The organism is Bacillus sp. HMA207 (assembly GCF_003402455.1).
GTDB lineage: Bacteria > Bacillota > Bacilli > Bacillales > Bacillaceae_G > Bacillus_A > Bacillus_A cereus.
Genome location: NZ_BEZT01000001.1, coordinates 506,770 through 564,440 on the forward strand (window position 1 = coordinate 506,770; position 57,671 = coordinate 564,440).

The window sequence follows — 57,671 nt, forward strand, 5'->3', positions numbered from 1 at the left end:
AATTTCATTTTATTATAATGCTCTTCATCATTACGTTTGAATTTCACTTTGCTTTCATCATAATCTGTAATAGAAGAAACGGCATTTAAATCAGTCGACAATTGTGGTTTTGGTGAGCCTTGTTTATTAACGAATGTATGAGGGCCACCTGTAGCATCAGTTAAAATAAGGTGAGTAACTGCTTCAGGATATAAATATGTTAAATTTAGAGAAATTTCTCCCCCCATGGAATGCCCCAGTATTGCGAATGAATCATACCCTAGTTTTTTCATTAATTTATAATACAAATTTGCATGAGTTGGAAAAGAATAATAAAAATCCATTGGCTTAGATGAGCGCCCGAATCCTAAAGCATCTACAGAAATAATTGTATGATCTTTTGCTAAATCGGAGTAAATCTTTTGAAAACCATCTGATGACCCTCCAAAGCCATGAATCATAAGTAAAGGTGGTTTTTCATTACCAATCTTTTTAAAGTAAATGGTTTGACCATCTATTTCTACCATTTTTTCCTCGGTAGCTAGTTTCGCTGTAATTGTATTTTTAACTTGTTTTACTTGTTCTACTGGCTTTTCTGCTGCACTACATCCTACTAATAGTGTAAGAGTAAGACAACCTACCATAAAATAGCTAAATCGCTTCAATTAGGTGTCTCCTTTCTAACATAACGCTGTATCTATCATAGCAAATAGCATATTACGATTTCCAGGAAGTTGGCTACCATTTTTTATCATAAGAGGTGAAAGGAGCGTTTCTTGGAAATTTTCTGTTTGAAGAAATTGACGAAATGTAAATTGTGAGTGTGGAACATCAATTCGTACTATACCATTCCAACATTCACATATCTTTTTTAATAATTGGATAGCATCTTCTTCTTGCTTGGCGATAAGTGGATTGATACATAATATATTGCCCTTTTGTATGCATAATGAAAAAGCTTCTATACAGTTATTTCTTTCAATTTTAAAAGAGTGTACGGCCCTTGGTAATAGCAAAGAGTAAAGTAGAGAACGATTCATACCAGTTGCAATTTGATCCAGAGAAGTAACAGATATAAGGTCTTCTTCTTGTACTTGTTGTAAGTGAGAAGGGTACGTCTTAATAGTTTGCTTTTCAAAACGATGAATCGTTGTTGCTGTTTGAAATCCGCATGATGTGTATAGAGGTTCGCCAGCTTTTGTCGCAATAAGTGCAATGGGTTGTTTTGGATGAATTTGTTCCAAGCAATGATTTAGCAACATGCGCCCTATTCCGCGTCCTTGAAAATTAGGGTGAACGATTAACATACCAATGGAAGCGAAGTTACTTGTAAAGGGAAATACTCCTCCAGTCGCAATGAGTTTGTTTTCATGAATGTAACCTACAAGTGTGCCGATAGAAAGATACATTTCGAATTGTTTTTTCATAAAAATTTCATCGTGTAACCATCCAACAGATTTGCAAAGATTAAGTAATTCAAAAATAAAAGATTCATTTAGCTTTACTATTTTCATAAAGGCTCACCGCATTTCTATTTATTTTCATAAACATAGAGTCAAAATGTAAAAAAAGAGATTTACGTTAAATGAAATCCAACTTGTTTATATTTAAATTGTAAAGGGCGGAATGATTGATACAAAAAGACAAACTTATACAAATTATAACTGATATTTACATAAGTTAACAAAAAATTTACATACAGCTAATTTTCTCTTAATAGTCTTCCATTAAATTTGATAGTGGGAAATGAATAACCTAATTAGGGGGATAAGACAGTGAAAAAGTTTGTGAAAAAAGCATGGCCATTTGCAGTTGTGGCATCATTAGCAGTTACTTCGGTAGCAACATGGAATTTTACTCGTTCTAGTGAGGTTAATGCAGATGAGAACGGAAGCAATGCAAAGATTAAAAATGTTATCGTATTAATTGGGGATGGTATGGGCCCTTCATATATGACGGCTCACCGTTATATGAAAGATAATCCAAAAACCTTTGAAATGGAATCTACAGAATTTGATAAGCATCTTGTAGGAACACAAAAAACATACCCAGAAGATGAACATGAAAATATTACAGACTCTGCATCGGCAGCAACAGCTATGTCAGCAGGAATTAAAACATATAATGCTGCAATTGCAGTTGATAATGATAAAGCGGAAGTGAAAACAGTTCTTGAGCAAGCGAAAGAAAAAGGGAAATCAACGGGACTCGTTGCAACTTCTGAAATTACACATGCAACACCAGCTGCTTTCGGTGCGCATGACATTAGCCGTAAAAATATGGATGCAATTGCAAATGATTATTTTGATGAGAAAATTAAAGGGAAGCATAAGGTAGATGTTATGCTTGGCGGCGGCGTAAAGAACTTTGTTAGAAAAGATCGTAATCTTACAGAAGAGTTTAAGAAATCTGGTTATAGCTATGTAACGGATCGAGATCAATTGTTAAATGATAAAAATGATCAAATTCTTGGTTTATTTGCACCAGGTGGATTAGATAAAATGATTGACCGCAATGAGAAAACACCTTCATTAGAAGAAATGACTAATGCAGCAATTGAGCGTTTGAACAAAAATAAAAATGGTTTCTTCTTAATGGTGGAAGGAAGTCAAATCGACTGGGCTGGACATGATAATGATATTGTTGGTGCAATGAGTGAAATGGAAGACTTCGAAAAAGCTTTCAAAGCAGCGATTGAGTTTGCGAAAAAAGATAAAAATACGTTAGTTGTTGCAACGGCAGATCACGCTACTGGTGGCTTATCTTTAGGTGCCAATGGCGAGTATAACTTTAAAGTAGATCCAATTAAAGCTGCAAAACGCACACCAGACTTTATGGCAAATGAGATTGCAAAAGGTGCAAATGTAGAAGAAACATTGAAAAAGTATATTGATTTACAATTAACTCCAGAAGAAATTCAAGCTGTAAATGATATAGCTCCGTCAAAAGATGTAACAAAGATTGATAATGCAATTGAAGATATTTTCAATAAGCGCTCGGTTACAGGCTGGACAACAGGTGGACATACAGGGGAAGATGTGAACGTGTATGCATTTGGTCCAGGTAAATACTTGTTCTCTGGCGTTCAAGAGAATACAAATATAGCGAAACGTGTCTTTGATATTGTTGGCGGTGGTGATCCGAATAAAGGAAGACGCTAATTAAGAGCGAAAGTGAGGCGAACTGCCTCGCTTTTCTTTTTAGGAGTTGGAAATATGAAAAAAATATTTGCGAAATTAAGATTCCTTCTAGCATTTGTAGTATTACTAGTTGGATGTCAACAAGAAGAGAATAATGTAGCACAAAAATCTACTACTAAAAAAACTGAGGAAAAGGTACAAATAACAAAAGAAGAAGAGAAATCTATTCAAGATGTTATTCATACATTTGTGCGAACGACCAATGAAAAAAATCTTGCAGAACATATGGAGTTATTTTCAAAGAAGATGCCTAGTGCTGAGGACTTAAAAACACAAAAAGAAGCCGCATTTCAAAAGGGAAATAAGAAAATTGAATTGGAACATATAGATATGAAAGTTAGTAAAGTAGGGTATGTTATTGTTGAAACGAAAGAAAAGGAAGTAGACGACAGTATTACTCTTCAAAAGAAAGTACAGTATGCCCTTGGAAAAGAAGAGGGTAAATGGAAGATTGAAGAGGTTCGAACAATAGAGAAAAAATAACGTGAAACTTTAATAAGTGTGGAGTCGTACTTCCAAAAAATGATATAAAAAAGGTTCTCATTGGCGAGAACCTTTTTTTATAGTGGTAGCATAATTTGATTTGAACATGCCTCAATATCATCAATATCTTGACGAATTGTGGCCATTTTATTATCCAGATCTTCAGCTTTCATTGCTGCATCATGTAGTTCATCTTTTAAATACTCCGGTATTTTTCCTTCATATTTATAATAAAGTTTGTGTTCTAAACTTGCCCAAAAGTCCATTGCCAGTGTACGTAACTGAATTTCTGCAAATACATCTTTTGTACCAGAATTTAGTGACAAAGGGTATTTAATGATCATGTGTAAACTTTTATATCCGTTTCGTTTTGGGTTAGCGATATAATCTTTTACTTCTATGACTTCCATATCCTCGCGTTTTTGAATGACTTCTTTCAAATGATAGATATCTTCTACGAAGCAACATGTAATACGAATACCAATAATATCTTGTAAATGTGTTTGAGCATTTTCAACTGTTGGTAATAAGCTTTTGCGCTCTAGTTTTTTAATAATACTTTCAGGTTGTTTTAGTCTTGTTTTTATATGTTCAAACGGGTTGTAATCCTCTAGAAATTGAGCTTCCCGGTTCATAATTTCAAATTTAGTTTTTAACTCTTCTAAAGCAAATGTATATGGTAATACAAAAGCTTTCCAGTAGTTAACTGTTGATTGATTATATTCCATTTATATACACACCTTTTCCTATTTGCAAGTGAGGTCGTTATTATACTAAATACCAAATCATATAAGCGCAAGCAGCAAATGATGAGATCATAAAGCGATATTTAGTTTTCATACTTTCAACTCCTTTCGAGTAAGATTTTATATAAATAAACGTGATTGTTAATAAGTTCACTATGTACAGTTTCTATAGTAATAGATTCGTGTGAATTTCGTATGAACTAATTGTTTCAGCTTTTTGTCTTTTTTGCTGTTAATCATAATTATTATTCGGATTTAAAGTGTTTTTATTTGATTTATCTATTTGTATAAATTAATGTATATTTAAATTTACAGTTATCGAGGAGGATATATGGTGAACTTTGAAGAATTAGCAATTGCTAGACGTTCTGCAATGAAATTTATACAAGGTATAGAAATCCCTGATGAGGATTTTAAAAAAATATTTGAGTTAACTAAGCTTTCTCCATCTTGCTATAATTTGCAGCACACACATTATGTTGTAATTCGTGATCAAGAGCGAAAAGAAAGATTAAAAGAATTAGCTTTTGGTCAATATAAAATATCGAGTGCATCAGCGGTAGTGCTCGTTTGTGGTGATAAAAAAGCATACCAAAATGTTGAAAATATTTACTTCGGTATGAAAGTTTTAAAAATGATTGATGAATGTGAATATGAAGATACAATTAGGCAAACGAAAGGTTTATATGAAGGAAAAGGAGAGCGTTTCATGGAGGATGAAGCGATTAGAAATGCTTCGTTAAGCGCGATGACTTTTATGTACGCAGCTAAATATTATGGCTATGATACATGTCCAATGATTGGTTTCGATGAAAAAGCAGTACAAAGTGAATTGAATATGCCGGAGCATATAGTACCTGTTTTAATGATTACGATAGGAAAAAGTGATACGACTAAAACTCGCCCACGAGGATATCGAAAGCCGATTAGTGAGTTTGTTACATACGAATCGTTTTAATAAAGTGAAACTTTTAATCAGTGGGGGTCTTACTGCCCGTTAATGCGGGAGAAAATTTATTTAACTATAAAAACAAGGGGATTCTAAATGGAATCTTCTTGTTTTTGCAATTGACAAATAGAATGAAGTTTTATAATATATAAATCGTAATCATTACGTTTTAGTTGCGATTTTTGAAAGAAAGGAGAATTAAATATGCGTGTAAATATTACATTAGCTTGTACGGAGTGCGGTGATCGTAATTACATTTCTAAAAAAAATAAACGAAACAATCCAGAACGCATCGAATTAAAAAAATATTGTCCACGGTTAAAGCGAGTAACGTTACATCGTGAAACGAAGTAGAAGACTAGAGATATCTCTAGTCTTTTTTGTTAATAAATTTTAGTTTTCTTTGTTATAATTACCTTAAATTGTAAGATTGAGGAGGGGAATAATGAATCAAAAAGATAAAGAGAGAAAAGAGCGAGTGGCTCATATTATTGATATTCCAGGTGATTATAGGCTTGTTGTAGATGATTAAGAAGGGGTTGATGACCCGTATCATTTATTGTGGTGGGCACATAAAGATGATGAGGAGAAACAGATACAAATTACATTAAATAGACATACTGGTAATTTAATTGAATTTAGGATAGATGATGAAAATTCTTTTTCAAGTGGCAAGGAAGCGATAGAGGAGAAGAAGGCAAGAGAGATTGCAAATGCGTTCTTGAAAAAATATACAAAAGAAGGATATGAATTCTATACATATGTAACGGTTAAGGATGACAGGCGCGGTTGGAAAGAAGTAAATTATATGCAAGAAGTGAATAGCTATCCATTGCCGAATACAGGGTGCGTTGTGCGAGTGCACCCTTCAGGTAATGTTGTGCATTTTCATTACAATGGACAAAAAGCTATAGAGAAAAAACCGTTATGGCCAAGTGAAATTGTTGAGGAGAATATCGTTTTAGAAAATTTGAAAGCTAGACAAGATATGAGACTTGTATTTGTAGATTTAACATACTCTTCATGTGAGTATAAAAGCGGGGAAGAAGTAAAAGGGTACCAGCTTGTATATGAACCAGAGCCTAGTCATGCGTTTATTGATGCAAGTACAGGTAAAGATTTATTTGGACTAGATCATTATAAATTACCTTCGGCTGTAGCTGTTGAAAAATCGAAAAAAGGTAACGAACGAGGTGACGTATTCGAATTATTTGACTGGAATAAAGAAGGTTTTACAAAAGTAGATGAGACAGAAAATGATGATGAAATAAGGATGAAATTTGTTCCGAAAGAGGAATTACAAAAACAGAAAGAAGAAAAGGATCCATATTTAATGAATGAATTCTTTAAAAAGCATTTACCGATGTTGAAATATAATAATTTAGTTAGCGTTAAAATTGATAAATTAACCAATGAATTAACTGGTTTTATAAAACTGACAGATGATAAAGAAGTAAAGCAAATACTGTCTAGAGAGGAATGTTTACAAAAAGCACTTCAATTTTTAGAACGAGTTATTCCAGATATCACACAATATCTGCGTCTTTGGGAGGAACGTGAAGAAGCAGAAGATGGGATTGAAAGATTTATCTTTTCTGTATATATAAATGATATTCCGGCAGAGTATAACCAATTTATGATTAACATCAATGCAGAAAATGGTGCTGTTATGCACTACTCGGGGGAGTCTAGCAACTTTATAAAAGAATTGCTCACATATGAAATAACACCAAAAGTAACTAAAGAAAAAGCGTTAGAAATATACAGAGAGGCTATCCGAGTTAAATTAGAATGGTTTTTAGATCATGATGCAGAGGAAACGAAATACAAACTACTTTACAAACAAACGACAGATGAAAAACATAAAGAACCTTTTAATTGTAGGCGGGAAATTCGTTATATTGATGCCCAAGCGGGGAGAAAGATTTGGAGTAAGTAAAATAAAAAGAGTTATTTTTCAAAGAAAATAACTCTTTTTATTTTTATACTTTGCCTGTTCGTTTTTCAAAAGTAAATGTGATAGGAAGATTGGAATGAGAACTATCACTTTTAAATATTACTTTCCATTCTTTAGTATGGGCTTTAATTTCAAAATTAAGAAGATTCATCGCTCTACGTTTATCTATTTCTAAAAACATATTATGAATTTCTGGTTCTTGCTGTAAATTAAGAGCCTTTAGTGTGACTGTAAATGTGAAAAAATTCTGCCCTTCATATACTATTTTTGATATTTTTGTTTTTTGTTTATTTAACAGCACATAAAAACGGTCTGATGGAGTTAATTGTACAGAGTCATCAGTAATTTCATTTTCGCTATTATGAAGTTCAACTAAGTAAGATGTACTATGGGAAGAATCTTTTTTGCTTGTAATCTGTAATTCAGTAGGAATCATCGGTATTTCATAAAAATCATTTCTTATTATGTTGTTGTAATCCTCTGAAAATTTACGAACTTCTTTTGGAAAAGAGTCTTCTTGTGTACTTAAAAAAGTTTTGTTTTGCTTTGGAATTTTTTTACTAAAATTTAATGTTTCTTTAAAGTAATAATTGGATCCAGTTAAAAATAAACAACTACAGATTAATAAAAAAATTCGATACGGATTTTGAAAGTGAAAGAATAATAGTATACATGTAATAATTCCAATTACATAGAAAATAAAGATAAGTAGTTCTAGTTTTGAGTGAAAGGAGAAACCATAGTTATGAAAAAATTTTATTCCAGTTATAATTTGAGCTCCAAAAAATAAAGAAATTCCAAATTGAAAAAATAATAAATCAGGCCCTCTTTTAATAACAAAAGTAATGAACGAAATGAAAAGTAAAAATAACCCTAAATAAATTGTTACATTTAATAATCGTTCTAATATAATCATGAATAGTGTCCCCTTTAATAGCATATTCATATATAAATAACAATTTTATTTAATTATAATATAACGATAAAATATTTTAAATGTTAGAAGTGTTGAGTTTTATAAATAAACTGTACAGACACAAACAACCTCACGCCCACATACACATAATAAAGACCACTATTTTGGCGGAGGTGAAAGGTTTGAGTCTATTCGCCGCAATTGGATATATGGTTCGAGAAGTGTTTGTCTTTGTTTCTTATGTGAAGAACAATGCGTTCCCGCAGCCGTTATCATCAGATGATGAGAGAAAGTACTTAGAGTTAATGGAGCAAGGTGATGCTCAAGCGAGAAATCTTTTAATTGAACATAATTTACGGCTTGTAGCTCATATCGTTAAAAAATTTGAGAACACAGGAGAAGATGCAGAAGATTTAATTTCAATTGGTACGATCGGGCTCATTAAAGCGATCGAGAGCTATTCTGCAGGAAAGGGAACGAAGCTTGCGACGTATGCAGCACGCTGTATTGAAAATGAAATTTTGATGCATTTACGTGTACTAAAGAAAACGAAAAAAGATGTTTCACTTCATGATCCGATCGGGCAAGATAAAGAGGGCAATGAAATATCGCTTATTGATATATTAAAATCAGAGTCTGAAGATGTAATTGATATGATTCAACTTAGTATGGAGTTAGAAAAAATTAAAGAGTATATCGATATTTTAGACGAAAGAGAAAAAGAAGTGATTGTGAAACGTTTTGGACTTGGGCTAGATAAGGAGAAAACACAGCGGGAAATCGCTAAGGCGCTTGGTATTTCTAGAAGCTACGTATCACGGATTGAAAAGCGTGCTTTAATGAAAATGTTCCACGAGTTTGTAAGGGCAGAGAAAGAGAAAAAAGCGAAAGAGTAAAGTGTATTAGAAGCAGCCATATTTAAAATGGGCTGCTTTTCTTATTGTAAATAAGAAAAGAAAACGCGTTATGCTAAGAAGAAATACATGTTCACTGTTGAAAATGACGGATTCTATCTGTAATATTAGAAGGTGCTAAATAATTTAAGAATAATACCATACTTAGTTTTCTGTATATATAATAAGGCTGCTTTATATGATATGTGGGAATAAGAACCAATTTTACATATGATATAGAAAGAAAAGAAGGGAAAACTAAAGTTATAGACTGATTAGGGGGTTTCGCAATTTGCGACGTACATTATATCGACTTATGATAGAACTTACAAATGGTCGCTTTACTTCTTATATATTCCGTAAATTTGCACAATCTCGTTTGAGCTCTATCATTATTCCATCGTACGCGAAAGTTTTTCAAATTAATCAAGATGAGATGGAAAAGGGTTTGAAGGAATATAGAACATTGCATGAATTATTTACGCGTAAGCTAAAAGAAGGAAAGCGTAGTATTGATACAGATGCATCGAGTATCGTTAGTCCTGTTGATGGTGTTTTTGCAGATCATGGTCCTATTGAGGATACAAAAACATTTGATATTAAAGGAAAGCGCTATTCAATCGTGGATATGCTAGGTAATGAAGAACGTGCAACGCGATATGCAGGCGGTACATATATGGTAATTTATTTGAGTCCAAGTCATTATCATCGCATTCATAGTCCGCTTTCTGGTTCTGTGACTGAAAGATTTGTACTCGGTAGAAAATCATATCCGGTAAATGCAGCTGGTATGGAATATGGGAAAGAACCACTGTCAAAAAATTATCGTTCTGTTACAGAAGTAAGCAGTGATGGCGAGCATATGGCTCTTGTAAAAGTAGGTGCTATGTTTGTTAATAGTATTGAGCTTTTGCATGAGAGAGACACTGTTCAAAAAGGTGAAGAAATGGCATACTTTACATTTGGTTCAACAGTTGTGTTATTGTTTGAAAAAGATATGATAGAAGTAGTGCAGGAATTAAAGAGTGGACAAGAGCTTCGTCTTGGTGAAAAAATAGCTACTCGCTTAGCTCATAAATAAAGAAAAGCTTTTATAACCGTAAGTAAGAGTTATGGGCAAAGATACTTAATGATGAAATCCCCTAGATGGGAGTACTTGTTTATTCGAGAGCCATCGTAGGATGGCTCTTTTTACAGGGCATCTAATAATTTATCCTTTAACTGTTTGATTGGTAAGGGCTGATTAAACTTTCACTTTATATGTAATCAAGATGATTTGACAAGCTTGTCCTCTAATGAGCGTCTAATGATTTCTTGTTTTATAAGTAAAATGAAGTCGGGATTTAATTTTAGTTCTTTTGCTTTATAATAAGACTCAGTGAGTAACTCAGTGGATAACTGTTCCATATGTTTTGTTTTCAAGGTGAGTCACCTCCTAATAATATAAGGATTGATTCGTTGATGCATTTAATGTACCAAAAAAATATGACAGTCACAAACGAGTGGTTATCCACATACCTAGGTGGATAAAGTGTGTATAGTTTGTTAGTAAATTCCAAATTAACTGCAAAATTAATGTGGAAAATGTGTACAATTTTATCCACAGGTTATATATCGAAAAATGTTGTCGAAAAATTTTATGAAAAATCCTCAAAGAGGTGAAAGAAATTGAAACTATTTTTACCAAATGAATATGTGAAAAATGTATATCATGTTCAACCAGAAGATTTAAAAAAACGTGGGATTAAAGGCGTTATTACTGACTTAGATAACACTTTAATTGAATGGGATCGTCCCAATGCAACGCCGCAACTTGAAAAATGGTTCTTGGAAATGAAAGAGCAAGGCATTCAAGTAACGGTCGTTTCAAATAATAATGAGCAACGTGTGAAAGATTTTGCTGATCCATTAGGTATTCCATTTATTCATAGTGCACGTAAACCATTTGTTCGCGCATTTAAGCGTGCGATACAAGAGATGCGTTTGCAGCCAGATGAAGTTGTAGTAATTGGAGATCAGTTACTGACTGACGTGCTTGGTGGAAACCGAGTAGGCCTTCATACAATTTTAGTTGTACCGGTAGCACAAACGGACGGATTAGTAACGCGCTTTAATCGAAAAATTGAACGAAGAATTATGAAAAATATGAAGAAAAAAGGTTTAATTAACTGGGAGGAATAAAGTTTGACTGAAACAATTAAATGTATTGGTTGCGGTGTAGAAATTCAAACAGAAAATAAAAATGAAGTGGGGTATGCTCCTGCCTCATCTTTAGAAAAAGAACAAGTCATTTGTCAACGTTGTTTTCGCTTGAAACATTACAATGAAATTCAAGATGTATCGTTAACAGATGATGACTTCCTACGCATTTTAAATGGAATTGGAAAATCAGATGCATTAGTAGTCAAAATTGTAGATATTTTTGATTTTAATGGTAGCTGGTTACCTGGCTTACATCGTTTCGTAGGGAATAATAAAGTATTACTTGTTGGAAATAAAGCTGATTTAATTCCAAAGTCAGTAAAACATGATAAAGTAAAACATTGGATGCGCTATAGTGCAAAGCAGCTAGGATTAAAACCAGAAGATGTCTTTTTAATTAGTGCAGCGAAGGGACAAGGAATTGCTGAACTAGCAGATGCTATTGAGTATTATCGCGGCGGCAAAGATGTTTATGTTGTTGGATGTACGAATGTAGGGAAATCGACATTTATTAATCGTATGATTAAAGAATTTAGTGATGAGACTGAAAATGTAATTACAACATCTCATTTCCCAGGAACAACACTGGATTTAATTGATATTCCATTGGACGAAGAGTCTTCTTTATATGATACGCCAGGTATTATTAACCACCACCAAATGGCTCATTATGTTGGAAAGCAAAGCTTAAAGCTTATTACACCAACAAAAGAAATTAAGCCGATGGTATTCCAATTAAATGAAGAACAAACGTTATTCTTTAGTGGATTGGCACGTTTTGATTATGTAAGTGGTGGTCGTCGTGCATTTACTTGTCACTTCTCGAATCGCTTAACAATCCATCGTACAAAGCTTGAGAAAGCAGATGAATTATATAAAAATCATGCTGGGGATTTACTAAGCCCACCAACGCCAGAAGAATTAGCAAATATGCCTGAGTTAGTGAAATACGAATTTAATATTCGTGAACCTAAAACAGATGTTGTATTCTCTGGATTAGGATGGGTTACTGTGAACGAACCAGGAGCAAAAATTGTTGCACACGTACCAAAAGGAGTAAGTGTTTCACTACGTAAATCTTTAATTTAATATGGAGAGGGATTTATGAAACAATTATATGGTGTAATCGGAAATCCAATTGGACATTCATTATCACCCGTTATGCATAACGATGCATTTGAACACTTGAATATGGATGCCCATTATCATGCGTTCCTTGTTGAAGAGGAATTGCTAGGGGAAGCAGTAAGAGGTTTAAAAGCATTAGGTATTTCAGGATTTAATGTAACAACTCCGCACAAGGTTGCTATTATGGAGTATTTGGATGAGATTGACCCATTGGCAAGGAAAATCGGTGCAGTAAATACAGTGGTTCATAAGGATGGAAGATTAATTGGCTATAACACAGACGGGATTGGTTTTGTTCGAGCGCTGCAGTCAATTAGTAATGAACCACTTCAAGGGAAACGTATTTTGTTACTTGGTTCAGGTGGTGCTAGCCGAGCTATTTATTTTTCTCTTGCTGATGTAGGTGTAAAAGAGATTGATGTAGCCAATCGTACAGTAAATAAGGCGAAGGAACTTATTGCTGCACGTACGACCGATGTTAATTCTGTTGCTTTGTCGTTAGAAAAAGCGACAGAAGAACAAGGAAATTATGATATTATCATTCAGACGACAACGATAGGTATGCATCCGCACGTAGAATATACGCCATTACAAATTTGTTCGTTAAAAAAGGGAACGATTGTATCAGATATAATTTATAATCCATTTCAAACGAAAATTTTATGTGAGGCAAAAGAGCAAGGTGCAATCATTCAAAATGGTATTGATATGTTTGTTTATCAAGGAGCACTTGCATTTGAAATGTGGACAGGACGCACGCCAAATATCGAGAGAATGAAACAATTAGTTATAGAAAAGCTTGGAGGCTAACATATATGTTAACAGGAAAACAAAAAAGATTTTTACGTGCACAAGCACATCATTTAACACCAATTTTTCAAGTAGGAAAAGGCGGAGTAAATGAAAATATGATTAAACAAATTGCAGATACTTTAGAAGCTCGTGAGTTATTTAAAGTAAGTGTATTACAAAACTGTGAATTTGATCGCCGTGAGGTTGCGGAAGAACTTGCAAAAGGTGCACGTGCTGAAATCGTTCAAGTAATTGGAAGCACAATCGTTTTATACAAAGAATCAAGAGAAAATAAACAAATTAAGCTTCCTCGATAAAAAGATTAGCATGGGCTATTTTTATCGCTGATGCGTAATGATGTAGAGAGCGAAACCAATTGAACTTTTATTAATAGCAACTCTCTTCATTCCTAACCGAGGAGAGTTGCTGTATATAAAAGGAAGGGGCGTTTCTTTTGAGGAAAATTGGCATCATTGGCGGTACATTTGATCCGCCTCACTATGGACATTTGCTAATTGCAAATGAAGTATATCACGCTTTGAACTTGGAAGAAGTATGGTTCTTGCCAAACCAGATTCCGCCACATAAACAAGGGCGGAATATTACAAGTGTAGAAAGTCGTTTACATATGTTAGAGCTCGCGACTGAGGCAGAAGAACACTTTTCTATTTGTTTAGAAGAGCTAAGTAGGAAGGGCCCATCTTATACGTATGACACTATGTTACAATTGACGAAGAAGTATCCGGATGTGCAGTTTCACTTTATTATTGGTGGGGATATGGTTGAATATTTACCGAAGTGGTATAACATTGAAGCTTTACTTAATCTTGTAACGTTTGTTGGAGTTGCAAGACCTGGGTATACATTGCATACACCATATAAGATTACTACAGTGGAAATTCCGGAATTTGCAGTTTCTTCATCCTTATTACGTGAGAGATATAAAGAGAAGAAAACGTGTAAATATTTACTTCCTGAAAAAGTACAGGTATATATCGAGAGGAATGGGTTGTATGAATCGTGAGAATGCACTGCATATTGTCAAACAACAAATGCATGAAAAACGTTATATACACACAGTTGGTGTAATGGAGACAGCGATTGAGCTTGCTAAGTTATACGGTGTGGACGAGAAAAAAGCAGAGATGGCAGCTATATTCCATGATTATGCGAAATGTAGAGCAATTTCAGAAATGGAAGAGATTATTAAACGTGAAGATTTGCCGAAAGATTTACTTTGCTATAACAAAGAGTTATGGCATGCACCTGTTGGGGCATACTTAGTAGAAAAAGAAGTAGGCATTACGGATTCTGAAATTTTGCAAGCTATTACATATCATACAAGTGGTCATGAGAATATGACGATGTTAGATAAAGTGATTTATGTAGCTGATTACATTGAACCTGGGCGAAAGTTTCCAGGAGTGGAAGAGGCTCGTAAACTCGCATATACGGATATAAATCAAGCCCTATTATTTGCGTTAAAGAGAACAATTCAATTTTTAATGGAAAAAGATCAGACGATTTATCCATTAACATTCCAAACATACAATGCAGTTATCAAGGAGGAAATGAGTAAATGAACGATAAAGAATTATTAGTATTAGCGGCAAAAGCAGCTGATGATAAGAGAGCAGAAGATATGGTTGTCCTAAATATGCAAGGTATTTCACCAATTGCAGATTATTTCATTATTTGTCACGGAAATTCAGATAAACAAGTGCAAGCAATTGCACGTGAAATTAAATCAAAAGCACATGAGTTCCAAATCGACGTACAACGTATGGAAGGGTTTGACGAAGCGCGTTGGGTATTAGTTGATCTTGGAGATGTAGTTGCTCATATATTCCATAAAGATGAGCGTAATCACTATAATTTAGAGCGTCTATGGGGCGATGTGCCACGTGAAGATATTACAGAAGAGTTAGGCCAATGAAATACGAACAATTTGCATTGTTGTACGACGAACTAATGAATGATGTCCCTTATGATAAATGGGTGGAATTTACAGAGGAAAGTTTACAGCAGGCAGATATGAAAGAGGCAAAAATTCTTGATGTAGCATGCGGTACAGGTAATGTAACCCTGCCGCTTGTGCAAAAGGGTTACGATTTAATAGGTGTCGATCTTTCAGAAGAAATGTTAACAGTCGCTCAGCAAAAACTAGGAGGAGAGGGATACTTTATTCCTTTTTATCAACAAGACATGCGAGAGCTTGATGTTCCAGGTGAGTTTGATTGTGTAACCATCTTTTGTGATTCATTAAATTATGTATTGCAAGAAGATGGAGTACAAGAAACATTTAGAAGAGTATTTCATCATTTACGTCAAGATGGTTTGTTTTTATTTGATGTACATTCTTTATATAAAATACATCATGTATTTCAAAATGAAACGTATACAGTGAATGGAGAAGAAATATCTCTTATTTGGAATTGCTTCCCTGGTGAAGAATCAAATAGTGTAGAGCATGATTTAACATTCTTTGTTCAAGATCCGGAAGAAGATGTGTACCATCGGTTTGACGAATGTCACGTGCAACGTGCATATCAAGTGGAAGAGTTAACGAAATGGCTTGAAGAAGCAGGTTTTACAGTGCTTCGTGTAACAGGTGATTTTGAGCGACTTGAAGTTACAGAACAAACAGAGCGTATTTTCTTCATGGCGAAGAAAAACGGATAAAACAAAAGCAACCGAGAAGGTTGCTTTTGTTTTATAAAGAAAATGTATTTTTAGTTCTAGCATAATCTGAAGATTGTATGCGTAAAGTGTGGGAATAGTAGTTGAAGTGAAAATGTATTGTAAAAAAGTAAGTATTTATAAAAAGGATTTGGAATGAAAATGACGTATTTATTATGTGTGTTTATTGAATTGCTGATCAACGCATTCTAAATCTTCATCAAATTTTTCATGTGTTCGCTCGATTAACTTATGGAACATATCTCCAACGTGCTCTTCTAAAACCCGAATGCCTTCCCCAGTAACGCCGCCTTTCACGCAAACCTTTTCTTGTAAGGTAGGTAATGTGAAGATTTCTTTTTCAAGTAATTTCCCCATCCCCACGACCATTTCACTTACTAAAGTAGTAGCCTCTTCGTGTGTAATATTTGTTTTATCTACAGCAGCGTTAATGAAGCATTGTAGTAAATAACTAAAGAAAGCAGGACCGCAACTTGCTATATCAGATGAAACGCGCGTTATATCTTCTTTTATTACAAGAGGTGTAGAAATGTTTTTGAATAGACGAAGTAGTTTTTGTTGCCATTCTTCAGAGCAATTATCTCCAAATGTAAATAGTGAGGCGCCAGAGAGCGCGCGATTTGTGATACTTGGAATGATACGCGCGACGTGGCAAGGTACGAGAGTCTCTAATTGTGATGGAGATATTGGACTTGTAATAGAAACTAAGCACGTTTCATCAGAAAAATGTTCAGCGTATTTTTTTAGGATAGGGTATATATCTATCGGCTTGACACAAATAAAAATAAGTTGTGATTGTTCGATTACTTCCGGGATTGTTTTTGCTATATGAACAGAAGGGTATTTTTCTTTTATATGATATGCTTTTGCAGGCGTCCGATTAATGATTGTAAGGCACGAAGGTTTGACAGCACGGGTTTCTAAAAATGCATCGATTAGTATATTCCCCATGTTTCCTGTCCCTATAATTCCTATGTTCAAAGTTTCATCCCTCCTTCGTAACAGCTTTCTCCTAAACAATATGAATGATGTTATAAATTTATGATTAGAGGTGTAAAATGATGTGGGATTTTCCGAAAAAGTGGTTAGGTTTAGTAGCTATTATTGGAACTTTACTTTTTCTTGTTTTTTGGAAAACGAATCAGAGTGTAGAACGAATGCCTATTACAATGAATGTACAAGAGAAGGAGATAGAAAAAAAGGGTAAACCGAAAATATCGGATACAAAGGAACAGAAAAGAACAATTATAATTGATGTGAAAGGAGCGGTCAGTAAAGAAGGGGTATATGAAATGAAGGAAGGAGATCGCGTAAAGGATGCGGTTCAAAAGGCTGGTGGTTTTTTATCAGAAGTAGATATGAAAAAAGTGAATTTAGCACAAATTGTACAAGATCAAATGCTTCTTTATATACCGAGTAAAAATGAGTCAGAACAAGGGGTGCTTACTTCTTCTAAGGAAGATGGTAAGATTCGAATAAATACAGCGGCGAAAGAACAACTAGAAAAAATTACAGGGATTGGCTCTCGAAAGGCAGAAAGTATTTTGAAATATCGAGAAGAACATGGTCCGTTTCAGAAAATAGAAGATTTATTAGAGATTGATGGGATTGGTGCGAAGTCTCTTGAAAAGATAAAAGATCAAATTATTATTCCGTAAAAGATTGACGAAGTTTTTCTTCTTTCGCTACACTACAAGTAGACAAAAAAGTAGGTGAAAAATATGGAACGAATTTCATGGGATCAATATTTTATGACGCAAAGCCATCTACTATCTTTGCGTAGTACATGTACAAGGCTTGCGGTAGGAGCGACGATCGTTCGCGATAAACGAATTATTGCTGGTGGGTATAATGGTTCAATTAAAGGTGGCGTACATTGTATAGATGATGGTTGTTACGTAATCGATAATCATTGTGTTCGGACAATTCATGCCGAAATGAATGCTTTATTACAATGTGCCAAGTTTGGTGCGAAAACAGAGGAAGCAGAAATTTACGTTACGCATTTCCCTTGTTTACAATGTTGTAAGGCAATTATTCAAAGTGGTATTACAGCGGTTTATTATGCGCAGGATTATAAAAATCATCCATACGCCATAGAGTTATTTGAACAAGCGAACGTAACAGTGAAGCACGTTCCGCTAGAATATGATATTGCTGCATTAGAGGAGCAAAAACGTTATACAGAGTTGAAAGAATTATTTGCGTCTTTAGAAAAAGATAATTTATCAATGGAAGAATTACAGCATGTATTCACGAAAGCAAAAATGATGCTATAAGGAGTGAGTATAAGTTGCAGGAACAATGGGGGTATGTTGCAATCTCGTTTATAATAGGGATTGCAATTGCCTTTTCCTCGTCACTTTTATTGATAGTTTTTTGCCTCTTTTTAAATGTTTTCTTCTGTTTATATCGCACTTCGCGTAAAACCTTCATTTTTTGTATTGTAGCGTGCTTTAGTAGCGCCATATACACTTCCTGTGTTCAAACGTGGAATAAGCCTCTAGGGGAGTCCTATGGAGTTACAAGAGGGGTTATACAAAATGCACCGCTTGTTAATGGGGATCGCCTATCTTTTCAATTTGAAGATCAGAATAAAAATATAGTGCAGTTAAGTTATAGAATCAAATCAGTCTTGGAAAAGAAAAAAATGCAACAATTATACGCAGGGATATCATGTGTATTCGAGGGTGAGAGGAAAGAACCGGAAACAGCTCGGAATTTTCATGGTTTTAATTACCGTGATTATTTATACAAACAACATATTCATTTCACATTTGAGGCTACATATATTTCTGAATGCTATAAAACATCACTGTCGCTCACGCAATGGATTCTTCTTTTGAGGCAACAAGCAATCTCGAAAGTTACAGAAATGTTTCCAGAGCAATCAGGTGCTTTTATGAATGCGTTACTATTTGGTGATAGACAACAAATGACGTTTGAAGTGGAAGAGCAATATCAACAATTTGGTCTTGTACATTTGTTAGCAATTTCAGGTTCGCACATTGTAATGTTAATGGTGATAGTATATTTTATTTTGCTAAGAAGCGGTGTGACAAGGGAGGTAGCAACAATTTGCCTTATCGTTTGTATTCCTTTGTATATGGTTTTAGCAGGGGCGTCACCCTCTGTTATAAGAGCTTCTATAACAGGAGTTTTGATGTTGATTGCTTTTATGTGCTCGATTCGTTTATCTAGTTTAGATGCTTTAAGTGTAACAGCTATATGCATGCTTATATATGACCCTTATCTTGTTTTTAATATTGGATTTCAGTTTTCTTTTGTAGGTAGCTTCGCTTTACTTTTGTCTGCTCCGTTATTGTTAGAGAGTAGCAACGGAATAATCCGAAATTCTATTTATATTTCTATCATTTCACAGCTCGTTAGTACTCCGATTTTGTTATATCACTTTGGTTATTTTTCTCCATATAGCATTCTCCTCAATCTCTTATACGTTCCGTTTTTATCTATCATTGTATTACCATGTAGCATTATTATTTTACTGTGTATGCCAATTGTCCCGTTTCTCGCAAAAGGATTTGCCGATGTATTATCAATAGGCTTGAGTATGTCTAATGATTTTCTAAGTTATTGTGAAAGTTTACCATTTACCCAGCTTATCTTCGGGGAAACGCCCTTCAATCTTGTAGCTGTATATTGCGCCAGTATTGTCAGTATATTGATGGTTTGGGAACGGAGAGCGCCGAAAAAAATAGTTTGTATAGTTGCGAGTGTATTTCTTTTTATTAACACATGTCATTATATATATCCATATTTTAGAGGCAGCGGAAGTGTAACATTTATTGATGTTGGACAAGGTGATGCAATATTAATTCGCCTTCCGTATGATAAAGGGATTTATCTTATTGATACAGGTGGAACGCTTCGTGTAAATAAGGAAGAATGGCAACAAAAAAAGCATGAATTTTCTGTTGGAAATGATGTTTTAATACCCTTTTTACAAAAAGAAGGTATTAAAACAATTGATAAATTAATCGTAACGCATGGAGATGCAGATCATATAGGTGCTGCGCAAGAATTATTATCATATATACCTGTAAAAGAAGTGGTATTTGGCCGAAAGGGAAAAGATGCAGTATTAGAAAAAGTAGTCAAGAAACGGGCATTAGAAAAGGAAATGAAAATAACTGAAGTGGGGGAAGGGGAGAGTTGGAGTGTAAATGAAGCGGAATTTTTCGTTTTAGCTCCAAAAGGAAAAGAAAAAAGCGAAAATAATGCTTCAATTGTAATATGGGCAAAATTTGGAGGGTTGAAGTGGCTATTTACAGGCGATTTGGAAGAAGAAGGGGAAAAGATTTTAGTAGAGGCATATCCAGATTTACAAGTGGATGTTTTAAAAGTTGCTCATCATGGGAGTAATACGTCATCTATAGAGCCTTTTTTGAACGTCATACAGCCTCGTGTAGCGATTATATCTGTTGGTAAGCAGAATAGGTATGGACACCCGCATAAAGAAGTGATAGAGCGTTTTGAGAAGATGGGGAGTGCGATATGGCGCACGGACAAGCAAGGTGCTATTTCCTATGTTTTTAAAGGGGAAAATGGAACCTTTAAAAGTAAAATCACATATGATAAAACACATAATAGATGAAAAAGAGAAGACTGCCATGAAGTGGCAGTCTTTAAGAACCGATAAATTTAATAACAGTTGCAATGATGAAAAGTGTTGCGAAAAAACCAAATGAGACGATAAATCCTACCCCTGAATCAATAGCGTCATTGCGTTTACTTTGAACGTTTTGTTCAAAATCATTCATTTAGAATCCCTCCCCAACATTCCACTTTAGTATAAAATATTGTCAGAAAAAAATCTACAATTTCCATATGAAGAGAAAACGAGCTTTTTTGCTACTTTTAAATCATGAAGTAATGTGAGTTTTTCGTTTCCAAGCATGTTAACAGTTGGCACTTATACTCAAATTTTTATTGCGAATAATAAAGGGAAGGTGATTACCGCACACCAATAAGAAACCCGGGGCTTATTGCGTGGCGTTTAATATAAATAAAGGGACGGGTTATAAAGCCTGTTCCTTTGTACTTGTAAAACAAAAGCTAGGGCATTAGTATAAATATATATTGCCAAGTTAGGGAGTAGGAAAAAGTATGAGTGATATACATAAAAAAATTAAAAAGAAACAGTTTGCTCCGTTATATTTACTATATGGAACGGAAGCTTTTTTTATAAATGAAACGATAAAGCTTATTACGACAGAAGCACTTGAAGAAGAAGATCGAGAGTTTAATGTTGTGACATACGATTTAGAAGAAGCGTATTTAGAAGATGTGGTTGAGGATGCGCGTACGCTTCCTTTCTTCGGAGAACGGAAAGTACTGTTAATAAAATCACCGTTATTTTTGACTTCGCAAAAAGAAAAGTTAGAGCAAAATATAAAAATTTTAGAAGAATACATTGGTGAACCTTCTCCATTTTCTATTCTTGTTTTTGTTGCGCCTTACGAAAAACTTGATGAGCGAAAAAAAATTACAAAACTATTAAAGAAAACAGCAGATGTAGTAGAAGCAAATGCGATGCAAATACAGGATGTTCAGAAATGGATTGTTGCTCGTGCAGATGAAGTGCATGTGCATATTGATAACGCGGCTGTTAGTTTGTTGCTAGAGCTTGTGGGAAGTAATGTAACAATGTTGGCGAAGGAAATGGACAAGTTAACGTTATACGTTGGTATGGGTGGAGAAATTACGACGAAACTTGTTGCAGAGCTTGTGCCAAAATCCGTTGAGCAAAATGTATTCGCTTTGACAGAAAAAGTGGTGAAAAAAGATATTGCAGGTGCAATGCAAATTTTGGATGGATTATTTACGCAGCAGGAAGAGCCGATTAAATTGCTTGCGTTATTAGTGAGTCAATTCCGCTTGTTGTATCAAGTGAAAGAGCTACAGCAACGTGGTTATGGACAAAATCAAATTGCGTCTCATATTGGTGTACATCCGTATCGCGTGAAGTTGGCAATGAATCAAACGAAGTTTTTCTCTTTTGAAGAATTAAAAAAAGTGATTATAGAATTAGCGGAAGCTGATTATAGTATGAAGACGGGAAAGATGGATAAGAAACTTGTGCTCGAGTTTTTCTTAATGCGATTAAATCATATGTGATGACACAAAAAAGTTCATGTACTAAGTACATGAACTTTTTTGTATATAAAAAAACGATCCAAATGGATCGTTTTTTAAACGCCTTACGCGTTTACTTGTTTCGCTAAGCGAGATTTTTGACGAGCTGCAGCGTTTTGGTGGATAAGACCTTTACGAGCTGCTTTGTCAAGTTTTTTAGAAGCAGTTTTGAAAGCTTCTTTAGCATTTTCAAGATCGTTATTAGTAACTAAAGCTTCTACAGTTTTAACAGCAGAACGCATGTCAGACTTGATAGAAGCGTTATGTGCACGACGCTCTTCGCTAAGTTTAGCGCGTTTGATAGCAGATTTGATGTTTGCCATACTTTTCACCTCCCTGGTGCAATCGAATGACTCGATTCTTACATAGAACAAGTGATATTCTATCAAACGGTGAAGAGAATTGCAATAGTATATCCATGAAATTTCACGTAAAGGAAAGAATGACCTTATATAACTTTGGGAAATCTAACGATATTTACTATGAATTACGGAGGAGATACGATGAAAGAACCATTAGATTTAAGTAAATATAGCATTAGAACTGACCTTGCTGTAGAAGCTCATCAAATGTTGCAAGAAAGCCAAGAAGAACAAAAAGGGATACAGGGAGTTATTGTAAAAGAGAGAGAAGAAGAGGGGACTATAATTACAAAAGTAACAATTGATGAAGCTGCCTCTGAAGCGATGGGTAAAAAGCCTGGAAATTATTTAACGCTTGAAGTACAAGGGATACGTCAGCAAGATACAGAACTTCAACAAAAAGTGGAGCGTATTTTTGCAAAAGAATTTTCTTGTTTCTTAGAAGAGGTTGGAGTTACAAAAGAAGCAAGCTGTTTAATTGTAGGTCTTGGGAATTGGAATGTAACACCAGATGCTCTTGGACCGATAGTTGTAGAAAATGTATTAGTAACGAGACATTTGTTTCAATTACAGCCTGAAAGTGTAGAAGAAGGGTTTAGGCCTGTTAGTGCAATTCGGCCGGGGGTAATGGGAATTACAGGGATCGAAACGAGCGATGTTATTTATGGGATTATTGAGAAGACGAACCCGGACTTTGTAATTGCAATTGATGCATTAGCTGCCCGTTCTATTGAACGAGTAAATAGCACGATACAAATTTCTGATACTGGAATCCATCCTGGATCGGGGGTTGGGAATAAACGTAAAGAACTAAGTAAAGACACATTGGGTATCCCTGTTATCGCAATTGGTGTTCCGACTGTGGTCGATGCTGTTTCGATTACAAGTGATACGATTGATTTTATTTTGAAACATTTCGGCCGAGAGATGAAAGAAGGAAATAAACCTTCACGATCTTTGTTACCAGCGGGATTTTCATTTGGAGAAAAGAAAAAATTAACAGAAGAAGATATGCCGGATGAAAAGAGCAGAAATATGTTTTTAGGTGCTGTTGGTACGTTGGAAGAAGAAGAAAAAAGAAGGCTGATTTATGAAGTGCTATCTCCTCTTGGTCATAATTTAATGGTAACCCCAAAAGAAGTAGATACTTTTATTGAGGATATGGCGAATGTAATAGCGAGTGGTTTAAATGCGGCGCTGCATCATCAAATTGATCAAGATAATACGGGAGCATATACACATTGAGGGGAACAGATGATTATCGTTTGAGTCGCTTTACGCTTTTGTGTATATGTAGTGTGGCTTTATGTTTACTTATGATGATAGCAGGAGTGGCACTTGCTAATCATGGTTTGAAAAGTATGAAAGGTTATCAGCAATTGTCATATGAACAAATAGCTCATATGACAGGGACAGAAAGTACAGGTGCTGAATCAGAAATTTTGGGTAGCTCGTTTTCGGCCTCAGAAAAACAACAACAGTTAGAACGTTTAAGAAGTTTTAATGTTGTAGAAGGAATTGGGATGGCAGTAGCAAGTGTAGCTTATGAAATGACGAAGTTCGGAACGGATATCGTTGTTGGGAAAATAAAAGGAATTTTTAGCTAAGAGTAACATGGGAGGCGGTTGTTTTACTGGTTTGTAAGACAGCCGTTTTAAAATTTGAAAAGGGTTTGTCTCTTATGGTTTATTCGCATAAGATATAGATAGAATGATTTGTATCGTAAGCAGCACGAGTTTTCATTGAATCTTTGTTGCTCTATTGATATAATCAGTGCTAGTGTATATTGGCGAGACTATTAGGAGTTGAGAACATAGATGAATAAAGAAGAAAGAGCAAAAAGACAGTCCAAAATCCGTAATTTCTCTATTATTGCTCATATTGACCACGGAAAATCAACGTTAGCAGACCGTATTTTAGAGAAAACAAACGCGTTAACACAACGTGAAATGAAAGCTCAGTTGCTTGACTCTATGGATTTAGAGCGTGAGCGTGGTATTACAATCAAATTAAACGCAGTACAATTAAACTATAAAGCAAAAGATGGTGAAGAGTATATTCTTCATTTAATTGATACACCAGGACACGTCGACTTTACGTACGAAGTATCTCGTAGTTTAGCGGCTTGTGAAGGCGCGATTCTTGTAGTAGATGCAGCGCAAGGTATTGAAGCGCAAACGTTAGCAAACGTATACTTAGCGCTTGATAATAATTTAGAAATTTTACCAGTTATTAATAAAATCGACTTACCGAGTGCGGATCCAGAACGTGTACGTCAAGAGGTAGAAGATGTAATTGGTTTAGATGCATCAGAAGCGGTACTTGCTTCTGCGAAAGCTGGAATTGGTATTGAAGAAATTTTAGAACAAATTGTTGAAAAAGTACCAGCTCCGGCGGGTGATTCAGAAGAGCCGTTACAATGTATGATTTTCGACTCTTTATATGATCCATACCGCGGTGTAATTGCTTATATCCGTGTTGTAAATGGAACAGTAAAAGTTGGCGATAAAGTACGTATGATGGCAACGGGTAAAGAATTTGAAGTAACAGAAGTAGGTGTATTTACACCGAAAACTACGCAACGTGACGAGTTAACGGTAGGTGATGTAGGTTTCTTAGCAGCATCGATTAAAAATGTTGGTGACACACGCGTTGGTGATACGATTACACATGCGAAACGTCCAGCTGTAGAGCCGTTAGCAGGTTACCGTAAGTTAAACCCGATGGTATTCTGTGGTCTGTATCCAATTGACTCTGCTCGTTATAACGATTTACGTGATGCATTAGAAAAATTAGAGTTAAACGATTCTGCCCTTGAGTTTGAACCAGAAACATCTCAAGCGCTAGGATTTGGTTTCCGTTGTGGTTTCTTAGGACTTCTTCACATGGAAATCATTCAAGAACGTATTGAACGTGAATTTAAGATTGACTTAATTACAACAGCGCCAAGCGTTATTTATAAAGTTTATTTAACTAACGGTGAAGATGTTATTGTTGATAACCCATCTAATATGCCAGATCCACAGTCTATCGATCGTGTAGAAGAGCCGTTTGTGAAGGCTTCAATTATGGTTCCGAATGACTATGTTGGAGCTGTAATGGAGATTTGCCAAGGTAAACGTGGAACGTTTATTGATATGCAATATTTAGATGAAACGCGTGTTACATTAACATATGAAATCCCGTTATCAGAAATCGTATATGACTTCTTTGATCAATTGAAATCAAATACGAAAGGGTATGCATCATTTGACTACGAGTTAATTGGCTATAAACCATCTAAACTTGTGAAAATGGATATTCTTTTAAATAATGAACAAGTGGATGCTTTATCATTTATCGTACACCGTGATTCAGCGTATGACCGTGGTAAAGTAATCGTAGAGAAATTAAAAGAATTAATTCCGAGACAACAGTTCGAAGTGCCAATTCAGGCGACTATCGGAAATAAAGTTGTAGCACGTTCTACAATTAAAGCGATGCGTAAAAACGTACTTGCAAAATGTTACGGCGGTGACATTTCTCGTAAGCGTAAACTTCTTGATAAGCAAAAAGAAGGTAAAAAACGTATGAAGTCTGTTGGCTCTGTAGAAGTACCGCAAGAGGCATTCATGGCTGTACTGAAAATGGATGACAACTAATATTTGAAATAAAAAAGAAGTCGTTTGTGCGGCTTCTTTTTTCTGTATAATTACTTTTTAGACATCTGAGCAGCTCTCATTTACAATAATGAGAGAGCTTTTTAGTTCATATAGAGTTAGGAGATTGTTAATGTCCGAAAATATTCGAAAAGATATTCAAGATAAAATACAAAATGGTAATTTTAATTGTGAAAAGGAATTGACGCTTTCTATTATTAGTGGAAAGTGGAAAGTTGTGATCCTGTGGCATCTTGGTGTGGAAGGGCCGCATCGTTTCAGTGAATTACAACGGTTATTCCCAAGCATTTCTCATAAAGTTTTGTCGAACCAATTAAAAGAGTTAATGGAAGATGGGATTGTTGATCGGACAGTATATCCCGAAATTCCTCCTCGCGTTGAGTATTATATGACGGAACTAGGCATGTCACTTTTACCGATCGTTGAAATGATGTATGATTGGGGAAAAATGCGAATGGAACAAATTCGTAATACGTTAGAGAAGTAGAGAACCCTCCGGAGTGCGGAGGTTTTCTTTTTAGAAAGGTAGGAGTTATATTTGGTACAAGCTGCATACATTCATATTCCGTTTTGTCAGCACATTTGTCACTATTGTGATTTTAATAAAGTGTTTATTGAACGCCAACCGGTTGATCAATATTTAGATTATTTAGAGAAGGAAATAATAAATACGGTTCAAAAAGTTCCATTTGATAGTATGAAAACGATTTTTGTGGGTGGGGGAACTCCGACAGCGTTAAATATGGAACAGACAAAAAAATTACTCGAGATTATTAATCGTCATTTGCGTCCGTTCGCCCCGAATTGTGAATTAACATTTGAAGCGAATCCAGGAGATCTACCGAAAGAGAAGCTAAATGTACTGCTAGAAGGTGGAGTAAATCGAATTAGTTTTGGTGTGCAAACGTTCCGTGATGAACTTCTTGAGAAGATCGGGCGCAAGCATACGAGAGAAGATGCATTCCTCGCGATTCGAGAGGCACAGGAAGTAGGCTTTAAAAATATTAATGTAGATATTATTTATGCTTTGCCAGGACAGACGATAGAAGATGTAAAAGAAACATTAGATATTGCTTTTACGCTTGGTGTACAACATTTCTCGGCATATTCATTAATTGTGGAGCCAAAAACAGTGTTTTATAACTTAATGAACAAAGGGAAATTACGTCTTCCAGGTGAAGACCATGAAGCGAAAATGTATGAAATAGTAATGGATGAAATGGAGAAACACGGTTATAACCAGTATGAAATTAGTAATTTCTCAAAAGGTGACAATAAAAGTAGACATAATCTCACATACTGGAATAATGAAGAGTATTATGGATTTGGAGCTGGAGCTCATAGTTATGTGAACGGAGAACGTATTCAAAATGTTGGTCCCCTGAAGCAATATTTTAATAAAATTGATGAAACAGGATTTCCGTATTTAGATGTTCACAAAGTGACGGAGAAAGAAAGAATGGAAGAAGAGCTGTTCTTAGGGCTTCGAAAAACAAAAGGTGTTTCTAAAACGGCGTTCCGCAATAAATTTAATGTAGAGATGGATCAAGTTTTCGCGAAGCAGTTACAAAGCAACCAAGAGCAGGGATTGCTTGAAGAGGAAGATGGACATGTGCGTTTAACGCGAAAAGGAAAATTATTAGGGAATGAAGTATTCCAATCATTTTTGATTGACTAATTAAATGTTCTATAGGCGTGAAAAAGTTTCATTATTTCGTGACGTTTCCGTTGACAATTGAATGTCAATTTTGGTAAGTTATTAATAGATTTAGCACTCAAAGACAAAGAGTGCTAACAGAGGTGATGATGAGATGCTTACGGAACGTCAGCTCTTAATTTTACAAACAATTATTGATGACTTTATTGGATCAGCGCAGCCCGTTGGGTCTAGAACGTTGGCTAAAAAAGATGAAATCACATTTAGTTCAGCTACTATTCGAAATGAAATGGCGGACTTAGAAGAATTAGGCTTTATTGAAAAAACGCACAGTTCTTCTGGACGTGTTCCTTCTGAGAAAGGCTACCGATTTTATGTAGACCATCTTTTAGCGCCGCAAAACTTACCGAACGCTGAAATTGTACAAATTAAAGATTTATTTGCTGAAAGAATTTTTGAAGCGGAAAAAATTGCACAGCAATCTGCTCAAATTTTATCAGAACTTACGAATTATACGGCAATTGTTCTTGGACCGAAGTTAAGTACAAATAAACTTAAAAATGTACAAATTGTGCCGCTTGATCGTCAAACTGCAGTCGCTATTATTGTAACCGATACAGGGCATGTACAAAGTAAAACGATTACCGTTCCGGAATCTGTTGATTTATCAGATTTAGAAAAAATGGTTAATATTTTAAATGAAAAGCTATCTGGCGTACCGATGGAAGAACTTCATAATAAAATCTTTAAGGAAATTGTTACAGTTTTACGTGGGTATGTTCATAATTACGATAGTGCAATAAAAATGTTGGATGGTACATTTCAAGTTCCGTTATCGGAAAAGATATACTTTGGAGGAAAAGCAAATATGCTTTCGCAGCCAGAGTTCCATGACATTCAAAAGGTTAGATCTTTACTTACCATGATTGATAATGAAGCCGAATTTTATGACATTTTGCGTCATAAACAAGTCGGGATTCAAGTGAAAATTGGTAGGGAAAACTCTTCGACTGCTATGGAGGATTGTAGTTTAATTTCTGCAACATATTCGATCGGCGAAGAGCAACTTGGAACAATTGCTATTTTAGGTCCTACGAGAATGCAATACTCTCGTGTAATTAGTTTGTTACAGTTATTTACGAGACAATTTACTGATGGGCTTAAAAAGTAAATGAGAGTAATACATTCGCTCAAGTGATGAAATTTTCATTGCTGTGTGTAATATATAATGCTTAGGTAATCATGCTATGCATGATACCTAATACCTTTTAAGGAGGTGAATATTGTGGAAGAGCGTAACGAACAAGTGGTAGAAGAAGTAAAAGAAGCGCAAGTTGAAGAAGCTGTCACGCCAGAAAACAGTGAAGAAACTGTAGAAGAAAAAAGTGAGGCTGCTCTTTTACAAGAAAAAGTAGATGAGTTACAAGCGAAACTAACGGAAACGGAAGGTCGCACATTACGTCTACAAGCTGATTTTGAAAATTATAAGCGCCGTGTCCAAATGGATAAACAGGCTGCTGAAAAATATAGAGCACAAAGTCTAGTTTCAGACATCTTGCCAGCTCTTGATAATTTTGAAAGAGCAATGCAAGTGGAAGCGACTGATGAGCAAACGAAATCCTTGTTACAAGGTATGGAAATGGTGCATCGTCAATTGTTAGAAGCGCTGACTAAAGAAGGTGTGGAAGTGATTGAAGCTGTTGGTAAACAGTTTGATCCTAATGAACACCAAGCTATTATGCAAGTGGAAGATAGTGAATTTGAATCAAACGCGGTTGTGGAAGAATTCCAAAAAGGTTATAAATTAAAAGACCGTGTGATTCGCCCATCAATGGTAAAAGTAAATCAATAATTTACATAAAACTAGGAGGATTCGCCATGAGTAAAATTATCGGTATTGACTTAGGTACAACAAACTCTTGTGTAGCTGTTATGGAAGGTGGAGAACCAAAGGTTATCCCAAATCCAGAAGGGAACCGTACAACACCTTCTGTTGTAGCTTTCAAAAATGAAGAACGTCAAGTTGGGGAAGTTGCAAAGCGCCAAGCAATTACAAACCCAAATACAATCATGTCTGTTAAACGTCATATGGGTACAGACTACAAAGTAGAAGTTGAAGGTAAAGATTATACACCTCAAGAAATTTCTGCAATCATTTTACAAAACTTAAAAGCTTCTGCTGAAGCATACTTAGGTGAAACAGTAACGAAAGCTGTTATTACAGTACCTGCATACTTCAACGATGCAGAGCGTCAAGCAACGAAAGATGCTGGTCGTATCGCTGGTTTAGAAGTTGAGCGTATCATTAACGAGCCAACAGCAGCAGCACTTGCTTACGGTTTAGAAAAACAAGACGAAGAACAAAAAATCTTAGTATATGACTTAGGTGGCGGTACATTTGACGTATCTATCCTTGAGTTAGCAGACGGCACATTCGAAGTTATTTCAACTGCTGGTGACAACCGTCTTGGTGGCGATGACTTTGACCAAGTTATCATCGATCACTTAGTAGCTGAGTTCAAAAAAGAAAATAACATTGATTTAAGCCAAGATAAAATGGCGCTTCAACGCTTGAAAGATGCAGCTGAAAAAGCGAAAAAAGATCTTTCTGGTGTAACACAAACTCAAATTTCATTACCATTCATTAGTGCTGGAGCTGCTGGTCCATTACACTTAGAATTAACGTTAACAAGAGCGAAATTCGAAGAGCTTTCAGCAGGTCTTGTTGAAAGAACATTAGAGCCAACTCGTCGTGCATTAAAAGACGCTGGTTTTGCTCCAAGCGAATTAGATAAAGTTATTCTTGTTGGTGGATCTACTCGTATCCCAGCTGTACAAGAAGCTATTAAACGTGAAACTGGTAAAGAGCCATATAAAGGTGTAAACCCTGATGAAGTTGTAGCATTAGGTGCTGCAGTTCAAGGTGGCGTACTTACTGGAGATGTAGAAGGCGTTCTATTATTAGACGTAACTCCACTTTCTTTAGGTATTGAAACTATGGGTGGCGTGTTCACGAAATTAATTGAGCGTAACACTACAATTCCAACAAGTAAGTCACAAGTATTCTCGACAGCTGCTGATAATCAACCAGCAGTAGACATTCACGTATTACAAGGTGAGCGTCCAATGTCAGCTGACAACAAAACGTTAGGTCGTTTCCAATTAACTGACCTTCCACCAGCACCACGTGGTATTCCACAAATCGAAGTAACATTCGATATTGATGCGAACGGTATCGTTAACGTACGTGCGAAAGACTTAGGAACAAGCAAAGAGCAAGCTATTACAATCCAATCTTCTTCAGGTCTTTCTGATGAAGAAGTAGAACGTATGGTACAAGAAGCGGAAGCAAATGCTGACGCTGACCAAAAACGTAAGGAAGAAGTTGAACTTCGTAACGAAGCTGACCAACTTGTATTCCAAACAGACAAAGTTGTAAAAGATTTAGAAGGTAAAGTAGATGCAGCTGAAGTTGCAAAAGCAACAGAAGCGAAAGAAGCATTACAAGCTGCAATTGAGAAAAACGAGCTTGAAGAAATTCGTGCGAAAAAAGATGCTTTACAAGAAATCGTACAACAATTAACTGTTAAATTATACGAGCAAGCTCAAGCAGCTGCTGGTCAAGCAGAAGGTGCGCAAGGTGCACAAGACGCTGGCGCGAAGAAAGACAATGTAGTTGACGCTGAGTTTGAAGAAGTAAAAGAAGACAAGTAATTCAACTGTAAACATAATAAGTAAGATGACAAAAAGTCAAAGTCAAGCGTGCCTTGACTTTGGCTTTTTTCACGAATGAGAAGCGATGTGTGAGGATCTTAAGTTTTTCGCTTTGCATACTGTAAGTGAGGAAACTTTGTTGCAAAGCACTTTCTTTCGGTGTTAAAATTACGTTTATGTGAAAGATTCGGGGGTTGTAAATTTATGAGTAAACGAGACTATTATGAGGTCCTTGGACTTAGCAAGGGCGCTTCAACAGATGAAATAAAAAAAGCGTATCGTCGTTTGGCTAAAAAATACCATCCAGACGTAAGCAAAGAAGAAAATGCAATTGAAAAGTTTAAAGAAGTACAAGAAGCATACGAAGTGTTAAGTGATGATCAAAAGCGTGCGCAGTACGATCAATTTGGTCATGCTGGTGCAAATCAAGGATTCGGTGGATTTGGCGGCGGAGGAGACTTCGGCGGTGGCTTCGGTTTTGAAGATATATTTAGTTCTTTCTTTGGCGGTGGTGGCGGCAGACGTCGTGATCCAAATGCTCCGCGCCAAGGTGCTGACTTACAATATCAAGTCACTTTAGATTTTGAAGAAGCTATTTTTGGTAAGGAATTAAATGTGGAAATTCCAGTAGAAGATCCATGTGATACTTGTAAAGGTAGTGGAGCAAAACCAGGAACTTCAAAAGAAACATGTAAACATTGTTCAGGTTCTGGTCAAGTGAGTGTTGAACAAAACACACCGTTTGGTCGTATCGTAAACCGTCAAGCTTGTGGTCATTGTTCAGGAACTGGACAAATTATTAAAGAAAAATGTACGACATGTCACGGTTCAGGTAAAGTTCGTAAACGTAAAAAAATCAATGTTAAAATTCCAGCGGGTATCGATAATGGTCAACAAATTCGAGTGTCTGGAAAAGGTGAAGCCGGCGTAAATGGCGGACCAGCAGGAGACTTATATGTTGTCGTTCATGTAAGAAATCATGAATTCTTCGAGCGTGAAGGAGATCACATTATTTGCGAAATGCCATTAACATTTGCGCAAATGGCGCTTGGTGATGAAGTGGAAGTTCCTACTGTTCATGGTAAAGTGAAGCTGAAAATTCCAGCAGGAACACAAACTGGAACAGAATTCCGCTTAAAAGGAAAAGGTGCTCCGAATGTACGTGGATACGGCCAAGGAGATCAATATGTAGTCGTTCGTGTTGTTGTACCGACGAAATTGACTTCACAGCAAAAAGATTTATTACGTGAATTTGCAGGACAAGAAGAGCAGGATGATAGTTTATTCGGAAAGCTTAAACGTGCTTTCAAAGGGGAATAATGGAAATAAAAAATGGAGTTGGTAAATTGTGAAATGGTCAGAAATTAGTATTCATACAACAGAAGAAGCAGTAGAAGCTGTCTCTCATATTTTACATGAAGCTGGTGCTAGTGGAGTTGCGATTGAGGATCCAGCGGAGTTAACGAAAGAGCGCGAGCAACAATATGGTGAAATTTATGCATTGAACCCAGATGAATATCCGGCGGAAGGTGTATTAATAAAAGCGTATTTCCCGCAAACGGATTCTTTACATGAAACGATTGCAGGTGTAAAATCATCTATTGATGTGCTTCCATCTTACGACATCGAAATTGGTACTGGAAATATTACCGTTAACGAAGTCAATGAAGAAGATTGGGCTACTGCTTGGAAAAAATATTACCATCCAGTACAAATTTCTGATACATTCACAATCGTACCGACTTGGGAAGAATATACACCATCTTCTCCTGATGAAAAAATCATTGAATTAGACCCGGGTATGGCGTTTGGTACAGGAACTCATCCAACAACAACGATGTGTATCCGTGCTTTAGAAAAAACAGTACAGCCAGGTGACAATATTATTGATGTAGGAACAGGTTCTGGTGTACTTAGTATTGCAGCAGCAAAATTAGGTGCGTCTTCTGTTCAAGCGTATGATTTAGATCCGGTTGCGGTTGAAAGTGCAGAAATGAATGTACGTTTAAATAAAACAGATGATATCGTGTCTGTTGGACAAAATAGTCTTTTAGAAGGTATTGAAGGTCCAGTTGATTTAATCGTAGCTAACTTATTAGCAGAAATTATTCTATTATTCCCTGAAGATGCAGCAAGAGTTGTGAAGTCAGGTGGATTATTTATTACATCGGGCATTATTGCTGCGAAGGAAAAAGTAATTTCTGAGGCGCTAGAAAAAGCTGGATTTACAATTGAAGAAGTGTTACGAATGGAAGATTGGGTAGCAATTATTGCACGAAATGCGTAATATAGATTTTAGTCTATAATGAAAAGGGGAGTCTCTCACTATAAGGTGAGGGACTTGCCGTTTGTTATATGAAAAATGATAACGTTTCGTTCTTTTCGTAAGTGTTGACTTACGAAAGGAACGAAACTCTACTAAGGTGATTATATGCAACGTTATTTTGTAGAAGAGAAATATGTAAATGAGACAAGTATTCGCATTGTAGGTGATGACGTACATCATATCGCAAGAGTGATGCGTATGTCAGCTGGTGATCATATTTATTGCTGTGTAAATGGAAAAACAGCAGTATGTTCAATTGATGAAATTACCAGTGAATTTATTAATACGGCTATTGTAGAATGGGTAGAGGCGTCAAGTGAACTTCCTGTTTTCGTGACGATTGCAAGTGGACTGCCAAAAGGAGACAAGCTAGAGTTAATTTTTCAAAAAGGAACTGAGCTTGGGGCAGCTGCATTCTTACCATTTCAAGCATCTCGCTCTATCGTAAAATGGGATGCGAAAAAAGCTGATAAAAAAGTTGAGCGTTTAAGAAAAATTGTGAAAGAAGCTGCGGAACAATCACATAGAAGTGAAATTCCAGAAGTACATGCTCCGGCATCATTTAAGCAATTGCTTTCAATGAGTGGTGAGTATGATGCTTGTCTTGTTGCTTACGAAGAGGAAGCAAAACAAGGCGAGAAATCTAATTTTGCGAAAGCTTTAACGACAATGAAACCAGGTCAAAAGCTATTGATTGTATTTGGCCCAGAAGGCGGTTTAGCTGAGGAAGAGATTACAGCGCTTCGTGAACATAAATTTGTACCATGTAGTTTAGGACCAAGAATTTTAAGAACAGAAACGGCGCCGTTATACGCGTTAAGTGCTGCTTCGTATCATTTTGAATTGATGGGGTGATGATCAATGTCAACTGTTGCGTTCCATACGTTAGGTTGTAAAGTAAACCACTATGAAACAGAAGCCATTTGGCAATTGTTTAAACAAGGTGGTTATGAAAGAACAGAATATGAAAAGAAAGCTGATGTATATGTTATTAACACATGTACAGTAACGAATACTGGGGACAAAAAAAGCCGTCAAGTAATCAGACGTGCTGTGCGTCAAAATCCAGATGCAGTTATTTGCGTAACGGGATGTTATGCACAAACATCTCCAGCTGAAATTATGGCGATTCCAGGTGTAGATATTGTAGTTGGTACACAGGATCGTGAAAAGATGTTAGGTTACATCGAAGAATTCCGTAAAGAGCGTCAACCAATTAATGCTGTCCGCAATATTATGAAAACACGTGTGTACGAAGAACTTGATGTACCTTATTTCACGGATCGTACACGTGCGTCTTTAAAAATACAAGAGGGTTGCAATAACTTCTGTACATTCTGTATCATTCCTTGGGCGCGTGGTTTAATGCGTTCTCGTGATGGAAAAGAGGTTATTAAACAAGCACAACAATTAGTGGATGCAGGCTATAAAGAAATCGTATTAACGGGTATTCATACAGGTGGATATGGCGAAGATATAAAAGATTATAACTTAGCTGGATTACTTCGTGATATGGAAGCGGAAGTAGGCGGATTAAAACGTCTTCGTATTTCTTCTATTGAAGCGAGTCAAATTTCAGATGAAGTAATTGAAGTGTTAGATAAATCTGAAGTAGTTGTACGTCACTTGCATATTCCGTTGCAATCTGGTTCTAATACTGTATTAAAACGTATGCGTCGTAAATATACGATGGAATTCTTCCAAGAGCGTTTAGATCGTTTGAAAGAAGCGTTACCAGGCCTTGCGATTACATCTGACGTAATCGTTGGTTTCCCAGGTGAAACAGAAGAAGAATTCATGGAAACATACAATTTCATTAAAGAGAACCGCTTCTCTGAGTTACACGTGTTCCCTTATTCAAAACGTACAGGAACACCTGCAGCACGCATGGAAGATCAAGTTCCTGAAGATGTGAAGAACGATCGTGTTCATCGTTTAATTGAGCTATCTAATCAATTAGCGAAAGAATATGCATCAGCGTTTGAAGGTGAAGTGCTTGAAATCATTCCAGAAGAGCAATTTAAAGACGGCGACCGTGAAGGGTTATATGTAGGGTATACAGATAACTACTTGAAAATTGTATTTGAAGGATCAGAAGAATTAATTGGTAAGCTAGTGAAAGTGAAAATTACGAAAGCTGGCTATCCATATAACGAAGCGCAATTTGTTCGTGTTCTTGAAGATGATGTGAAAAAAGAATCAGCTAGCGCATAAAAAGAGCGTGCAACCGGAAACGGTTTGCATGCTTTCTTTATTTGAAGCGGTTAAGTAATAGAAGGTGGGGAGGCGTTTCATGCATCCCTGTATGAAAAAAGATGAAATGATAAAAATATAGTTGTCTTCATCAGTGAAGGATACTAGTTATTTGCATAACTTTTGAAAAGGAAATGCTTCTATTCTTCTTTTATTCTGCCAAATAGTTGACCTGAAGTGATAAAATGTATTATAATCGTAAAAGACATGCTGAAGAAGTGTTTCTTTTTGCATGCTGAAGTTAGTATGTAAGTGTGATGTTTCGGAGGGAGGGAAAGAGAATGTCAAAAACAGTCGTTCGTAAAAACGAGTCTTTGGAGGATGCACTTCGCCGTTTTAAAAGATCGGTTTCTAAAACTGGTACACTTGCTGAAGCAAGAAAGCGCGAGTTTTATGAAAAACCAAGTGTAAAACGTAAGAAGAAATCTGAAGCGGCAAGAAAGCGTAAATTCTAAGAGAGGGTGTAAGTTATGAGTCTTCTCGGTCGTTTAAACGATGATATGAAACAAGCGATGAAGAATAAACAAAAAGAAAAATTAACCGTTATTCGTATGGTTAAGGCTGCTTTACAAAATGAAGGTATTAAACTGCAACATACTCTTACTGAAGAAGAGGAAATAACAGTTTTAGCTCGTGAAGTAAAACAGTATAAGGACTCCCTCCTTGAATTTAAAAAAGCTGGTCGTGAAGACCTTGTTAATAAACTGCAAAGTGAAATTCAGATTTTAAGCGCATATTTGCCAGAGCAATTAACTGAAGAAGAACTAGTTGATGTAATCAAGCAAGTTATTTCTGAAGTTGGTGCGACTTCTAAAGCAGATATGGGTAAGGTGATGACTGCTGTTATGCCGAAAGTAAAAGGTAAAACAGACGGATCACTTGTGAATAAGCTGGTTATCCAGCTATTAGCATAAAAAAACGTCTCATTTCGTATGAGACGTTTTTTTATTGTTCTTATTAAGGAGAAACGCTATATTGCTTAAAAAGCGTTTCTGTAAGTGATAGAAACGCCTCTGGTATGTAAAAAAAGGTAACGGCCTTAGTTATGATTAATCCCACCATAAAAAAAGCTTTTTCGTTTTCTTAATTTCTTCGACTAACTCCTCAATGCTTTCTGTTCCTTGTTCCACTATATCTGGACAAAATTCATACATTTCTTGCGCGAAAGATTGCATTTCTTCGTCTGTAGGTAACGCGCTAAAAATGGCATCAACCCAGTCATGATCTGCACCGATTATGATAAAAGGATAGCGATCATTCCATTTTCTTAGTTTAAAAATAACATCTATATTGCTAACTTCGTAATTAACGCCATTTGTTTGTTGGATTGTAAGGATATCAAATTGGTCATTTCCTTGTGTAATTGCAATTCTACACTCACTCTTACTTCCTTGACTAAAACTTCTTTCGCAAATAAAAGCTAAGTATCCAAGTTTCTGAACCTCAGATTGAAGTTTTATAACTTGCTGTTCAGTAGAATCCTCAAAGGTAACGAAAGAGACTCCGGCTATTTTAGATTTTGAATCAGTTGCATAAAAGGGCTGGATGCTGCTGTTAGTAACTTGTTTTATAACATTCAAAATTTCTTGACTAAATCCAATTTCCTTTCGTATTTCCTCGCTTATTAATTCATTTTTTTGTTTTTTAATGAATCCTAATATTTTTTTGAAATTCATATAACAACCACCTATAAAATATTCTTACTTACACCGCAAAATTCAGAGTGGAGCAATTTCCTTTTTCGGATTTTATCTCATTTGTCTAATGAATGACAACTACTTATTCTATGGTCAGTATGTCACGTCCAGAACGAATTGTAACAGGTTTTTTCAAGTTTCCAACTTCTTGCTAGGCTCAATTTCTTAATGTAACTTGTACTGATATCCTGTAGGGGCGCATATTCTTGTATTAATACTTCTATTATTAAAGGTAACATCCTCTGATCCATCATTGTCCTGACAAATATGATTTCATATAGCGACTGTTTTAATTAACATGATATGAACTCTTGCAGAATATAGTTATGTTAGTGAAGTCGTTATAACACGATAGGCACTTGTGAAGAAATACATATATATGGGATGAGAGGGGGTCTTTCGAGATGAAGAAATTAGAACAAATGAAAAATTGGTTGACAAAACAAGTAGACCTACCAGTGGATGTATTAATGGATCTACCTCGGATTACTCTTGTTGGGCAAATACATATTTATATAGAAAATCATCGGGGGTTATTAGTGTTTTCAGATAAAGAAGTGCGATTGCTTTTAAAACACGGTCAATTATTAATTAAAGGACAATCCTTTGTTATTAAAACGATTCTTCCAGAAGAGCTTTTACTCGAGGGGATAATTGAGCAAGTAACATTTTTAGAAAATGAAAAAAAAGGTGATTGAAGTGAAACTTCCATTTGTGAAGTTTTTCTTCTTTATCCTGTAAAAGTTCCGTTGATAGAGACTGATTACAGTTTTACTCTGTTTTATTTTAGTACGAGCTATTTTAATGCTTCAAATAAAAAGTAGTATATCTACTTTTAGAAAGGTAGTGAAGGTGGTAAATGAAAAATAAATGGTTTATAAAGTGGCTTGGATATGTAAAAGTGCGAATTGAAGGTAGAGGAGCGGAACGGTTTGTTAATGAATGTGTACGGAGGAATTTATTAGTTTGGGATGTTAAAAAGATAGCTGATGAAACGTTAGTTTTTTGTATGTTGTTACGCGATGTGAAAAAAATAAAACCAATTTATAGAAAAAATGAATGTAAATTATATTTTATTGGACGTTATGGTTTTCCTTTTTGGAATAAACGTTTAATTAAAAACAGTGGATTTTTAATTGGTTTTTTAATTTTCTTTTTTGGTGTGATTGCAATGTCAAATATGGTTTGGAAAATTGAAATTACAGGAGCTAAACCTGAAACAGAATATATATTGATGAAAGAATTGGATAAAATGGGTATTAAAAAAGGGAAACTACAATTTCAAATGCCGAATGTAGAAGATGTGCAACGCCATTTGACAGATAATATTAATGCCATTACTTGGGCGGGACTAGAAGTAAGGGGAACGACTTATCATTTTAAAATTGTTGAAAAAAACGAACCGAAGAAAGAAAAGGAACAAAGGCCACAAAATTTAGTAGCAAAAAAAGAAGCGATTATTACAAAAACGTTTGTAGAAGTTGGAAAGCCGGTTGTACTGAAAAATGATCATGTAGAAAAAGGACAGATTCTCGTATCGGGAATATATGGTAATGAGGAAAGTCCGACGATTGTTTCAGCGAAAGGTATTGTATATGGCGAAACGTGGTATACATCTAAGGTGGATGTCCCGTTAAAGACGCAATTCCAAGTGTATACTGGTAATGTATACAATGAACATTTTCTTAAATTCGGGGATACGAAAATAAAAATATGGGGATTTCAGCATGATAAGTATAAACGCTCTCGTACTGAAAGTGTAAAGCATGATGTGAAATTATTTGGTTTTACACTGCCGATTGCATATGAAAAAGATGTTGTGAGAGAAGAAGAAGAAGCGAATCGAGAATATACAGAAAAGCAAGCGCTGAAAGTAGCGAAGGAGATGGCCGAAAAAGAACTAAAGAAAAAATTGGATGAACATGCTATGATTGTAAGTGATAAGATTTTGAGTAAAGAGGTTGAGGCGGATCAACTAAAAGTCACATTGCATTATACTGTGGTTGAAAATATTGCAGAGCCACAACCAATATCCGAATCCGATATTCAAGGAGACTGAGTAATGGCAGAACAATTAGTAGAAATGAACCAACAATTGGAAAATGCTAACGAAGCAATCGCTCTTTTTGGAGTTAATGATGCGCATTTAAAAGTAATTGAACGAGAACTGAATGTATCGATCGTAACTAGAGGAGAAACTGTTCATGTATCTGGGGCAGTTGAAACGGTGGCACTCGTAGAAAAAATCTTACAGCAATTACTTGTTGTAATTCGTAAAAGTATATCAATTTCAGAGAGAGATGTTGCGTATGCGATTCAGCTTGCACAACAAGGGAAAATTGCTCAATTTGAAGAGTTATATGAGGAAGAAATTTTCAAGACTGCAAAAGGTAAATCCATTCGTGTAAAAACAATGGGGCAAAGAAGATATATTCATGCGATGAAGAAGAATGATATTGTCTTTGGGATAGGGCCTGCAGGAACTGGAAAAACATATTTAGCTGTAGTAATGGCTGTGAGGGCTTTAAAACAAGGATATGTAAAGAAAATTATTTTAACAAGACCTGCTGTAGAAGCTGGAGAAAATTTAGGTTTTTTACCAGGGGATTTGAAAGAGAAGGTAGATCCATACTTACGCCCGTTATATGATGCTTTACATGATATTCTTGGACAAGAATATACGCAGCGTATGATGGAGCGAGGAGTAATTGAAATAGCTCCGCTTGCTTATATGAGGGGGCGTACGCTTGATGATTCATTTGTTATTTTAGATGAGGCTCAAAATACAACGGGTGCTCAAATAAAAATGTTTTTAACAAGATTAGGTTTTAGTTCTAAAATGGTTATTACAGGGGACCCTTCACAAGTAGACTTGCCAAAAGGGGTAAAATCAGGGCTATCTATAGCTGCTAATATTTTATCTGGTGTATCAGGTCTGTCATTTATTACATTAGAACAAACGGACGTTGTGAGACATCCATTGGTGCAACGTATTATTGAGGCATATGATAAAATGGAATGATCCTATTTGTCAGGATCATTTCTTTTTGTATGATAAGGTTGGCGAACGTCATATTTTTTACTATCATGAAAGATAAGGAAAATAAACTATTGGTACTAGTGTATAAAATATTGCCTCAAAGTATCGTTTGGTAGAAGAAATGAAAGCTATAAATAGTTTCACTTTATTTCTGGAGAGGAGAAGGTATTGAAATCATGTCAAGATCTCAAGAAATTTCTAAGTGGTTTCGTAATTTACAACATTCGAAAAAACTAAGTTGGATTTCTTACGTTGTGTTAGGAGCAGTGCTGTTTTTTGCGCTTATGAATAATGTAAAACCAGAACAATTAGATGTTAATATGTATTCTATTGCGAAAAAGACAATCCATTCTCCTATAAAAATTGAAGATAAAGTTACAACGGATAAAAAGAAAAAAGAAGCCGCTACAAAAGTTGAAGATCAATATACATATAAAAGTGAGTATAAACAAAACAAAGTTGATATTGTGAATGACGTCTTTGCTAAAGTGGATGAAGTGGTGCAAGAGATTAAAGCTGTTGGACCGGATGATCAAAAAAAGATGACTGATGCTGAGAAAGTGGACAAGTTAAAAAAGAAACTACCCGCTGACTTAACGAAAGAGTTATCTGATTCAAACTTACTGAATTTGATTAATGCAGATCCGAGCCAATTAGTATTAGCGAAAGATGCTGCGGTCACAGCGATTAATAGTATCATGACTGAGCATATTAAAATGGACGAATTGAAAGATGCGAAAGAACGATATGTAAGTGAGATGAATAGTGTTAATGTTGATAATGGTTTAAAAGAATCAATTAAGGCGCTAGGAAGATATGCAATTTCAGCTAACTATTTTTATGACCCAATCTTAACGAAAGAGAAGAGAAAAGCAGAGGAAGATTTAGTTCCACCTGTTTATATTCTTCAAGGACAAGTTCTTGTTAGAGAAGGTGAAACAATTTCAAGTGATGTGTATAATCAGTTGAAATTAGTTGGTTTGTTAGAAAAAGGGAACGGTTTTCAACCTTATGTTGGATTAGCGGTACTCATTGGTGTGTTACTATACTTTATGCATAAACAATTTGAATTATTTTTAAAGAGAAAAAGAGAAGATAGACCGTATGTTTTAGCGTATATTACAATTTTGTCTATCACAATCGTCTTAATGAAAATCATTAGTTTGTTTCAAAAACTTGAATACGCAGGGATTGCATATGTTGTCCCAGTTGCGATGGGAACAATACTTGTAAAACTAATGATTGGTGATCGATTTGTCTTTTTAACGAGTATGATTTTTTCTGTATGCGGAAGTATTATGTTTAATGAAGGAGTAACGAGTACATTAAATTATAGTGTAGGGATTTACGTATTGTTAAGTTCGTTATCGGTTAGTATTTTCTTGCGAGAAAAAAATCGTCGTACAATGATTTTACAAGCTGGTATACTCGTTTCTGTATTAAATGTAGTCGTATTGGCGGCGCTCTTATTATTACGTAATGGGAATTTTTCGCCTCTTGAAATTGGTACGCAATTATTAATGGCTTCACTTTCAGGGATTATATCATCCGTTTTGGCTATGGGGATTTTACCATATTTAGAAAGTGGACTTGGAATCGTATCAAGTATGAAGCTTATGGAATTATCAAGCCCAAATCATCCACTTTTACGCAGAATTTTGTTAGAAGCGCCAGGGACATATCATCATAGTGTAATGGTAGCGAATCTTTCTGAGGCTGCTTGTGAAGCAGTCGGGGCAAATGGTGTATTAGCGCGTGTAGGGGCATATTATCATGATGTAGGAAAAACAGTACAACCGCAATTCTTTATTGAAAACCAAATGGGAATTGAAAACCCGCATGATAAATTAGATCCTGTAACAAGTAAAGATATTATAATTGCTCACGTAACGGATGGAGTAAGAATGCTCGAAGAATATCATATTCCACAAGAAATTATTGATATCGCTGGGCAACATCACGGTACAACGTTACTGAAATATTTTTATTATAAAGCTATTAAAGAAGATAAAGAAAAATATACAGAAGAGATGTTCCGTTATCCAGGTTCAAAAGCAACTTCGAAAGAATCGGCAATTGTTGGTATTGCTGATAGTGTAGAAGCTGCGGTACGTTCTATGAATCACCCAACGCCAGAACAAATTAATAATTTGGTGCAAAGTATTATTAAAGATCGACTGCAAGACGGTCAATTTAGTGAATGTGATTTGACGTTTAAGGAACTACAAATCGTTGGAAAAACGTTGTGTGAAACGTTAAATGGTATTTTCCATTCGCGTATTACATATCCGGAACCTCCGGAAGAAAAGGAGAAAGAATGAGTTTGTTAATTGATTTTATTGATGAAACAGAAGAAGTAAAAGAAGAGTATATGAGTTTAATTCGTGAAGTGTTAGAAAAAGCAGCTCAAATGGAAAATATCGAGGCTGGTGCGGAGGTATCGGTGACATTTGTAGATAATGAGCGCATTAGAGAAATTAATCGTGATTACCGAGATAAAGATCAACCTACAGATGTAATATCCTTTGCTATGGAAGAGATGGGAGAAGGAGAAATGGAAATTGTTGGTGTAGAGATGCCGCGCATGTTAGGGGATCTTATTATCTCTATTCCAAGGGCGAAAGAGCAAGCTGAAGAGTACGGACATTCTTTCGATCGTGAACTTGGATTTTTGGCGTTACATGGCTTTTTACATTTACTTGGTTATGATCACATGACAGAAGAAGATGAAAAAGAAATGTTCGGAAGACAAAAAGAAATTTTAGAAGCTTTTGGATTAGGACGATGAAAAAAGGAAAACTTATAGATAGTTTTGGATATGCTATAGCTGGTATATTCTTTTGTTTTCGTCATGAACGAAATATGAAAATCCATTATTTAGCCGCAGTCATTGTTATATGCTGCGGCTTTTATTTCCATATTACGAAAATAGAGTGGATGATATTACTTGTTGTAATAGGGAGTGTAATGAGTTTAGAGATGGTAAATACGGCTGTGGAAAAAACGGTAGATTTAGCGACTGCCGATATTCATCCGTTTGCAAAAATTGCAAAGGATGTTGCGGCAGGAGCGGTTTTATTGTTTGCAATTATAGCTGTTATAATTGGTGCTATTATCTTTTTACCGTATATGGTATAGTTGCATTCCGAAGCTTTTATTAAGCTTTGGAAGTGCCGTAAGGGCCTTTAATGAGAGAGTGTATCTCTTCATAGCTGTGAACAGGAAGGATGCGGGAATATGAATAGTAAACAATTAATTCTAGAAGCAATCGAAGCGCGTAAACAAGCGTACGTACCATATTCTAAATTTCAAGTAGGTGCAGCATTATTAACGCGCGGTGGAAAAGTATATCGTGGATGTAATGTTGAGAATGCATCATATGGCTTATGTAATTGTGCTGAAAGAACAGCTTTATTTAAGGCGGTTTCTGAAGGAGATAAAGAATTTGTAGCCATTGCGGTTGTAGCAGATACAAAGCGCCCAGTACCTCCTTGTGGAGCATGTCGACAAGTTATGGTAGAATTATGTAAACAGGATACGAAAGTATACTTATCAAACTTACATGGTGACGTTCAGGAGACGACAGTCGGAGAATTGTTACCAGGAGCATTTTTAGCGGAGGATTTACATGAATAGAAAAGGTTATAAATCAGGTTTTGTCTCTATTATTGGTAGACCGAATGTTGGAAAATCTACATTTTTAAACCGTATTATTGGCCAGAAAATTGCTATTATGAGTGATAAGCCACAAACGACTCGTAATAAAATTCAAGGTGTATATACAGAAAATGATGCACAAGTTATTTTCATTGATACACCAGGAATACATAAACCTAAACATAAATTAGGCGACTTCATGGTAAAGATGGCGCAAACGACATTAAAAGAAGTTGATATCGTTCTGTTTATGGTTAATGCAGTTGAAGGATTTGGTCGTGGTGAGGAATTCATCATTGAGAAATTAAAAGAAACGAAACAACCAGTATTTTTAGTCATTAATAAAATTGACCAACTTCATCCAGAGCAATTACTAGAGTTAATTGATCAATATCGTAAACTACATGAATTTGCAGAGATTGTACCAATTTCTGCGTTAGACGGTAATAATGTGGACGCTTTAATTGGAACAATTAAAAAGTATTTACCAGAAGGACCACAATACTATCCAGAGAATCAAGTAACGGATCATCCGGAGAGATTTATTATTGCAGAGCTTATTCGTGAGAAAGTACTACATTTAACACGTGAAGAAGTGCCGCATTCTGTGGCTGTTGTTATCGATGCGATTCAAAAGCGTGAGGGCGGGGCAGTTTATATAAATGCAACGATTGTTGTTGAACGTGCATCACAAAAAGGAATCATCATCGGAAAACAAGGGAAAATGTTAAAAGAAGTTGGTAAGCGAGCTCGTTTTGATATTGAAGCGCTACTTGGTTCTAAAGTATTTTTAGAAGTATGGGTAAAAGTGCAAAAAGATTGGCGTAATAAAATGTCTCAGCTTCGTGACCTAGGTTTCCGCGAGGATGAGTACTAAAATAGAGTAAAGTTGTAATCAGTGGATGGTTGGTTCATCCACTGATTATTGGTTTTTATGAACTTTGATAAATTAGGAAAAATTTTTCTCACATGAAAATGGACAAAATGGGTCAATTTAATAACAACAAAGGAAATTGGTTTATAGGCTACGCTTATTGAGAAAGGTGGATTCTTATGCTAGATTTTACCTGGAAGTTTTTCTCCAAAACAGGAAGCATTGAAACGTACTTGCTTTTGAAAGAAATGGAAAAAGACGTAAACGATGAGATGGATCAACATGAAGAGGAGCTAGCGCATCTAGACTCTCCAATTTCTTGACCCGTTTTGTTCAAACCTTGGATGGTGACGAACATGTTTCAAAAAGTTGAGGGCATCGTTATCCGTACGACAGATTACGGAGAAACGAACAAAATTGTTACAATATTCTCAAGAGAACTTGGTAAGGTAAGTGCAATGGCAAGAGGGTCAAAAAAACCGAAAAGCCGATTAGCATCTGTGTCGCAATTAATGACACATGGCCATTTTCTAATTCAAATGGGATCTGGGCTTGGAACATTGCAACAAGGCGAGATTATTTCAACTATGAAAGAAATTCGCGAGGATATATTTTTAACTGCTTATGCATCATTTATTGTTGAGTTAACTGATAAAGCAACAGAAGATAAAAAACATAATCCGTATTTATTTGAAATGTTATATCAAACGTTGCATTATATGTGTGAGGGTGTTGATCCAGAAGTATTATCATTAATTTATCAAACGAAAATGCTTCCGGTATTAGGGATGCGCCCGTACTTTGATACATGTGCGATTTGTCATCAAGAAACAGACTTTGTCGCCTTCTCCGTAAGGGAAGGCGGTTTTCTGTGCTCACGTCATGCAGAGCAAGACCCATATCGTATACCGGTAGGAGAAGCTGTTCATAAATTATTACGCCTTTTCTTCCATTTCGATTTACATAGGCTCGGAAATGTATCGGTAAAGGATAGCACAAAAAAACAAATGCGTTTAGTATTGAATACATATTATGATGAATATTGCGGAATTTATTTGAAATCAAGACGTTTTTTAGAACAACTTGATAAGTTTCAAATATAATTTTGGGCCGTATACGGTCCTTTTTACATACTTTCTTTTTCGAATAGCATATTTAGTATATAATATTTAAGAGATAGTATAACTTTTTTCGTTGTGCATTAAAGGTGGTGATTATCATAGAGCTGAATAAACGGCAAGAACATATCATTCAGATTGTAAAAGATCACGGTCCTATTACAGGGGAATCAATTGCAGCGCAATTGGGTCTAACACGTGCGACGCTAAGACCAGACTTAGCAATTTTAACGATGGCTGGTTATTTAGAAGCACGTCCACGCGTAGGTTATTTTTATACGGGTAAAACTGGGGGGCAGCTATTATCTGAAGCTGTTAAGAAAATTAAAGTACAAGATTATCAATCTAGACCGGTTGTAATTGATAAAAATGTTTCCGTATACGATGCAATTTGTACGATGTTTTTAGAGGACGTTGGTACATTGTTCGTTGTAGATCAGATGACTCTATTAGTTGGTGTTGTGTCTCGTAAAGATTTATTAAGAGCGAGCTTAGGAAAGCAGGATTTAACCTCTCTTCCGGTTAATATTATCATGACAAGGATGCCAAACATTGCGATGTGTCGTAGAGAGGATTCTTTATATGATATTGCGATGGAATTAATAGAAAGACAGATTGATGCAATGCCAGTTGTAAAAGATACGAAACAAGGTTTAGAAGTGATTGGGCGAATTACAAAAACAAATATTACACGTGCGTTTGTAAATTTAGTAAATAACGAATAAGTGTAATTTGTTTAAAGTGAGGTAATGTAATGGATAATAAAATCGTATATGTCGTATCTGACTCTGTAGGAGAAACGGCTGATTTGGTTGTTCGAGCAGCAATGGGGCAATTCCCGTTTGCTCCTGATATTAGACGTGTACCGTATGTAGAAGATACAGGGACATTAAAAGAAGTGATTTCGATTGCTAAGAGTAATCAAGCACTTATATGTTTTACGTTAGTTAAGCCTGATATGCGCCAGTATTTAGTAACAGAGGCTGCAAAAGAAGGGGTAGAGGCATACGATATTATCGGCCCTCTTATTGATCAAATTGAAGAAATTACGGGGCAAGTGCCGAGATATGAGCCAGGTGTTGTCCGTAGGTTAGATGAAGAATACTTTAAAAAGATTGAAGCGATTGAGTTTGCTGTGAAGTATGATGACGGCAGAGATGCACGAGGTATTTTAAAAGCAGATATCGTGTTGATTGGTGTTTCGCGTACATCAAAAACACCACTTTCCCAATATTTAGCTCATAACAAACGCTTGAAAGTTGCGAATGTACCACTCGTGCCAGAAGTTGACCCACCTGAAGAACTATATCAAGTGGCAAAAGAAAAATGTTTCGGTTTGAAAATTACGCCAGATAAGTTAAATCATATTCGAAAAGAACGATTAAAATCACTTGGATTAAGTGATGGAGCAACATATGCAAATATTAATCGTATTCAAGAAGAAATTGATCACTTTGAGGAAGTAATTAGTAAAATAAATTGCCAAGTAATCGATGTATCGAATAAAGCGATTGAAGAAACAGCAAATATTATTGTGAATGCAGTGCAAAACCAAAAAATGTTTTAGCACATTTACCAAAGGTGAATGTGCTTTTTTCGCTCATGTGAAATATGATACCTATGGATTTTGTAATAGATTGTAGTGTAATGGTTATACTTATACTCCTTTGTCTTTTAGTATATTCAAGGTGTGAGTTTGTCATCCTGAAATGTAAGATGAAAAAATAAAGGGATATGTAGCGTAGTTGAAGAAAATATATTATAATAAAAAATTGTGATAAAAACCTATATTTTACGTTTAGACTTTAATTTTTCAGAATAAACTAGGGATAGGATTTACGAAAAAGACATGTAATTACGTTAAATCGACAAAATCTATACAAGAAAACGCACATTATGGAAGGATTCACAGAAGGGATGTAGAATACAGAAATATGCAAAACATCAACAACATATTAGTTGGTGTAGATGTATATCCCGTGAAGGCTGAAATTGTGCAAGTTGGAGCGGAATTTCATGTCGGAATTTTGTTTGTCGCATCATATGCTCATCCTTTAAGGAAATAGCAAGGCAATTGGATCATTGTAGATACTGAACAAAATGGAGTTGATTGTTATATGGATCAACATGAAAAAGTTACAGATCTCAAGATCAAACAGTATATGTGGCTTGCTACTCTTCTTGTAAAAAGGTGTATATGTATTGTTTCTAAGAGATACATTTGTAACAGATGAGCAAATGTATACAATTTTATATAGCAAGTATGTATATGCGATTTATGCAGATAAAGGACCTATAGGAAAGGTTCAAAATCGTTTATACAATGTAATCGGCAACACTTTCTAACAAGTTTAGAAAAATATTGTCGAATTATAAAGGAATTTTTTAATTTATATCGAATACAAAATACGACACGGAGATGGAGTTATGGGGAACAGAATTCCCGAAGAAGTTGTTGAACAGATTCGGACATCATCCGATATTGTAGAAGTCATTGGTGAATACGTTCAACTTAGAAAACAGGGGCGTAACTATTTCGGCCTTTGTCCATTTCATGGTGAGAATTCTCCTTCATTCTCTGTTTCATCTGATAAGCAAATTTTTCATTGCTTCGGATGTGGAGAAGGTGGAAATGTATTTTCCTTTCTAATGAAAATGGAAGGACTGGCGTTTACCGAGGCTGTTCAAAAGCTAGGCGAAAGAAATGGAATTGCGGTTGCAGAGTACACATCAGGACAAGGACAACAAGAAGACATATCTGATGACACTGTCATCATGCAACAAGCTCATGAATTATTGAAAAAGTATTATCATCATTTATTAGTAAATACGGAAGAGGGAAATGAAGCACTTTCATATTTATTAAACCGTGGTATTACGAAAGAGATGATTGAGAAGTTTGAAATTGGTTATGCATCACCTGCTTGGGATGCAGCGACGAAAATTTTACAAAAAAGAGGTTTATCGCTGTCTACTATGGAACAAGCTGGCCTTCTAATAAGAAGTGAGAAGGATGGTAGTCATTATGATCGCTTCCGTGGAAGAGTTATGTTCCCGATCTATACGTTACAAGGTAAGGTGATAGCGTTTAGTGGAAGGGCGTTAGGAGATGACACTCCGAAATATTTAAATAGTCCTGAAACACCGATTTTTCACAAAAGTAAATTGTTGTATAACTTCCACCAAGCAAGACCATTTATTAGAAAGCGTGGGCAAGTGGTTCTTTTCGAAGGATATGCCGATGTACTAGCTGCGGTAAAGAGTGGTGTGGAAGAAGCTGTTGCGACAATGGGAACAGCTTTAACTGAAGAACAAGCAAAACTTCTGCGACGTAACGTTGAAACTGTTGTTCTTTGCTATGATGGTGATAAAGCAGGGCGAGAAGCGACGATGAAAGCAGGGCAATTATTGCTAAAAGTTGGTTGCCAAGTGAAAGTCACATCCTTGCCAGATAAGCTTGATCCTGATGAATATGTGCAACAATATGGGACTACTGCTTTTGAAAATCTTGTGAAATCAAGTGTGAGTTTTGTTGGTTTTAAAATAAATTATTTGCGTTTAGGGAAAAATTTGCAAGATGAGTCTGGCAAAGAAGAATATGTGAAAAGTGTTTTAAAAGAGTTATCGTTGTTACAAGATGCGATGCAGGCAGAGTCATATTTGAAGTCATTATCGCAAGAATTTTCGTATTCAATGGAAACACTTTTGAATCAATTGCACCAATATCGCAAAGAACAAAAGGTACAGCAAAAACAAATAAAGCAGGTTGCTAAACCGTCTCAAGTCGTTCAAACAAAACCGAAGTTAACAGGTTTTGAAAGAGCGGAAAGAGAAATTATTTACCATATGTTGCAAAGTGCAGAAGTAGCTGTTCGTATGGAATCCCATATAGAAGATTTTCATACAGAAGAACATAAAGGGATTTTATATGAACTATACGCATATTATGAAAAGGGAAATGAACCTTCAGTCGGAACATTTTTAAGTTGGCTCTCTGATGAAAAGTTGAAAAATATTATCACTGATATTTCGACGGATGAATTTATTAATCCAGAATACACAGAAGAAGTGTTACAAGGCCATTTGGAGACGCTTAGACGGCATCAGGAAAAACTTGAAAAGATGGAGATCATCTTTAAAGTGAAACAAATGGAAAAAACAGATCCTGTAGAGGCTGCTAAATATTATGTAGCATATTTACAAAATCAAAAAGCGAGAAAATAGCTTTTTTGATAAAGTTTTAGTATAATGAATGTTTGTATCTCGCGTAAGGAGGGGAACAGATGGCTGACAAACCAGCTCGTTCTAAACAAATTGAAACTGAAATGACCCTTGAGCAAGTGAAAGAACAACTCACTGAGCTCGGAAAAAAACGTGGCGTTCTTACATATGAAGAGATTGCAGAACGCATGAATGGATTTGAAATTGAATCCGATCAAATGGATGAATACTATGAATATTTAGGTGAACAAGGCATTGACTTAGTTGGTGATAATGACAACGAAGAAGGCCCTAATAATCGCCAAATTTCAAAAACAGAAGAAGAGTTTGACCTCAATGATTTAAGTGTACCACCAGGGGTTAAAATCAACGATCCTGTTCGTATGTATTTAAAAGAAATTGGTCGTGTAGACTTACTATCTGCAGAAGAAGAAATTCGACTTGCAACGCGTATTGAAGAAGGCGATGAAGAAGCGAAACGTCGTCTTGCAGAAGCAAACTTACGTCTTGTAGTAAGTATTGCAAAGCGCTATGTAGGCCGTGGTATGCTTTTCTTAGACTTAATTCAAGAAGGTAATATGGGTCTAATTAAAGCTGTTGAAAAGTTCGATTATCGTAAAGGTTTCAAATTTAGTACGTATGCAACTTGGTGGATTCGCCAAGCTATTACACGTGCCATTGCAGACCAAGCGCGAACAATTCGTATTCCAGTTCATATGGTTGAAACGATTAACAAGTTAATTCGTGTACAACGCCAATTATTACAAGATTTAGGTCGTGAACCGTCTCCTGAAGAGATTGGTGAAGAAATGGATCTTGCTCCAGAAAAAGTACGTGAAATCTTAAAAATTGCACAGGAGCCAGTTTCTCTTGAAACACCAATTGGTGAAGAAGATGACTCCCATTTAGGTGACTTTATTGAAGACCAAGAAGCAACATCGCCTGCGGACCATGCAGCCTATGAATTGCTAAAAGAACAATTAGAAGATGTGTTAGATACGCTAACAGATCGTGAAGAAAATGTTCTACGTCTTCGTTTCGGTTTAGATGATGGACGAACTCGTACGCTTGAAGAAGTTGGGAAAGTATTCGGCGTAACGAGAGAGCGTATCCGTCAAATTGAAGCAAAAGCACTTCGCAAATTAAGACATCCAAGCCGTAGTAAGCGTCTTAAGGATTTCTTAGAATAGGTTATTTTTTAAGTTTACTTCACCATTGTGAAGTAAACTTTTTTATTTTGTTAATTTTTGTTAAAATTTAGCTATCGGCAACGATTACAATTTCTTGTAATTTATTTTACAGAATTGTCTTTTGATTTGCAAATGCTCATTTTTCGATTTTTCGATTAATTTTGTTTATTCTATACAAAAATATATGTAGAAAAACGAAAAATATGATGAGAAACGTTAATAATTATCGAAATAATAAGCGATATGACAATAAAAAACAATAAACTGAATTTATGGAATATTTTTAACAAGTGGTAGTTTACTCTTTTCTGATAGAGCGTTTTCAAGTACAATGGAAATGACTGAATCATCTAACTATTTAGGGGTATAGAGGGGGGAGAAGAGATATGAAACGTAATCCGCTGATTCCGTTCGCTCTTATTGCAGCATTGGGTATTATCGTTATGTTTGTATTTTCATTTCAGGGGCTAAATAAATCTAAAGAGTTAGCTGATGCAAAAAATGGCGGGAAGCCAGCACAAACGGCATCAAAACCAGAAGATATTGTGAAGCAAAGCTGTACGAGCTGCCATGGTGATCAGTTACAAGGGGCAGTTGGACCTAACTTGCAAAAAATTGGTGGGAAACTTTCAAAGGATGAAATTAAAGAAATTCTTTCGAAAGGAAAAGGCAATATGCCTGCCAATATAGTTCCAGCTGATCAAGCCGCTAAAGTAGCTGATTGGTTATCGAAGAAAAAATAAAGTTCCGTATGACAAGCCTTTTGCTTATGCAAAGGGCTTGTTTTTCTATATTTTCTAAAATACGATGAATGATAGAGCAGTGAATTGTTGTTATGGGCTTGCAACAACTACTATAAATTCATTATCATGGAGACAGACTGACAAGAGAAGGAGTAATGGAAATACATGAATGAAGTAAAGCTTTCAAAACGATTAGAAGAAGTTGTACGTGAAATACCAGTAGGATCTACAGTCGCTGATATTGGATCGGATCATGCGTATTTACCGTGTTATACAATTATAAATAATATTGCTACAAAAGCAGTTGCAGGAGAGGTCGTAGATGGACCATTTCGCTCTGCGCAAGCAACTGTAGCTGAAAGTGGTTTACAAGATAAAGTAGATGTGCGTAAAGGGAATGGATTAGCTGTTATCGCACCAGGAGAAGTAGATGTAATTACGGTTGCCGGAATGGGCGGAGCGTTAATTCGTGACATTTTAGAAAGTGGTAAAGAAAAATTAGAAGGTGTAACACGTTTAATTTTACAGCCTAATATTGCAGCGCATCATATTCGTGAATGGTTTATTGAGAATGGTTGGGAGCTTATCCATGAAAAAATCGTAAAAGAAGATGGGAAAATTTACGAAATTTTAGTAGGGGAGCGAGGAAATGTTGCAGCGCCTTACTCTGAAAATAAACAAGCTGAATTGTTTATGGGACCATTTTTAATAACAGAAAAAAGTGAAGCCTTCGTTGAAAAATGGGAAGGAGAATTAAAAAACTTCCAAAATATTTTAAAACAGTTAGAACGTGCAGCTGATTCTGAAGAAACAAAAGCGAAGCGTGGGGAAGTAGAAGCGAAAATGAAAATGATAGGGGAGGTTTTATCATGAGTAAAATTCCAAATGGCCATGAAGTTATTTCTTTATTTGAAAGTATGTATCCGAAGCATTTGGCGATGGAAGGAGATAAGATTGGCCTGCAGATTGGAGCGCTTAATAAACCCGTGCGGCACGTATTGATTGCGTTAGATGTAACGGAAGAAGTTGTGGATGAAGCAATTCAATTAGGGGCAAATGTCATTATTGCTCATCATCCTTTAATTTTTAACCCGTTAAAAGCGATTCATACAGATAAGGCGTATGGGAAAATTATTGAAAAGTGTATTAAAAATGATATTGCAATCTATGCAGCGCATACAAATGTGGATGTTGCTAAGGGCGGGGTAAATGATTTACTTGCTGAGGCGTTAGGATTGCAAAATACAGAAGTTTTGGCACCGACATATGCAGAAGAAATGAAAAAAGTTGTTGTGTTTGTGCCAGTCACTCATGCAGAAGAAGTAAGGAATGCATTAGGAGACGCAGGTGCTGGTCATATCGGCAATTATAGCCACTGTACGTTTAGTAGCGAGGGTACAGGCGCATTTGTACCTCAAGAGGGGACAAATCCTTATATCGGGGAAACTGGACAGTTAGAACGTGTAGAAGAAGTGCGAATCGAAACGATTATTCCAGCTTCATTACAGCGGAAAGTGATTAAAGCAATGGTAACGGCGCACCCTTATGAAGAAGTAGCATACGATGTGTATCCGCTTGATAATAAAGGTGAAACGTTAGGCCTAGGAAAAATAGGATACTTACAAGAAGAAATGACGCTTGGTCAATTTGCAGAACATGTGAAACAATCATTAGACGTGAAGGGCGCAAGAGTTGTCGGTAAGTTAGACGATAAAGTGCGTAAAGTAGCTGTACTTGGTGGAGATGGTAATAAATATATAAACCAAGCGAAATTTAAAGGAGCAGATGTATATGTAACTGGTGACATGTACTATCATGTTGCTCATGATGCGATGATGCTCGGTTTAAATATAGTTGACCCAGGACATAATGTTGAAAAAGTAATGAAACAAGGTGTACAAAAGCAATTACAAGAAAAAGTGGATGCAAAGAAACTCAATGTACACATTCATGCTTCGCAGTTACATACAGATCCATTTATATTTGTATAAGAAAAATAAAAACCGTTGCTCATGCAAGCAACGGTTTTTATTATTGTTCTTTTTTCACTTTCACGCGAGGTAATATTTTTTGTAACGGTACTTTTCGAACTCTTTCCCATGTAGCGGGATTCATTGGGTTATATTGCTCTAAGAAAGCGATAACTTCTTTCGTAATTGGCGTTGGAGTAGAAGCACCTGCTGTAACAGCTACGTTTTCTACACCTTGTAGCCACTCTAATTGAATTTCGCTTACATCAGCAACTCGATATGCTTTTGTACCCGCGATTTCTTGTGATACTTGTGCTAAGCGATTTGAATTGTTACTTTTCGGATCACCAACAACAATTGTTAAGTCTGCAACATCAGCTTGTTTAGCGACAGCTTCTTGGCGAACTTGAGTTGCTAAACAAATTTCTTTATGGAATTCTGCTGTTGGGAATTTTTTTTGAATGTCCTCCATTAAATGTTGAACATCCCATTGACTCATCGTTGTTTGATTTGTTACTAAAATTTTATCTGTTGGGATTTCTAATGTTTTTAAATCATCGGCTCTTTCGATAAGGTGAACGATGTCAGGTGCAATACCAACTGCGCCTTCTGGCTCTGGATGATTTTTTTTACCGATATAAATGACATGATACCCTTCCGCTTTCTTAGCTTCGATAAGGTCATGCGTCTTGGTAACATCTGGGCAAGTAGCATCGATTGTTGTTAAACCTTTTTCTTTTGCGCGTTGTTTAACTTCTGGAGAAACACCGTGTGCAGTGAAAATAACAGTACCAGAATCAATTTTATCTAAAATTTCTAAGCGACTTGGACCGTCTAATGTGATGATTCCATCTTCTTCAAAAGCGTCTGTAACATGTTTATTGTGAACAATCATACCTAAAATATAAATGGGTCTCGGCAATGATTTATCTAATGCGGCGTTACGTGCAATTACCATTGCATCGACAACACCGTAGCAATAACCACGAGGGGAAATTTTAACAATTTTCATATGAGTAATCCTCTCCTTCTAAACAAGGGATACTTTTGTGCATAGTCTTTTACATTATAAAGGAGGAGTGGATAGAAAACAAAGGATTGTTACACATATAGTTTTGGTTTTGTTGCTGTTTGTTGAACTGGTTCTTTCGGTAACTCTTTTTCTATTACAGGTTCAATCACTATTTTCTTTCGTTTTCGTTTCTTTTTTTGAGGTGCAGGAGGCGGACTTTCTACCTCAACTGGCTCTGTTACATTTTCCGTTTGATTTTCTTCCGTGCTTTTTCCAGAGGTGAGGATTTTAACAATGCTTGGTAGACTACGCATAATAGGACCATACTGTTCGACGACAGGACCTACAGATTGAACGACTTGGGATACTTTTTCGATGTTATTTATCATATTAGTTGGATTCGAAATTAAGTTCGAAAAAAAACTGCCGATGCCACTGCTTGCTGTTGCCGCAGTTGTAGTTGAGCCGCCGCGCGTTTCATTTGATTCATACATTTGAGGCGGTATCATTTGCTCAGGATGTTGCTGCATGTATGGTTGATATTGTGGATGTTGCTGCGGATATTGCTGATGATATTGCGGCGGTGGTGGTTGCTGATGCATCATTGGTTGCCCTTCCATTTGTCGGTAAGGTGGAACCATTTGCATAAATGGCTCGGTTGGATCGTGTTTTTTAAAAAGCTTAGCAAGAAAACCTTTCTTTTTTTGTGCCATTGGTGGTAGTTGTGGAATTGGATATGGTGTATAAGGTTGCTGCCCTGGATTCGGATACATTTGCCTTGTAGGGGATTTCGGAAACATGTGAGAAATCCTCCTTTCTTCAGTTAGGTATATACACATACAATATGCAATAAAAGGGAAGAAGGTTAGTTTTTGAAGTGAAAACCTAAACTAAAGATGGATTTTACTTGTAGATTTCGATATAATGTAGACTTGACTGATTTGTGCGCGCAGTAGAAATTTTAGAAAGAAGGTGTAACTTATGACACAACAAACTTTTACACAGTATGATTTTAAACCATTTTTAATAGATGCAGTTCGTGAACTACGCTTTACAGAGCCGACAGGAATTCAGCAGAAAATTTTCCCGGTCGTGAAAAAAGGTGTAAGTGTAATTGGACAATCCCAAACAGGTTCTGGGAAAACACATGCATACTTACTTCCTACATTAAACAGAATTAATGCAAGTCGTGAAGAAGTACAACTTGTTATTACAGCGCCTACTCGTGAGTTAGCACAACAAATTTACGAAGAAATCGTGAAATTAACAAAGTTTTGTGCGGAAGACCAAATGATTACAGCACGTTGTTTAATTGGTGGAACTGATAAACAACGTTCAATTGAGAAATTGAAAAAACAACCTCATATCGTAGTTGGGACACCAGGACGTATTAAAGACTTAGTTGAAGAACAAGCATTATTTGTTCATAAAGCAAATACGATTATTGTCGATGAAGCAGACTTAATGCTTGATATGGGATTCATTCATGATGTAGACAAAATTGCAGCACGCATGCCTAAAAACTTGCAAATGTTAGTTTTCTCTGCAACAATTCCTCAAAAACTAAAACCGTTTCTGAAGAAATATATGGAGAATCCAGAGCATATTCATATCAATCCAAAACAAGTTGCAGCTGGAAACATTGAACACTATTTAGTGCCTTCTAAACATCGTAATAAAATTGATTTAGTGCATAAAATGCTACTTCAATTTAAACCGTATTTAGCAGTTGTTTTCACGAATACGAAAAAGATGGCAGACCAAGTTGCTGATGGATTAATGGAACGTGGCTTAAAAGTTGGACGAATTCACGGGGATTTATCACCACGTGATCGTAAAAAAATGATGAAACAAATTCGTGACCTTGAATTCCAATATATTGTTGCGACTGATTTAGCAGCACGTGGTATTGATATTGAAGGGATTAGCCATGTTATTAACTATGAGTTACCATCAGATTTAGATTTCTTCGTTCACCGCGTTGGAAGAACAGCACGTGCAGGGCATTCTGGTATTGCAGTGACGATTTATGATCCAGCAAACGAAGAAGCGTTAGATAGCTTAGAAAAACAACGTC

63 protein-coding genes and 1 pseudogene (2 of these 64 only partly in view) are annotated in these 57,671 nt (G+C 35.8%); 53 read left to right on the top strand and 11 right to left on the bottom strand.

The window, feature by feature from the left end:
• On the bottom strand, positions 1–644 hold the 5' portion of the coding sequence (locus HMAS_RS02745) for an alpha/beta fold hydrolase (protein ID WP_000819810.1). Its footprint begins 241 nt before the window's first position; 644 of the gene's 885 nt are visible here — the first part of the coding sequence; its start codon is at positions 642–644; its stop codon lies beyond the left edge, outside the window.
• 15 nt (positions 645–659) lie between these two features.
• Positions 660–1,493, bottom strand: coding sequence for a GNAT family N-acetyltransferase (locus HMAS_RS02750; RefSeq protein ID WP_000706696.1), 834 nt, complete (start codon positions 1,491–1,493; stop codon positions 660–662).
• Between the two features lie 261 nt (positions 1,494–1,754).
• Between HMAS_RS02750 and HMAS_RS02755 the strand changes: the two genes are divergently transcribed.
• Positions 1,755–3,140, top strand: a complete 1,386-nt coding sequence (locus HMAS_RS02755; RefSeq protein WP_000714912.1) for an alkaline phosphatase — start codon at positions 1,755–1,757, stop codon at positions 3,138–3,140.
• Positions 3,141–3,194: 54 nt separating this feature from the next.
• Positions 3,195–3,662 (top strand): hypothetical protein, encoded by a 468-nt coding sequence (locus tag HMAS_RS02760; protein ID WP_000717906.1) that lies wholly within the window; start codon positions 3,195–3,197, stop codon positions 3,660–3,662.
• A gap of 77 nt (positions 3,663–3,739) precedes the next feature.
• Here the strand turns inward: HMAS_RS02760 and HMAS_RS02765 are convergent, their stop codons facing one another.
• Positions 3,740–4,390, bottom strand: coding sequence for a GTP pyrophosphokinase (locus HMAS_RS02765; protein WP_000456230.1), 651 nt, complete (start codon positions 4,388–4,390; stop codon positions 3,740–3,742).
• A 349-nt stretch (positions 4,391–4,739) separates the two neighbouring features.
• Here HMAS_RS02765 and HMAS_RS02770 point away from each other — a divergent pair, with 349 nt between their 5' ends.
• From HMAS_RS02770 to HMAS_RS02780, 3 genes and pseudogenes are all read left to right on the top strand, one after another.
• Complete coding sequence (locus HMAS_RS02770; RefSeq protein ID WP_000245976.1) at positions 4,740–5,366, top strand: nitroreductase family protein; 627 nt, start codon at positions 4,740–4,742, stop codon at positions 5,364–5,366.
• 195 nt (positions 5,367–5,561) lie between these two features.
• The gene (gene rpmG, locus HMAS_RS02775) at positions 5,562–5,711 is read left to right on the top strand and encodes a 50S ribosomal protein L33 (protein WP_001265617.1); all 150 of its coding nucleotides are present in this window, start codon (positions 5,562–5,564) and stop codon (positions 5,709–5,711) included.
• Between the two features lie 91 nt (positions 5,712–5,802).
• A pseudogene (locus HMAS_RS02780) lies at positions 5,803–7,296 on the top strand (YcdB/YcdC domain-containing protein).
• A 43-nt stretch (positions 7,297–7,339) separates the two neighbouring features.
• Here HMAS_RS02780 and HMAS_RS02785 read toward each other — a convergent pair.
• On the bottom strand, positions 7,340–8,260 hold the full coding sequence (locus HMAS_RS02785) for a hypothetical protein (RefSeq protein ID WP_088867919.1): 921 nt from the start codon (positions 8,258–8,260) through the stop codon (positions 7,340–7,342).
• A 152-nt stretch (positions 8,261–8,412) separates the two neighbouring features.
• Between HMAS_RS02785 and sigK the strand changes: the two genes are divergently transcribed.
• Positions 8,413–9,126 carry an RNA polymerase sporulation sigma factor SigK gene (gene sigK, locus HMAS_RS02790; RefSeq protein ID WP_000051382.1) on the top strand — a complete coding sequence of 238 codons (714 nt, stop codon included), beginning with the start codon at positions 8,413–8,415 and terminating at the stop codon, positions 9,124–9,126.
• A 289-nt stretch (positions 9,127–9,415) separates the two neighbouring features.
• Positions 9,416–10,204 carry a phosphatidylserine decarboxylase gene (locus HMAS_RS02795; protein ID WP_116344696.1) on the top strand — a complete coding sequence of 263 codons (789 nt, stop codon included), beginning with the start codon at positions 9,416–9,418 and terminating at the stop codon, positions 10,202–10,204.
• 185 nt (positions 10,205–10,389) lie between these two features.
• Here HMAS_RS02795 and HMAS_RS02800 read toward each other — a convergent pair whose 3' ends face one another.
• Positions 10,390–10,545, bottom strand: a complete 156-nt coding sequence (locus tag HMAS_RS02800; RefSeq protein ID WP_000850094.1) for a sporulation histidine kinase inhibitor Sda — start codon at positions 10,543–10,545, stop codon at positions 10,390–10,392.
• 246 nt (positions 10,546–10,791) lie between these two features.
• Here HMAS_RS02800 and HMAS_RS02805 point away from each other — a divergent pair, with 246 nt between their 5' ends.
• The 8 genes from HMAS_RS02805 (at position 10,792) to HMAS_RS02840 (ending at position 15,927) form a co-directional block, all read left to right on the top strand.
• Positions 10,792–11,304 (top strand): YqeG family HAD IIIA-type phosphatase, encoded by a 513-nt coding sequence (locus HMAS_RS02805; RefSeq protein ID WP_000765314.1) that lies wholly within the window; start codon positions 10,792–10,794, stop codon positions 11,302–11,304.
• A 3-nt stretch (positions 11,305–11,307) separates the two neighbouring features.
• Entirely contained in the window at positions 11,308–12,414 is a 1,107-nt protein-coding gene (gene yqeH, locus HMAS_RS02810) for a ribosome biogenesis GTPase YqeH (protein WP_000140799.1), read from the top strand.
• Between the two features lie 15 nt (positions 12,415–12,429).
• Positions 12,430–13,263, top strand: coding sequence for a shikimate dehydrogenase (aroE, locus tag HMAS_RS02815; RefSeq protein ID WP_025709768.1), 834 nt, complete (start codon positions 12,430–12,432; stop codon positions 13,261–13,263).
• A gap of 5 nt (positions 13,264–13,268) precedes the next feature.
• Positions 13,269–13,562, top strand: a complete 294-nt coding sequence (gene yhbY, locus HMAS_RS02820) for a ribosome assembly RNA-binding protein YhbY (protein ID WP_000955224.1) — start codon at positions 13,269–13,271, stop codon at positions 13,560–13,562.
• A gap of 137 nt (positions 13,563–13,699) precedes the next feature.
• Complete coding sequence (gene nadD / locus HMAS_RS02825; protein WP_001226048.1) at positions 13,700–14,269, top strand: nicotinate-nucleotide adenylyltransferase; 570 nt, start codon at positions 13,700–13,702, stop codon at positions 14,267–14,269.
• Positions 14,259–14,828, top strand: a complete 570-nt coding sequence (gene yqeK / locus HMAS_RS02830) for a bis(5'-nucleosyl)-tetraphosphatase (symmetrical) YqeK (protein WP_025709769.1) — start codon at positions 14,259–14,261, stop codon at positions 14,826–14,828. Before nadD ends, yqeK begins: the two co-directional genes overlap by 11 nt.
• Positions 14,825–15,181, top strand: coding sequence for a ribosome silencing factor (gene rsfS / locus HMAS_RS02835; protein ID WP_025709770.1), 357 nt, complete (start codon positions 14,825–14,827; stop codon positions 15,179–15,181). Before yqeK ends, rsfS begins: the two co-directional genes overlap by 4 nt.
• The gene (locus HMAS_RS02840) at positions 15,178–15,927 is read left to right on the top strand and encodes a class I SAM-dependent methyltransferase (RefSeq protein WP_000873069.1); all 750 of its coding nucleotides are present in this window, start codon (positions 15,178–15,180) and stop codon (positions 15,925–15,927) included. Before rsfS ends, HMAS_RS02840 begins: the two co-directional genes overlap by 4 nt.
• A 171-nt stretch (positions 15,928–16,098) precedes the next feature.
• Here the strand turns inward: HMAS_RS02840 and comER are convergent, their stop codons facing one another.
• The gene (gene comER, locus HMAS_RS02845) at positions 16,099–16,926 is read right to left on the bottom strand and encodes a late competence protein ComER (protein WP_025709771.1); all 828 of its coding nucleotides are present in this window, start codon (positions 16,924–16,926) and stop codon (positions 16,099–16,101) included.
• Between the two features lie 77 nt (positions 16,927–17,003).
• Between comER and HMAS_RS02850 the strand changes: the two genes are divergently transcribed.
• From HMAS_RS02850 to HMAS_RS02860, 3 genes are all read left to right on the top strand, one after another.
• Positions 17,004–17,603, top strand: a complete 600-nt coding sequence (locus HMAS_RS02850; protein ID WP_000989932.1) for a helix-hairpin-helix domain-containing protein — start codon at positions 17,004–17,006, stop codon at positions 17,601–17,603.
• A 63-nt stretch (positions 17,604–17,666) separates the two neighbouring features.
• Positions 17,667–18,224 carry a ComE operon protein 2 gene (locus HMAS_RS02855; protein WP_000439773.1) on the top strand — a complete coding sequence of 186 codons (558 nt, stop codon included), beginning with the start codon at positions 17,667–17,669 and terminating at the stop codon, positions 18,222–18,224.
• 14 nt (positions 18,225–18,238) lie between these two features.
• Positions 18,239–20,560, top strand: a complete 2,322-nt coding sequence (locus tag HMAS_RS02860) for a DNA internalization-related competence protein ComEC/Rec2 (RefSeq protein ID WP_116344697.1) — start codon at positions 18,239–18,241, stop codon at positions 20,558–20,560.
• Positions 20,561–20,591: 31 nt separating this feature from the next.
• On the opposite strand, the gene HMAS_RS02865 is transcribed toward HMAS_RS02860, so the two are convergent.
• Entirely contained in the window at positions 20,592–20,726 is a 135-nt protein-coding gene (locus HMAS_RS02865) for a YqzM family protein (protein ID WP_000997609.1), read from the bottom strand.
• 346 nt (positions 20,727–21,072) lie between these two features.
• Between HMAS_RS02865 and holA the strand changes: the two genes are divergently transcribed.
• Complete coding sequence (gene holA, locus HMAS_RS02870; protein WP_001279916.1) at positions 21,073–22,083, top strand: DNA polymerase III subunit delta; 1,011 nt, start codon at positions 21,073–21,075, stop codon at positions 22,081–22,083.
• An 83-nt stretch (positions 22,084–22,166) separates the two neighbouring features.
• Here the strand turns inward: holA and rpsT are convergent, their stop codons facing one another.
• Positions 22,167–22,424: a 30S ribosomal protein S20 gene (rpsT, locus tag HMAS_RS02875; protein WP_001274011.1), complete on the bottom strand. Its 258-nt coding sequence runs from the start codon at positions 22,422–22,424 to the stop codon at positions 22,167–22,169.
• Between the two features lie 180 nt (positions 22,425–22,604).
• Between rpsT and gpr the strand changes: the two genes are divergently transcribed.
• From gpr to HMAS_RS02950, 14 genes are all read left to right on the top strand, one after another.
• The gene (gpr, locus tag HMAS_RS02880) at positions 22,605–23,708 is read left to right on the top strand and encodes a GPR endopeptidase (protein ID WP_000662616.1); all 1,104 of its coding nucleotides are present in this window, start codon (positions 22,605–22,607) and stop codon (positions 23,706–23,708) included.
• Positions 23,705–24,070 carry a YqxA family protein gene (locus HMAS_RS02885; protein ID WP_001215037.1) on the top strand — a complete coding sequence of 122 codons (366 nt, stop codon included), beginning with the start codon at positions 23,705–23,707 and terminating at the stop codon, positions 24,068–24,070. The genes gpr and HMAS_RS02885 overlap by 4 nt, the downstream gene beginning before the upstream one ends.
• 210 nt (positions 24,071–24,280) lie before the next feature.
• Positions 24,281–26,104 (top strand): elongation factor 4, encoded by a 1,824-nt coding sequence (gene lepA, locus HMAS_RS02890; protein ID WP_025709773.1) that lies wholly within the window; start codon positions 24,281–24,283, stop codon positions 26,102–26,104.
• A gap of 130 nt (positions 26,105–26,234) precedes the next feature.
• Positions 26,235–26,609: a winged helix-turn-helix transcriptional regulator gene (locus tag HMAS_RS02895; protein WP_001293539.1), complete on the top strand. Its 375-nt coding sequence runs from the start codon at positions 26,235–26,237 to the stop codon at positions 26,607–26,609.
• A 51-nt stretch (positions 26,610–26,660) separates the two neighbouring features.
• A complete protein-coding gene (hemW, locus tag HMAS_RS02900) occupies positions 26,661–27,800 on the top strand; it encodes a radical SAM family heme chaperone HemW (RefSeq protein ID WP_000249433.1) in 1,140 nt (379 codons plus the stop codon).
• Between the two features lie 133 nt (positions 27,801–27,933).
• Positions 27,934–28,950 carry a heat-inducible transcriptional repressor HrcA gene (hrcA, locus tag HMAS_RS02905; RefSeq protein WP_000954941.1) on the top strand — a complete coding sequence of 339 codons (1,017 nt, stop codon included), beginning with the start codon at positions 27,934–27,936 and terminating at the stop codon, positions 28,948–28,950.
• Positions 28,951–29,064: 114 nt separating this feature from the next.
• Complete coding sequence (gene grpE, locus HMAS_RS02910) at positions 29,065–29,631, top strand: nucleotide exchange factor GrpE (RefSeq protein WP_000392711.1); 567 nt, start codon at positions 29,065–29,067, stop codon at positions 29,629–29,631.
• A 26-nt stretch (positions 29,632–29,657) separates the two neighbouring features.
• Positions 29,658–31,493, top strand: coding sequence for a chaperone protein DnaK (gene dnaK / locus HMAS_RS02915; RefSeq protein ID WP_000034700.1), 1,836 nt, complete (start codon positions 29,658–29,660; stop codon positions 31,491–31,493).
• A 204-nt stretch (positions 31,494–31,697) separates the two neighbouring features.
• Positions 31,698–32,813, top strand: a complete 1,116-nt coding sequence (gene dnaJ / locus HMAS_RS02920) for a chaperone protein DnaJ (protein ID WP_000043947.1) — start codon at positions 31,698–31,700, stop codon at positions 32,811–32,813.
• 28 nt (positions 32,814–32,841) lie between these two features.
• Positions 32,842–33,780 (top strand): 50S ribosomal protein L11 methyltransferase, encoded by a 939-nt coding sequence (prmA, locus tag HMAS_RS02925; protein ID WP_000872101.1) that lies wholly within the window; start codon positions 32,842–32,844, stop codon positions 33,778–33,780.
• Between the two features lie 144 nt (positions 33,781–33,924).
• Positions 33,925–34,674 carry a 16S rRNA (uracil(1498)-N(3))-methyltransferase gene (locus tag HMAS_RS02930; RefSeq protein WP_001190154.1) on the top strand — a complete coding sequence of 250 codons (750 nt, stop codon included), beginning with the start codon at positions 33,925–33,927 and terminating at the stop codon, positions 34,672–34,674.
• A 6-nt stretch (positions 34,675–34,680) separates the two neighbouring features.
• Positions 34,681–36,033, top strand: a complete 1,353-nt coding sequence (gene mtaB, locus HMAS_RS02935) for a tRNA (N(6)-L-threonylcarbamoyladenosine(37)-C(2))-methylthiotransferase MtaB (protein ID WP_000108679.1) — start codon at positions 34,681–34,683, stop codon at positions 36,031–36,033.
• Between the two features lie 320 nt (positions 36,034–36,353).
• Complete coding sequence (gene rpsU / locus HMAS_RS02945) at positions 36,354–36,527, top strand: 30S ribosomal protein S21 (RefSeq protein ID WP_000048061.1); 174 nt, start codon at positions 36,354–36,356, stop codon at positions 36,525–36,527.
• Between the two features lie 15 nt (positions 36,528–36,542).
• Positions 36,543–36,986, top strand: coding sequence for a GatB/YqeY domain-containing protein (locus HMAS_RS02950; protein ID WP_000054562.1), 444 nt, complete (start codon positions 36,543–36,545; stop codon positions 36,984–36,986).
• Positions 36,987–37,121: 135 nt separating this feature from the next.
• Here the strand turns inward: HMAS_RS02950 and HMAS_RS02955 are convergent, their stop codons facing one another.
• Positions 37,122–37,748: a DUF4253 domain-containing protein gene (locus tag HMAS_RS02955; RefSeq protein ID WP_088859632.1), complete on the bottom strand. Its 627-nt coding sequence runs from the start codon at positions 37,746–37,748 to the stop codon at positions 37,122–37,124.
• A 425-nt stretch (positions 37,749–38,173) separates the two neighbouring features.
• Here HMAS_RS02955 and yqfC point away from each other — a divergent pair, with 425 nt between their 5' ends.
• The 19 genes from yqfC (at position 38,174) to HMAS_RS03040 (ending at position 54,603) form a co-directional block, all read left to right on the top strand.
• A complete protein-coding gene (yqfC, locus tag HMAS_RS02960) occupies positions 38,174–38,467 on the top strand; it encodes a sporulation protein YqfC (protein WP_000732269.1) in 294 nt (97 codons plus the stop codon).
• Between the two features lie 161 nt (positions 38,468–38,628).
• Positions 38,629–39,828: a sporulation protein YqfD gene (gene yqfD / locus HMAS_RS02965; protein WP_000792498.1), complete on the top strand. Its 1,200-nt coding sequence runs from the start codon at positions 38,629–38,631 to the stop codon at positions 39,826–39,828.
• A 3-nt stretch (positions 39,829–39,831) separates the two neighbouring features.
• Positions 39,832–40,791: a PhoH family protein gene (locus HMAS_RS02970; RefSeq protein WP_000840501.1), complete on the top strand. Its 960-nt coding sequence runs from the start codon at positions 39,832–39,834 to the stop codon at positions 40,789–40,791.
• A gap of 194 nt (positions 40,792–40,985) precedes the next feature.
• Entirely contained in the window at positions 40,986–43,130 is a 2,145-nt protein-coding gene (locus HMAS_RS02975; RefSeq protein WP_000091509.1) for an HD family phosphohydrolase, read from the top strand.
• On the top strand, positions 43,127–43,597 hold the full coding sequence (gene ybeY, locus HMAS_RS02980; protein WP_025709775.1) for an rRNA maturation RNase YbeY: 471 nt from the start codon (positions 43,127–43,129) through the stop codon (positions 43,595–43,597). Before HMAS_RS02975 ends, ybeY begins: the two co-directional genes overlap by 4 nt.
• Entirely contained in the window at positions 43,594–43,947 is a 354-nt protein-coding gene (locus HMAS_RS02985) for a diacylglycerol kinase family protein (protein ID WP_000715466.1), read from the top strand. The genes ybeY and HMAS_RS02985 overlap by 4 nt, the downstream gene beginning before the upstream one ends.
• Before the next feature lie 99 nt (positions 43,948–44,046).
• Positions 44,047–44,445 carry a cytidine deaminase gene (locus tag HMAS_RS02990; protein WP_001086285.1) on the top strand — a complete coding sequence of 133 codons (399 nt, stop codon included), beginning with the start codon at positions 44,047–44,049 and terminating at the stop codon, positions 44,443–44,445.
• Positions 44,438–45,343, top strand: coding sequence for a GTPase Era (era, locus tag HMAS_RS02995; RefSeq protein WP_001080230.1), 906 nt, complete (start codon positions 44,438–44,440; stop codon positions 45,341–45,343). Before HMAS_RS02990 ends, era begins: the two co-directional genes overlap by 8 nt.
• A 176-nt stretch (positions 45,344–45,519) precedes the next feature.
• Positions 45,520–45,663: a YqzL family protein gene (locus HMAS_RS03000; protein ID WP_000883924.1), complete on the top strand. Its 144-nt coding sequence runs from the start codon at positions 45,520–45,522 to the stop codon at positions 45,661–45,663.
• Between the two features lie 33 nt (positions 45,664–45,696).
• Positions 45,697–46,443 (top strand): DNA repair protein RecO, encoded by a 747-nt coding sequence (gene recO / locus HMAS_RS03005; RefSeq protein WP_000487015.1) that lies wholly within the window; start codon positions 45,697–45,699, stop codon positions 46,441–46,443.
• A gap of 107 nt (positions 46,444–46,550) precedes the next feature.
• Entirely contained in the window at positions 46,551–47,183 is a 633-nt protein-coding gene (locus tag HMAS_RS03010) for a helix-turn-helix transcriptional regulator (protein WP_000583756.1), read from the top strand.
• A gap of 29 nt (positions 47,184–47,212) precedes the next feature.
• On the top strand, positions 47,213–48,025 hold the full coding sequence (locus HMAS_RS03015) for a pyruvate, water dikinase regulatory protein (protein WP_000368944.1): 813 nt from the start codon (positions 47,213–47,215) through the stop codon (positions 48,023–48,025).
• 367 nt (positions 48,026–48,392) lie between these two features.
• Entirely contained in the window at positions 48,393–48,524 is a 132-nt protein-coding gene (locus HMAS_RS28210) for a hypothetical protein (protein ID WP_002024806.1), read from the top strand.
• Positions 48,525–48,660: 136 nt separating this feature from the next.
• A complete protein-coding gene (locus tag HMAS_RS27600) occupies positions 48,661–48,804 on the top strand; it encodes a hypothetical protein (protein ID WP_000479733.1) in 144 nt (47 codons plus the stop codon).
• An 81-nt stretch (positions 48,805–48,885) separates the two neighbouring features.
• The gene (dnaG, locus tag HMAS_RS03020; protein WP_000528223.1) at positions 48,886–50,682 is read left to right on the top strand and encodes a DNA primase; all 1,797 of its coding nucleotides are present in this window, start codon (positions 48,886–48,888) and stop codon (positions 50,680–50,682) included.
• A 59-nt stretch (positions 50,683–50,741) separates the two neighbouring features.
• Positions 50,742–51,869 carry an RNA polymerase sigma factor RpoD gene (gene rpoD, locus HMAS_RS03025; RefSeq protein ID WP_000764065.1) on the top strand — a complete coding sequence of 376 codons (1,128 nt, stop codon included), beginning with the start codon at positions 50,742–50,744 and terminating at the stop codon, positions 51,867–51,869.
• A gap of 386 nt (positions 51,870–52,255) precedes the next feature.
• Positions 52,256–52,612 (top strand): cytochrome c550, encoded by a 357-nt coding sequence (gene cccA, locus HMAS_RS03030; RefSeq protein WP_000828141.1) that lies wholly within the window; start codon positions 52,256–52,258, stop codon positions 52,610–52,612.
• Between the two features lie 165 nt (positions 52,613–52,777).
• On the top strand, positions 52,778–53,485 hold the full coding sequence (locus HMAS_RS03035) for a tRNA (adenine(22)-N(1))-methyltransferase (RefSeq protein WP_001006542.1): 708 nt from the start codon (positions 52,778–52,780) through the stop codon (positions 53,483–53,485).
• Complete coding sequence (locus tag HMAS_RS03040) at positions 53,482–54,603, top strand: Nif3-like dinuclear metal center hexameric protein (protein ID WP_088859631.1); 1,122 nt, start codon at positions 53,482–53,484, stop codon at positions 54,601–54,603. The genes HMAS_RS03035 and HMAS_RS03040 overlap by 4 nt, the downstream gene beginning before the upstream one ends.
• Positions 54,604–54,643: 40 nt before the next feature.
• On the opposite strand, the gene HMAS_RS03045 is transcribed toward HMAS_RS03040, so the two are convergent.
• Together HMAS_RS03045 and vrrA are read right to left on the bottom strand one after the other, a co-directional pair.
• Complete coding sequence (locus HMAS_RS03045) at positions 54,644–55,594, bottom strand: 4-hydroxy-3-methylbut-2-enyl diphosphate reductase (RefSeq protein WP_000706662.1); 951 nt, start codon at positions 55,592–55,594, stop codon at positions 54,644–54,646.
• A gap of 89 nt (positions 55,595–55,683) precedes the next feature.
• On the bottom strand, positions 55,684–56,394 hold the full coding sequence (gene vrrA, locus HMAS_RS03050) for a VrrA/YqfQ family protein (RefSeq protein WP_086389501.1): 711 nt from the start codon (positions 56,392–56,394) through the stop codon (positions 55,684–55,686).
• Between the two features lie 181 nt (positions 56,395–56,575).
• Here vrrA and HMAS_RS03055 point away from each other — a divergent pair, with 181 nt between their 5' ends.
• A protein-coding gene (locus HMAS_RS03055) for a DEAD/DEAH box helicase (protein WP_000194017.1) crosses the window boundary here: on the top strand, positions 56,576–57,671 show its 5' portion. The gene runs 215 nt beyond the window's last position; 1,096 of the gene's 1,311 nt are visible here — the first part of the coding sequence; it begins with the start codon at positions 56,576–56,578; the stop codon falls past the right edge of the window.

Coding starts and splice junctions, on each gene's coding strand:
- HMAS_RS02750 (WP_000706696.1), bottom strand. CDS start 1,493: ATGAAAATAGTAAAGCTAAATGAATCTTTTATTTTTGAATTACTTAAT.
- HMAS_RS02760 (WP_000717906.1), top strand. CDS start 3,195: ATGAAAAAAATATTTGCGAAATTAAGATTCCTTCTAGCATTTGTAGTA.
- HMAS_RS02765 (WP_000456230.1), bottom strand. CDS start 4,390: ATGGAATATAATCAATCAACAGTTAACTACTGGAAAGCTTTTGTATTA.
- HMAS_RS02770 (WP_000245976.1), top strand. CDS start 4,740: ATGGTGAACTTTGAAGAATTAGCAATTGCTAGACGTTCTGCAATGAAA.
- rpmG (WP_001265617.1), top strand. CDS start 5,562: ATGCGTGTAAATATTACATTAGCTTGTACGGAGTGCGGTGATCGTAAT.
- HMAS_RS02785 (WP_088867919.1), bottom strand. CDS start 8,260: ATGAATATGCTATTAAAGGGGACACTATTCATGATTATATTAGAACGA.
- aroE (WP_025709768.1), top strand. CDS start 12,430: ATGAAACAATTATATGGTGTAATCGGAAATCCAATTGGACATTCATTA.
- yhbY (WP_000955224.1), top strand. CDS start 13,269: ATGTTAACAGGAAAACAAAAAAGATTTTTACGTGCACAAGCACATCAT.
- yqeK (WP_025709769.1), top strand. CDS start 14,259: ATGAATCGTGAGAATGCACTGCATATTGTCAAACAACAAATGCATGAA.
- rsfS (WP_025709770.1), top strand. CDS start 14,825: ATGAACGATAAAGAATTATTAGTATTAGCGGCAAAAGCAGCTGATGAT.
- HMAS_RS02840 (WP_000873069.1), top strand. CDS start 15,178: ATGAAATACGAACAATTTGCATTGTTGTACGACGAACTAATGAATGAT.
- HMAS_RS02850 (WP_000989932.1), top strand. CDS start 17,004: ATGATGTGGGATTTTCCGAAAAAGTGGTTAGGTTTAGTAGCTATTATT.
- HMAS_RS02855 (WP_000439773.1), top strand. CDS start 17,667: ATGGAACGAATTTCATGGGATCAATATTTTATGACGCAAAGCCATCTA.
- HMAS_RS02865 (WP_000997609.1), bottom strand. CDS start 20,726: ATGAATGATTTTGAACAAAACGTTCAAAGTAAACGCAATGACGCTATT.
- holA (WP_001279916.1), top strand. CDS start 21,073: ATGAGTGATATACATAAAAAAATTAAAAAGAAACAGTTTGCTCCGTTA.
- rpsT (WP_001274011.1), bottom strand. CDS start 22,424: ATGGCAAACATCAAATCTGCTATCAAACGCGCTAAACTTAGCGAAGAG.
- gpr (WP_000662616.1), top strand. CDS start 22,605: ATGAAAGAACCATTAGATTTAAGTAAATATAGCATTAGAACTGACCTT.
- lepA (WP_025709773.1), top strand. CDS start 24,281: ATGAATAAAGAAGAAAGAGCAAAAAGACAGTCCAAAATCCGTAATTTC.
- HMAS_RS02895 (WP_001293539.1), top strand. CDS start 26,235: ATGTCCGAAAATATTCGAAAAGATATTCAAGATAAAATACAAAATGGT.
- hrcA (WP_000954941.1), top strand. CDS start 27,934: ATGCTTACGGAACGTCAGCTCTTAATTTTACAAACAATTATTGATGAC.
- dnaK (WP_000034700.1), top strand. CDS start 29,658: ATGAGTAAAATTATCGGTATTGACTTAGGTACAACAAACTCTTGTGTA.
- dnaJ (WP_000043947.1), top strand. CDS start 31,698: ATGAGTAAACGAGACTATTATGAGGTCCTTGGACTTAGCAAGGGCGCT.
- HMAS_RS02930 (WP_001190154.1), top strand. CDS start 33,925: ATGCAACGTTATTTTGTAGAAGAGAAATATGTAAATGAGACAAGTATT.
- mtaB (WP_000108679.1), top strand. CDS start 34,681: ATGTCAACTGTTGCGTTCCATACGTTAGGTTGTAAAGTAAACCACTAT.
- rpsU (WP_000048061.1), top strand. CDS start 36,354: ATGTCAAAAACAGTCGTTCGTAAAAACGAGTCTTTGGAGGATGCACTT.
- HMAS_RS02950 (WP_000054562.1), top strand. CDS start 36,543: ATGAGTCTTCTCGGTCGTTTAAACGATGATATGAAACAAGCGATGAAG.
- HMAS_RS02955 (WP_088859632.1), bottom strand. CDS start 37,748: ATGAATTTCAAAAAAATATTAGGATTCATTAAAAAACAAAAAAATGAA.
- yqfC (WP_000732269.1), top strand. CDS start 38,174: ATGAAGAAATTAGAACAAATGAAAAATTGGTTGACAAAACAAGTAGAC.
- yqfD (WP_000792498.1), top strand. CDS start 38,629: ATGAAAAATAAATGGTTTATAAAGTGGCTTGGATATGTAAAAGTGCGA.
- HMAS_RS02970 (WP_000840501.1), top strand. CDS start 39,832: ATGGCAGAACAATTAGTAGAAATGAACCAACAATTGGAAAATGCTAAC.
- HMAS_RS02975 (WP_000091509.1), top strand. CDS start 40,986: ATGTCAAGATCTCAAGAAATTTCTAAGTGGTTTCGTAATTTACAACAT.
- ybeY (WP_025709775.1), top strand. CDS start 43,127: ATGAGTTTGTTAATTGATTTTATTGATGAAACAGAAGAAGTAAAAGAA.
- HMAS_RS02985 (WP_000715466.1), top strand. CDS start 43,594: ATGAAAAAAGGAAAACTTATAGATAGTTTTGGATATGCTATAGCTGGT.
- HMAS_RS02990 (WP_001086285.1), top strand. CDS start 44,047: ATGAATAGTAAACAATTAATTCTAGAAGCAATCGAAGCGCGTAAACAA.
- era (WP_001080230.1), top strand. CDS start 44,438: ATGAATAGAAAAGGTTATAAATCAGGTTTTGTCTCTATTATTGGTAGA.
- HMAS_RS03000 (WP_000883924.1), top strand. CDS start 45,520: ATGCTAGATTTTACCTGGAAGTTTTTCTCCAAAACAGGAAGCATTGAA.
- recO (WP_000487015.1), top strand. CDS start 45,697: ATGTTTCAAAAAGTTGAGGGCATCGTTATCCGTACGACAGATTACGGA.
- HMAS_RS03015 (WP_000368944.1), top strand. CDS start 47,213: ATGGATAATAAAATCGTATATGTCGTATCTGACTCTGTAGGAGAAACG.
- HMAS_RS28210 (WP_002024806.1), top strand. CDS start 48,393: ATGCAAAACATCAACAACATATTAGTTGGTGTAGATGTATATCCCGTG.
- dnaG (WP_000528223.1), top strand. CDS start 48,886: ATGGGGAACAGAATTCCCGAAGAAGTTGTTGAACAGATTCGGACATCA.
- rpoD (WP_000764065.1), top strand. CDS start 50,742: ATGGCTGACAAACCAGCTCGTTCTAAACAAATTGAAACTGAAATGACC.
- cccA (WP_000828141.1), top strand. CDS start 52,256: ATGAAACGTAATCCGCTGATTCCGTTCGCTCTTATTGCAGCATTGGGT.
- HMAS_RS03035 (WP_001006542.1), top strand. CDS start 52,778: ATGAATGAAGTAAAGCTTTCAAAACGATTAGAAGAAGTTGTACGTGAA.
- HMAS_RS03040 (WP_088859631.1), top strand. CDS start 53,482: ATGAGTAAAATTCCAAATGGCCATGAAGTTATTTCTTTATTTGAAAGT.
- HMAS_RS03045 (WP_000706662.1), bottom strand. CDS start 55,594: ATGAAAATTGTTAAAATTTCCCCTCGTGGTTATTGCTACGGTGTTGTC.
- vrrA (WP_086389501.1), bottom strand. CDS start 56,394: ATGTTTCCGAAATCCCCTACAAGGCAAATGTATCCGAATCCAGGGCAG.